Below are 57,671 nucleotides of genomic sequence, written 5' to 3'. Positions count from 1 at the left end.
GTTTTTCACCAACTCCGGCACCGAGGCCATCGAGGGCGCGCTGAAGCTGGCCAAGCGCCACACCGGCCGCACCGAGCTCATTTCCTGCCTCAACGCCTATCACGGCTCCACCCACGGCGCGCTGTCCATCACCGGCTCCGAGGATTTTAAGAACAGCTTCCGGCCGCTGTTGCCCGACGTGCGCCACATCCGCCACAACGATTTTGCCGACCTGCTGCTCATCACCGAGCGCACGGCGGCCGTGGTCATCGAAACCGTGCAGGGCGAAGCCGGCGTGCGCGTGCCCTCGCCCTATTACCTACCGGCTCTGCGTCGCCGCTGCCGCGAAGTGGGTGCCCTGCTAATTCTGGATGAGATTCAGTGCGGCTACGGGCGCACCGGCACCATGTGGGCTTTTACGCAATTCGGCATCGAGCCCGACATTCTGGTGTGCGCCAAGGGCATGGGCGGCGGCATGCCCATCGGGGCCTTCATTGCGAGCACCGAAATAATGTCGGGCTTCAAAACCAACCCCATTCTGGGGCACTGCACTACGTTTGGTGGGCACCCGGTGAGCTGCGCGGCGGCATTGGCTACCCTGCAAATCATGCAGGACGAGCAGCTGCCCGCCGGCGTAGCCGCTAAAGCGGCGCGGTTTCGGGCGCAGCTGCGGCATCCGGCCATCCGGGCCGTGCGCGGCTGCGGCCTGCTGCTGGCAGTAGAGTTCGACTCCTTCGCCGTCCTCAAGCCCATTATCGACCGGGCCCTGGAGCACGAGGGCATCCTCACCGACTGGTTCCTGTTCTGCGACAACTCATTGCGGCTGGCCCCACCGCTCACCATCAGCGAGGCGGAGATTGATGAGGCCTGCGCGGCGCTGCTCCGGGCCATTGCTTACGTGACCGGTGAGTAGGAGCAAGGTTGCCCGCAACGAACCCGGCCCGTTGGGGCGGCCCGCCAAACGAGCCGCCCCAACGGGCCGGAGCAACCGCCGTAGCGGCGGGCAAGTAGCTGTTAGTTAACGCTGATAGTAGGGCGCGGCAGTTCGTTGTAATTCAGAAACTGGGTGCTCTCTTCCTTGATGCGCTCGCGAGGGTGGCCATCCTTCACGCCCTGCGAAATTTTGCGCACCAACACCCCCACGATGGCCTTGCGGAAGCCCAGCTTTTCGGCCATCATAATGCAAAAATCCATTTCCGTGTCGTCCACGATGCCATCTGCGAGCATCATATCGACGAGGTCGAAAATCTGGTCGAACCGCTCGGAATCGTTCGTGGGCAGGTCGTTGCTGGCCCCCTTGGCACCCGACACCAACTCCTGTACTTCCGACGAGCTGATGCCATTCTTCTTGCCTACCGCAATAATAAAGTTCATTTCCCGCGCGTCGATATGCCCGTCGGCTTTCGCCAGCGCTGCGAGATTCAACAAATGGCTCTTTATTTTTTTGTTCTGGTCATTTTGAAAAAATCCGAACATAAACGTGGGAATTAAGGGTGAAAAGATGAATCTTAAACCGAAAAACTGATTTGTCTGGTAAGTTACACGGAAAATAGACTGATTGTTACGGGTTTACTACGCAAATCAGAAAAATGCTAATCAAGGGTTTTACGCTAATCTTTGAGCGGGAGTTGAGGGTTTGCGTTCATTTCGCCAACTTTGCGGGGTTTGGGGGCCTTTTGCGCGCCTGCTTGCTTTATGAATGTTCAGATGAAGAGAATTGCGGTTTTTACCAGTGGAGGCGATGCGCCGGGCATGAACGCCGCCATTCGCGCGGTAGTACGCACGGCCACGTACCACGGCATTGAGGTGTACGGAATTATGCGGGGCTACAGCGGCATGATTAAGGGTGAGTTCGTGCGCCTCGACTCGGCTTCGGTTTCCAATACCGTTCAAAAGGGTGGTACCATCCTGAAATCGGCCCGCAGCCAGAAATTTATGACCAAAGAAGGTCGCCAGCAGGCTTTCGACCAGCTGGTGAACAATGGGATTGAGGGCTTGGTAGCCATTGGCGGCAACGGTACGTTCACCGGAGCCATGATTTTTGAGGAAGAGTTTGGCATTCCGACGGTGGGCGCGCCGGGCACCATCGATAACGACCTTTACGGTACCGATTACACCATCGGCTACGACACTGCCGTGAACACGGCCCTGGACTGCATCGACAAAATCCGGGACACGGCCGACTCGCACGACCGCTGCTTCTTTGTGGAGGTAATGGGCCGCGACTCGGGCTACATTGCCATTCCGTGCGCCATCGGCGGCGGGGCCGAAATCGTGATGATTCCGGAAACCCAGATGAGCGTAGATGTCGTGATTGATACCTTGCAGGCTGGCTGGAAACGCTCGAAAACGTCGTTTATCGTCATCGTGGCCGAGGGCGAAGACGAAGGCAACGCCACCATCACGGCGGCCCGCGTGAAGGAAGCCATTCCGCAGCTCGACACCCGTGTCACGGTCATCGGCCACATTCAGCGGGGCGGCTCGCCCACGGCCGCCGACCGCCTGCTGGGCTCGCAAATCGGCATTGCCGCCGTGGAGGGCCTGATGAACGGCATGCGCAACGTAATGGCCGGCATCGTGGATAAAAAGCTGGTATACACGCCGTTCATCGACACCATCAACAAAAAGAAACTCATCAACCAGAGCTTTATGCGGATGGTGGAGATACTAAGCGTATAGCACTGGAAGAAAGCCGAAAAGAACGTCATGCGGAGCGAAGTCGAAGCATTTCTACCGCAGTCCTAAAATTGATTAGTTACGCAGTAGAGATGCTTCGACTTCGCTCCGCATGGCGTTCTTCTTGATGTCCTCTTATCCTAACTCCACCCACTCGTACGCGGTATCGCGGCGCAGCCACGTGAGTTGGCGCTTGGCGTAACGGCGGGTGTTGCGCTGAAGCAGGCGCACGGCTTCGGCCCAGTCGTATTCGCCCTCCAGAAAGCCAAATATTTCCGTGTAGCCCACGGTTTGCAGGGCGTGGTGGTGGCGGTAGGGCAGCAGGCCGCGCACTTCCTCGAGCAGGCCGGCGGCCAGCATGTGCTCAACGCGTAAGTTGATGCGCTGATACAACTCCTCGCGCTCGCGGGTGAGGGCCACCTTCACGTTGCGAAAAAGCGGGCTTTCGGGCGGCGGGCCGGTGGTGTGGAAGCTGGAGAACGGCCGGCCGGTAGCGCGCGTGATTTCGAGGGCGCGCACGATGCGCTGCGGATTTTGCTGGTCGATGCGGGCGTGGGCCACGGGGTCGGTTGCGGCCAGCTCGGCTACGAGGTGGGGCAGGCCGTGGGTGGCCAGCTCGGTGTGCAGCTGAGCGCGCACGTCGGGCGGCACGTCGGGCAGGGAATCCAGCCCGTCTGTCACAGCCTGCACGTAAAGGCCCGAGCCGCCGGTGAGGATGACGACGGGGTGTTGCTGAAACAGTTTTTCTAATACCGCGTGGCAGTCGGTGGCGAAGCGGCCGGCACTGTAGTCTTCGGCAATGCCGTGGCTATCAATAAAGTGGTGGGGTACGCCCTGCATTTCGGCGTGCGTGGGCTTGGCCGTGCCAATGCTGAGCTCGCGAAAAAACTGGCGCGAGTCGGCCGACACGATTTCGGTGCTGAGCTGTTGGGCCAGCTGCACGCACAGGGCCGTTTTGCCCACGGCCGTGGGGCCGGCAATGGTGAGCAGCACGGGGCGCGGGTCGGCGGCGGTGGGGGCTAGTTGAGCAAGGAGGTGAGGTGGGAGCAGAGGCAAGGGGGATGCTGTTTGATAACGACAAATGTTGGGCCGCTTACCCTACGGCTGCTGGGGTTCGGGCATCTCCGACTCCACTTTGGGCGGGTCGAGGCCGGTGATGCGAAACTCGACGCGGCGATTGAGGCGGCGGGTAGCCTCCTGCTCGTTGCTAGCCAGCGGCTCGGCCCCGCCCAGGCCCAGGCCGGTGATGCGCGGGGCCTCCACGCCGTGGCCCACGAGGTAGGCCATAACGGCATCGACCCGCTGCTCGCTGAGCACGACGTTTTTTTCGGGCGGCCCTACGTTATCGGTGTGCCCGCGCAGCTCAATGTGCAGGCCGGGGTTATCAACCAACAGGCGCACCAGCCGGCCCAGGGCGGGGTAGGAAGTGGGCAGCAGCACGGCCTTGCTCTGCTCGAACTGCACTTGGGCCAGGGGCAGCGTTTCGCCCACGGCCAGGGGCCGCAGCAATACGTCGCGCATCAGCGGGCCGGGCGCGGCGGGCCAGGTGCTGTCGGCTGGGAAGTAGCCGGGGTGCTCCACGTGGTAGCGGTAGGGGCGGCCGGGCGAGGTGCTGGTGTAGGCGAAGTCGCCCTTTGCCGAGAGCAACACGCCCACGCTGCCCTCGGCGCGGTTCAGGCGCAGGCTGGCGGCGGGCAGGGGCTGAAAAGTAGTAGCATCGAGCACGCGGCCATCCCAGGTGGCAGTGGCGGGCGCAGGCGGGGCCGGGCGCGGTGGCGTCACGACCCGAAACAGGTTGCAGCCGGCCAAGTCGGTGTAGGTGCCTTTGCGCAGGCGGGTGGCCTGGTGCCGGGCCAAATCGACGGTATACAGGGCGTGCGGGCCGGCTAGGTACATGCGGCGGCGGCCGGCAGCGTCGTTCTGCATCAGCAGGTCGCTGTAGCCGCCGCGGGCGGGCAGGCCGCCAAGGGCCATTTGCTCAGCGAAGGGCTTTCGAGTGGGTAGGTCGATTTTCAGGAGCGAACCATCGGTGCTGTATACCAGGTACATGGTGTTAGCATCGTCGAGGCAGAAATTGCCGTGGGTGCCGGCGCTGGCGAAGGCGATGTAGGGGTAGAACGGCGCTTTCCGCAGCGGGTCGGCGGTCCAAACGGTGCTCACCTGGCCATCGTGCGGGCTGATGCGCACCAGCAGGTTGGCATCGGAGGCCATGAAGTAGAGGTCGCCGCGGTCGTCGGTGCTGGCCGAAATCCAGACGTTTTCGGGCCCCTGGCGGGGCAACACCCAATCGGTGTAAGCCCCCTGGCGAGTGGCGGGGTCATAGCGGTACACCCGTTCGGGCGCATCGGTAGGGGCCTTTGTGACCGAGTACAGGCAGTTATCGAACCCCTTAGCCAGCGCGTAGGACTGGAAGGGCAGTACCCGGCGGTGCACCTTGGGCGCGGCCGTGGGGTCGTCGGCCACGAACTCGTGGATGCTCCGGCAGTCGTCTTCCCAATGGCCATCGACGGTGCGCAGGGCCGCGATGCCGTACATCTTGCCGTCGCAAAGCTGGTCGTCGTAGCGGCGGCTGGGCCAGGGCGTACTGGTGAAGGCAAATGAGGCCAGCAGCGCCTGGCCGGCGGCCAGGTAAGCGGTGTCGTGGCTGACGCGGGCCCGGTATTCGACCCGAAATGCGTAGCCGCCGCGCCACAGCTGGCGGCCCAGCACGTGGATGCGGGCGCCGAGCGCGGTGCCGCCGTAGGTATAGTCGTAAGCCACTTCGTCGAAGCTGGCCCCGGCGCGCTGGTCGAGCCGCAGCACCTGCACGAGCGGCAGCTGCTGGATGCGGCGCAGCACCGAATCGGGCCGGCCCTCGCCAAGCAGGCGGAAATCGCGCCGGTCGTCGGGCAGCGGCATGATGCGCAGCGTGGCTACCGCTGCCGTATCGCCGGCTCGGAAAGTGGCCGTAGCCCCGGCAGTAGGCCGCTTTTGCAATTGCCACGGGCTGGCGTACGTGAGTTGGCAGCGCCTGGCGGCATCGGTAAACACGGCCGGCGGCAGTGCCGGTTGCGCCCGCAGCCCCGCGCCCCACAACAGGGTAACCAGCGTCAGAAAAAACCTCATAAGCCGGACTAAAATCAACCCACGGCCCGCCATTGCCATTCCGTGGTAACCTGCAAGGTACTGCCCCGCCAGGTATCACCGGGCCGCGCTCGCCTTTCAGTAGAAAGGATAAGACGGCTGAAAACCGGCGCTATTGCAGCGGCGGATGCTTTTCGTCGAAGTCGGTGGCATCCTGGTAGGCTTTGGCCAGGGCCAGCAGCTTGCCTTCCTCATAGAGCTGGCCCATGAAGGTGATGGTGGTGGGCAGGCCGGCGGTGGTGAGGCCGTTGGGCAGGGCCACCGCCGGGTGGCCCGTGAGGTTGGTGAGCACCAGGTTGGCGCTGAACGAGGGCGCGATGTAGCAGTCGAAACCCTTCAGCTGGGCGTCCATCTGCTCGATGAGCAGGCTGCGCACGCGCTGGGCCTGAATGTACTCAACGGCCGGAATGAAGCGCGACGAGCGGAAGGTGTTGGGCCAGGCCGAGCGGTTTTGCAGCACCATCTGCCCGTCGCGGCCCGAGCGGGTAAGCTCGTCGAACGCCGCTGCGCCCTCGGCCGTGAGCACGAAGCGCAGCATGCCCGGCGAGAGCGCGGGCAGCTCCAGCGGCACCAGCTCCACGCCCAGCTTTCGCAGCACGTCGAGGGTGGCCAAGTCGTTGGCCTTGGTGGGGTAATTCTGCTCGAAGGCCGTTTTGAGGTAGCCTACGCGCAGTTTTTTGACATCGCTGCCAAATGCGTACTCGAAGCGGTTGGGGGCCAACAGGGTGGCGGGGTCGCGGGCATCGGGGCCGGCGGCGCACAGGGCGGCCAGCACCATGGCGCAGTCCTCGGCCGAGCGGGCCAGCGGGCCGGCCTTGTCCATGGTCCAGCTCAGGGCCATGGCACCGGCGCGGCTCACGCGACCGTAGGTGGGGCGCAGGCCTGTGATGCCGCAGGCCGTGCTCGGGCTCACGATGGAGCCCAGGGTTTCGGTGCCGATGGCAAACGGCACCAGCCCCGCCGCCACCGCCGAAGCCGACCCGGCCGACGACCCGCTCGAACCCTTGGTCACGTCCCAGGGCGTGCGGGTCTTGCCGCCAAACCACACGTCGCCTTGCGCCAGCTCGCCCAGCGTGAGCTTGGCCACCAGCACCGCTCCGGCCGCGCGTAGGCGCTCGACCACGGCGGCATCCTCGTCCAGCACCTGGTCTTTGTAAGGCACCGAGCCCCAGGTGGTTTTGTAGCCCTTCGCGCTAAATAAGTCCTTCGCTCCGAACGGAATACCGTGCAGCGGCCCCCGGTATTTGCCGGCCTTTATTTCCGCATCGGCCTGCTTGGCCTGTTGCATGGCCAGTTCCTCGGTGAGGGTGATGACGCAGTGCAGCTGTGGGTCGTACTTCTTCAGGCGAGCCAGGAAGAAGGTGGTCAACTCTTCAGACGTTATCTGCTTGGTGCGCAGCAGCTCGCCCAATTGCCGTACGGTGTAAAAGGCGAGGCCGTCGCGGTTAGCGGGCAGCTTCACTTTGCCGGTTTCGGGCAGCTTGCCGGCGCTGTAGGTCGCGGACGGCACCTGCGCCTGCCGCAGGCGCAGCGGGCGCGGGTCGAAGCCCACGGCCGGGGCCACGCTATTGGGCAGATTTACCTTGCGAATTGCCTCGTAGCTGTCGCGGTAGCCGCTCAGGTTGCGGCGCGTCGAGTCGAGCTGCGCGTCGCTGAAATTCAGCCCGAACAGCTGCTGGGCCGTGCGCAGCATGGGTACCGTAATTTCGTCGGGAGCCGTGGGCCGGGCCACGAAGGCACCGGCGGCGAAGCAGGCCGTGCCGAGCAGCAGGGCAGGTAGGAGTTTTTTCATGAACGGAATAGTCAAAGCAGAACTAAAGATGCAAATTAGACTCCGGCTGCCGAAGCCAGCGGCACTACCCCGGCCCACAGCCGTTGCAGCCCCTGCGCCTCCTGCTGCCAACTGAGGTGCGGTGCGGCGCGGCGGCAGTTGGCGGCTAGGTGTTGGTAGCGGGCCGCGTCGCCGCCGGGCAGCAGGCGGTTGAGGACGGCGGCCAGAGTGGCGGGGGCAAGGTCGGCCACCAGCTCGGCCACGTCGAACGCGTCGTTGAGGGCGCGGTACTCGGGGAAGTCGATGAGGACCTGCGGAATGCCGGCGTGCACGTAGTCGAAAAACTTGTTGGCCAGCGAGTAGTAGTAGCTCAGGCCCACGTTCTCCAGCAGCATAATGCCCACCGCCGCCTGCCGCGTCACCTCGCGCAATTCGGCCGGCAGCACGAAGCCCCGAAACTCCACCTTCCCTACCGGGTCCGAGCCCGAAGCGAGCAGCCCCAGCCGCGCCGCCTGGGCCCGCAACGCGGCCGAGCAGTCGCCCTCGCCGCACAGCACCAGCCGCCCCGCTACCAACGGCATAGCGTCGAGCAGCTGCTCCAGGCCCCGCCCCACGTTCAGCGCGCCCTGGTAGAGAATGTAGCTGCCGGTCGTTTCCAGAAAGGGGGCCGGTTCGTAGCGGCTCACGTTGCGCACCACGCCGAAGGCCCGCCCATAGCGCGTTTCGAACAGCCGGGCCAGCGCCGGACCCACGGTGTAGGCCAGCCGGGCGCGCGGCACGATAAATTTTTCGATGGCCCGCCACAGGCGCTGCACGGCGGGGCGGGCCACTACCTCGGGCACTTCCGTGAACAGCTCGTGGGCATCGTATACCAGCGGCTGGCCGCCCAGGCGGGCGCGCAGCCACAGCGGCAGGGCCGTATCGAGGTCGCAGGCGCACCAGGCCGCCGCCCGCTGGCCCAGCAGATACATGAGCAGCCGCAGGTTGTATTCGAGGTAGAAAAGTTTGCCTTTTTGAAACCAGCCGCGCAGGCGGTGCTGTTGGTAAGGCTGGGGTGTGAGGGGCGGAGAAGCCGGCCGCTGCCAGCCCACCAGCTGCACCCGGTAGCCCGCCGCCGCCAGGCTGCCGCAGATGCGCTGCATGCGCTGGTCGAAGCACAAATCGGTGGTAACGGCGAAAACCAGCCGGGGAGCGAGGGGGTTGGGCACGGAGCGATAGTGGGTGCGCCGCCCCAAATGGCCCGGCGCTAAGTTTTTTTGTTCAAATTTACAGCCCGGGCCTCACGGCTTCGGAATTATCTTAGCCGGAAATATCTCTCCCGGCCTTCCATAAGTCGTTCTTTCATGGCTCCTTTTTCGGCTGCTGCTTCTGCCCGCCCCGTTGCTCCTTCGTCGGCGTCGATGCTCGACCAGATGGGGCAGCTCTACCTGTTGCTCGATACCGACGGAGTTATTGTGGAAGCCAACGACGTTTTTCTTACCCTCACCGGCTACACGCGCAAGCAGGTGCTGGGCCAGCGCGGCCACGAAATGTTTATGGCTCCGGGCCAGCGCGAGCAGCGCCGCCGCGATTTCCTCGAAGGCGTGGCCACCGAAACCCTGCCCAGCAGCTACGACCGCACCCTGCTCACCCAGGGCGGCCAGCCCCGGCTGGTGCACTGGCGCGCAGGCTACACCCGCGACACCGCCGGCAAAGTTACCGGCGTGTGGATGTCCGGCCAGGAAGCCAACGAAATGACCCTGGCATCGCCGGCCCTGGCCAACGACAGCACGCACCTCCAGGATTTCCTCGACAATGCCCAGGACCTGGTGCAGCACCTGAGCGCCACCAACGCCTTCCTGTTCGTAAACAAGGCCTGGAAGGAGAAGCTCGGTTACTCCGATGCCGAGCTGGCCACCCGCACCCTCGCCGACGTGGTGCACCCGTATTACAAGGCCAAGCTGCTCTATCAGCTGCGCAACCTATATGATGGGGAGCCGGTGAACAAGGTTGAAACCGTATTTCTGACCAGCCTGGGCAAGCCGGTGCACCTCATCGGCAGCATGAGCGTGGTGCGCGAGGAAGGCCAGCCGATGAGCAGCCGTGCCATTCTGCACGACATCACCGACCGCATCAAGGCCGAGCGACTCCAGAAAGTATACTACAGCATTGCCAACCTGGCCATCTCGGCCAAGGACTTGCCCAGCCTCTACGGAGCCATTCACCGCGAGCTGAGTAAGATTATTGAAACCAGCAACCTGTTCATCGCCCTCTGCGACGACACCCGCACGCAGCTCCAGTTCGTGTACCACGTCGACCAGTACCCGCAGAACCGGCCGCATTCGGCTCAGCCGTTTGCCGGGGGCGTGTCGGAGTACATCATCGCCGGCGGGCAGCCGCGCTACCTCACCCACGCCGATTTTCAGCAGCTCGTGCGCAGCGGCACGCTCACCATTTTCGGCCAGGTGCCCGAGGTAATGCTGGCCTCGCCGCTGAGCATCGGCGACCGCATTATCGGGGTGCTGGCCGTGCAGGACTACCACCGCGTAGATGCCTACACGCCCGGCGACCTCGACGTGCTGCACTTCATTTCGAACCAGGTGGCGCTGGCCATCGAGCGCAAGCGCAACGAGGAGCAGATTGGCCGCCAAACGGCCCGCCTGAACGCTATTTTCGAGAGCGGCTCGCACGTGATGTGGACCGTGGACACCCACGGCCACCTCATGAACTTCAACCGCAATTACGCGGCCCTGTTCCTGCGGCGCAACGGCACCTATCCCATGCGTGGTATCAATCTCTGGGAAGCCGACCTGAAGAAGCTGCCCGCTGACGAGCGCGACATGTTTGTGCAGCACTACGATGCGGCCGCCAAAGGCCAGGCCCAGCGCTTCGAGATGCGCCTGCGCGACGTGCGCGGCTACGATGTGTGGACGGACATCTACCTGAACCCAATTTACCTGGGCGACGGCTCCTTTGAGGAAATATCGGCTATTGCCCACGACATCACCGAGCAGAAACGCGCCCAGTTGGCCCTGGAAGCTCAGGAGGAGAAGTTTCGCTCCATTTTCGAGTCGTTTCAGGACATTTACTATCAAACCAACGACGAGGGTCTGCTCACCATCGTCAGCCCTTCGGTGCGCGAAGTGCTGGGCTATGAGCCCGAAGAGGTAATGGGGCAGCCTGTGGCGCTCTATTACGTCGAACCCTCCGACCCCGAGCGCGTGGGGGGCGAGCTGGCGCGCAATGGCGGCCTGCGCAACTTCGAAACCCAGATGTGGCACAAGCTGGGCCACCCCGTGAGCGTGCTCGTTAATGCCCGCCTCTCGGCCGATGGCCAGCGCGGCACCGAGGGCATTGCCCGCGACGTAACCGAAATTCGCCAGATGCAGGACGACCTGCGCCTGGCCAAGGATGCCGCCGAAGCCGCCCTCGAGGCCAAAACCCAGTTTCTGGCCAACATGAGCCACGAGCTGCGCACGCCCATGAACGGCATCATCGGCATGATTGACCTGCTCGACCAGACGGTGGAAAACGACGAGCAGCTCGACTACGTCGACACCCTGCGCAAGAGCTCCGATGCCCTGCTCACCATTCTCAACGACATTCTCGACCTGTCGAAAATCCAGGCCGGCAAGCTCCAGATTCACGAGTCGGCGCTGGAACTCACCGCCGTCATGGAGCGCATTCGCTCCCTGTTCATCTACCGCGCCGAGCAGAAGAACATTCGCTTCACCTACCACATCACGCCCCACACGCCGGCCCTGGTGGTAACCGATGAAGTGCGCCTGCTGCAGATTCTGAGCAACCTAGTGGCCAACGCCATTAAGTTCACCAACGAGGGCACCGTGAGCATCGTGGTGAGCAGCGTGAGCACCGACGGCGAGCTGCACACCCTGCGCTTTGCGGTGCAGGACTCGGGCATCGGTATTTCGAGTGAAAACGCGGCCCGGCTCTTCACCAATTTCACCCAGCTCGATACCACGCCCAGCAAGGCTTACGGCGGCACGGGCCTGGGCCTGAGCATCAGCCGGCAGCTGGCCGAGCTGCTGGGTGGCGAAATCGGCGTGCTTTCCGATGAGGGCGAGGGCTCGGTGTTCTGGTTCACGATTGCCACCCGCGAGGCCCGGCGCGATGAGCTGCCCGAAGTAGCCCCCGTGCGTGAGCCCGTCTTCAAGGCCTTTGAAGACCCGCCCCGCGTGCTGCTCGTCGACGACAACGCCATCAATCAGAAAGTGGGCCAGCGCCTGCTCTCGCGCCTGGGGTGCGAGGTCGACGTGGCCGGCGGCGGCCCCGAAGCCATCGGCCTGGTGAAAACGCCCGGCCTGGAATACGACATGATTTTCATGGATATCCAGATGCCCGACATGGACGGCGTGGCGGCTACGGCCGAAATTCGCCGCCTGCTGGGCAGCGCCTGCCCGCCCGTGGTGGCCATGACGGCCTACTCGATGCAGGAAGATGCCGGCCGTTTCATGCGCCAGGGCCTCGACGACTACGTGGGCAAGCCCGTGAAAAGCCGCCACCTCTACGAAGTTTTGCACCGCTGGCTGCGCCCGCGCGGCCCGCGCTCCACGTCGGCTGCCACGGTAGCGGCGTCGGCCATACTGCTGCCGCCGGTAGTGGCCCCCGTGGCCAAGCTCGTGGTGCCCGAACCCGACGGAGCCCCGGCCGAGCCCATCCTTGATGAGGCTATTCTGCACCAGCTCATGGATTTGGGCGGGGCGGAATTTACTACCGACCTATACCAGGAATTCGAGCAGGAAGCCGGCGACCTGCTGCGCGACGCATCCCCCGCCGTAGCCAGCGCCGAGTTCCGCGAGCTGTTGCCCATGCTTCACCAGCTCAAGGGCACGGCTTCAACGCTCGGCGGTGTGGCCCTGGCCGCCCAGGCCCGCTACCTCGAACGCCAGTTCAAAGAAGGACGTATGGAAGCGGGGGCGGCGGGCTTTCGACTTTTGGAACATTACTTTGCACAGTTCGTCGCCGAATATCCGGCGGCCGTGCAGCGGGTTGCCGCTACCGAATAAGGCACGGCTACCAATTCCCCTTTGCTATTCTACCATCTCACTCCCCTCACAAAACAAACCCCACGCGCATGTCTGTTGATACTCAAAAGATGATTCTGATTGCTGAAGACAGTTCGGTTATTCTCAACCTCACCCGCAAAATTCTTGAGCTGCAGAAGTACAAGATTGTGCTGGCTAAAAATGGTGGCGAGGTCCTCAAGCAGCTGGAAAGTAACCCTATCGACTGCGTTCTGATGGACATCAACATCCCCGTGAAGGATGGCATGCAGTGCACCCGCGAAATCCGCGCCCACGAAGACCCTAAAATCAACAAGCTGCCCATTATCGCCATCACCGGCAACGCCAATAACTACTCGATGGACCAGTTCCGCGAGGCCGGCGTGACCGACTACCTGCCCAAGCCGCTCGATTTCGACGCTCTCGTGCGCGTGGTGAAGCAGTACGTGGGCTAAGTTGAATTAAGAATTAAAAATTGAGAATTAAAAATATCAAAGTGTTGAGCCTGTATGTTCTACTGGGTTGGCTTTGAGTAATCCTTGATTTTTAATTCTTAATTTTTAATTCAAACGAAGTGCAAGTAACATTCCTCGGTACGGGCACCTCGTCGGGGGTGCCCATGATTGGGTGCACCTGCGCCGTGTGCCGCTCGCTCGACCACCGCGACCACCGCCTGCGCGTGTCGGTACACGTGGTGGTGGACGGGCGCAGTCTCGTTATCGACTCCGGCCCCGATTTCCGGCAGCAGATGCTGCGTGCCCGCGTCACCCACCTCGATGGCTTGCTTTTCACGCACGAGCACAAGGACCACACCGCCGGCCTCGACGACATCCGGGCCTTCAACTTTCGGCAGCAGACCGATATGCCCGTGTATGGCGAGCCGCGCGTGCTCCGCCAGCTCCAGCAGGAATTTGCCTACATCTTCGCCGAGCACAAGTACCCCGGCGTACCCCGCGTGGTGCTGCACCCCATTGAGCGCGACGACGAACCGTTCGACGTGTTGGGGGTGCCCGTGCTGCCGCTGCGGGCAATGCACCACAAATTGCCGGTGCTGGGCTTCCGCATCGGTAATTTCTGCTACCTGACCGATGCCAACCACCTCAGCCCCGAAACCCGCGCCCAGCTGCGCGGGGCCGATGTCATCGTGCTCAACGCCCTGCGTCGCGAGCAGCACATCTCGCATTTCACCCTGGCCCAGGCCGTCGAAGTGCTGGAGGAGGCCGCCCCCAAGCGCGCCTATCTCACCCACATCAGCCACCAGCTGGGCCGCCACGCCGAGGTGGAAGCCGACCTGCCCCCGTGGATTCGGCTGGCCTACGATGGGCTGAAAGTGGAGATTTAAGCTCTGGATACGCGCCTTGTGCCCCTATCCCGGCCATTGGTGGCCCGAGGGTGACACTCCCTTATTTGCCAAGTCATTCGTCAGCCGGAACTGCTTCGCGGCCGCACGCGGTTTCGTTTGAAGAAATCCCAGCTCGTTTCTGCTTCAGCCTTCTCCTATGAACGTTATTAACCTCGACCAAAAATTCGGACAGTTCTCCGACCATTGGCACCCGCGCGTGGTGGCCGACCTGAACGACCAGCACGTGAAGCTGGCCAAAGTGCAGGGAGAATTTATCTGGCACAGCCACGAGGCCGAAGACGAGCTTTTCGTGGTGGTGCGGGGCCAGCTGCACATCGAGTTTCGCGACCATACGTCCACCATCAATCCGGGCGAAATGCTGGTGGTACCCCGGGGCGTAGAGCACCGGCCGTATGCCAGCGAGGAAACCTGGATTATGCTCGTCGAGCCCCAGGCCACGCGCCACACCGGCACCGTGGAGCACGCTCTGACCCGGCACGACCTTCTCCGGATTTAGGCGCTCTCCTTGCATACCAACTACTACTATCTGCGCCAACTGGCCCCCGCGCTCACCGAGGGGCTGCGGGGCTACCGCGTGGCCGCCTGCTTCACGCAGGAAAAGGATGAGCTGGTGGTCGGCCTCACCAACGGCACGGCCGAGTTCTGGCTGAAAGCGCAGCTGGGCGCGAATTTCCCCGCCCTGGCCCTGCCCGAAACCTTCCAGCGCGCCCGTGCCAACTCCGTCGACTTATTCCCCGATTTGCTGGGCGAGCAGGTCGAATCCGTGGCCGCCTGGCCCCAGGACCGGGTGCTGCAGGTGAATTTCCGCAGTGGCGCGCGCCTCGTGTTCAAGCTTTATGGCCCGCGCCCCAACGCCATTTTTCGCTCCGCGCCCGACGCGCCCGCCCAGCTCTTCCAGCAAAAGCTGCTGGCCGATGCCGACCTGCGCCCGCAACCCACGACGCCCACGACGCCCACAAAATCCGACGAATCCGACGAATCCGATAAATCCGCGGTTCAGACATCGGTAAAACTCCCGCCGCCGCTGGCCGACTTGCCGCTGCGCTACCTGCGCGCCCACGGCTACGACGAAGCCGCGCCCGACGCCCGCGCCCGCCAGGTAAACCAGGTTTTGGCCCAACTCGAAAAGCCGGCCCATTACTACATTATTCAGCTCGATGGCCGCACCCGGCTTAGCCTGCTGCCACTCGGGGAGGTGCTCGAAACCTTCGCCGGCGACGATTCCATCGCCGCCCTGCGCCGCTTTGTGCCCATGGCCCTGGGCCGCCGTGCCCTCGAAACCGAAACGCACCAGCTGCGCCAAATGCTCACGCGCCGGGCCGACGAGGCTGGCACCGCCGCCGCCCACGCCCGTCGCCGCCTGCACGCCCTGGCCCACGAGGCCGGCTACCGCAATACCGCCGACCTTATTATGGCCAACCTGCACGCCATCGCGCCCGGCGCGGCCCAGGTCGAGGTAATTGATTTCTACACCAACGAGCCGCGCGTCATCAAGCTCAAGCCCCGCGAAAAGCCCCAGCGCACCGCCGAAAACCTCTACCGCAAAGCCAAAAACCAGCAAATCGAAGAGCGGGAGCTCACCGAGCGCATTGCCCGCCGCGAGGCCGAAGCCTTTACGGCCCTGGAGCGGCTGGAGGAAATGGACAACCAGCCCGCCCTGGCCGAGCTGCGCGGCCTGCGCGTTTGGCGCAAGCAGCACGGCCTCGACCCCACCGCCAATGCCAATACCAAAGTGCCAGGCGAACTGCCCTTCAAAGTATTCGAAGACCGGGGCTTCACCATTCTGGTAGGCCGCAGCGCCGAAAACAACGACCTGCTCACCCAGAAATACGCGCACAAGGACGACCTCTGGCTGCATGCCAAGGACGTGGCCGGCTCACACGTCGTTATCCGGCACCGCGCCGGGCAAACTGTGCCCGAGCCCGTGGTCGAGCACGCCGCCATGCTGGCTGGCTGGTACTCCAAGCGCCAGAACGATACGCTGTGCCCGGTCACCGTCACGCCCAAAAAATTTGTGCGCAAACCGCGCGGAGCCCGGCCGGGGCAGGTAATCGTGGAGCGCGAGCGGGTAGTGCTGGTGAAGCCGGGCAACCCGTTCGAGCGGGAGCATTCGCAGCCGTAGCATCCAGCGCTGCTTCATTTCGATGCACGGCCTCAAGCGCCGGTTTTGCTCGTTCAGCTACTCGCCCGCGATGGCGACGTGCTACACGAAAAAGCCCACTGCAAGTAATTGCAGCGGGCTTTCGTTTTGCGTGCGCGCGGGGAGATTCGAACTCCCACACCCGAAGGCACCACCCCCTCAAGATGGCGTGTCTACCAGTTTCACCACGTGCGCAAAAGGCAACTGAGCTTGGTATGCGGCCGAAGCCGGCGTCGCTGAGGTAGCGAAGCGGGTGCAAAGATAGATGGTGAATTCCGGCTGCACAACCAATAACGCGGGTTTTTCAGGTGCAGGCTATCAATTGGCCGCCAAACCTGGGCTTTCGTAAAAGGGCGGCAACGCCTTTCTTACCTGACAATCATCTGGCTACATGGCAAACGTTCCGATTCCGTCGCACGCATCTTTTTTTGGCCGCCTGGCCGAAAGCATCACCCGGTTCTCCGGTTCCACGCCCGCTTTCCTCACGGCCACGGGCATCGTGCTGTTCTGGGCGCTCACCGGGCCGCTGTTTCATTATTCCGAAACCTGGCAGCTGGTTATCAACACCGGCACTACTATCGTCACGTTTCTAATGGTTTTTCTAATCCAGCGCGCCCAAAACAAGGATTCGCTGGTGTTGCACCTAAAACTGAATGAGCTGCTGGCTGCCACCCAGGGAGCCAGTAATCGCCTCATCAACGCGCAGGATTTTTCGGAGGAGGAAATCCGTACCCTGCACGATTTCTATTGCGCCCTGGCCGAGCTGGCTAAGAAAGACAGCGACCTCGGCAAAACGCACAGCGTAGAGGAAGCCGAAGACAACCAGCGCGAAAAGTTTGCCGCCCAGACCGAATAAGGAGTTTACAAAAACAGCCGCTGCAATTACTGCAGCGGCTGTTTGATACGAGGGTTCAAATAGGGTTCAATTACATGGCCCGAGTCAGCGGCGACTCCACCACGTGCTCCGATACGAACCACACCTGCAGCTCGTTGGTGCGGATGAGTTGGCTGACAATAAGGTCGTTGGTACCATCATCGCCCGAGTCATCGGCCTTGCCGGCATAGCTGTGGCAGTTTTTGAGGAGGCGCTGGTGGCCATCGAGCAAGCGCGAAACCTGCACGGGCGCTTCCTCGCGGTCGCGTGGCACCCGGGGAATGCTGCTGAGCTCGGCCACGTCGTGGGCCATGGCCACGGCCACACCGCCCAGAATTTGAATGCGCTCGGCAATAGCATCGACCAATACGGCCTGCTCTTCATAATGCTTGTCGAAAAGCAGGTGCAGCTGGTAGAAAGTAGGGCCTACAACCTGCCAATGGTGTTTCTTGTACATGTCGCGCAGCGTCATAGTGTCGGCCAGCAGCTGGTTGAGCATGGTCACGCTGGCTTGGCGGGTCGCTTCGTCGAGGCCGATGGGCAGGCGCTGGCTCACGGTGCCGTACTTCTGGGTGGGAGCAGGGGCGTGGTTCTGCTGGTTGAGGATGGGCTGAATATTCACCGCAGGGTTCGAGCCCGAAGACTTGCCATTGCTGGCAGCCGACTTTTGGGTGGCGGGAGCGGCTGTTTTCTTAGCGGCGGGGGCCGCAGCTTTTTTAGCGGCGGCTTTGGGAGCGGCAGTTTTGGCGGAGGGGGCCATAGAAAAAAGAAACAGTTGAAGTGAGAAAGTTGCCGAAGAATTCGGCAGCGGAATTTTGTTATTATCCGTACGTAAAGCGCCCTGCGGGGTTAAGTCCGGCTTCTTAAAATCTCCTCATGGCTATGCCCCAAACGACGACCGAGCTACCGCACGATGTGCACCCCGAGCACCACCTCACCAGCTCGGCCATGTTGCAGGACGTGGTGATTGGCCTCTCCGACGGCCTGACTGTGCCTTTCGCCTTGGCCGCGGGCCTTAGCGGCGCGGTATCGTCGTCGGGCCTGGTTATCACGGCGGGCCTGGCCGAAATCGTGGCCGGCAGCATTGCCATGGGCCTGGGCGGCTACCTGGCCGGCCGCACCGAAGTCGAGCACTACGCCTCGGAGCTGGGCCGCGAGCACCGCGAAGTGCAGGAGGTACCCGACAAGGAACGCGCCGAAGTCGATGAGCTGCTGGCCGATATGGGCCTTTCCGAAGCCACCCGCCGCCAGGCCGTGGCCGAGCTCACCGCCGACCCCGAGCAGTGGGTTAAATTCATGATGAAATACGAGCTGGGCCTCGAAGAGCCCGACCCCAAGCAGGCTCCCAAAAGCGCCGTCACCATCAGCACGGCCTATGCCGTGGGTGGCCTCATTCCGCTTAGTGCCTATTTTTTCACCGATACGCCCAGCCAGGGCTTGGCTTATTCGGCGGTTATCACGCTGGTGTGTCTGTTTATCTTCGGCTATTTCAAAAGCCGCATGACCGGCCAACCCCCCGTGGCCGGGGCCGTGAAAATGGCCGTAGTGGGCGCGCTGGCGGCTGCCGCCGCCTTTGGCATTGCCCGGCTGGTGGGGGGTGGGACTTAGCGCCCCGTTCCCCACGCCGTTTCTTAAGTGCCCATAATATCCTCACGATGCAATTCAAACTCCCCGAAACTTCCGCCGTCCTCGTCAAGGGTAAGTCTTTCAAGCTGGCCGAGGTCGACCCGGGCAGCGAAAAGCCTTTTGCCCATCACCCGCACAACCGCGAGGATGCCGAATCCCGGCTGCTGGAATTGCGCCAACGCATGTTTGAGTTGCAGGAGCTCCTCTACGCCGAGCATCGGCAGTCGCTGTTGCTGGTGTTTCAGGCCATGGACACGGGCGGCAAGGACGGGGCCATTGGCAATCTGCTCACCGGCGTAAACCCGGCCGGCATCGCGGTAGCCTCGTTCAAAGCGCCGTCGGCCGAGGAGTTGAGCCACGACTTCCTCTGGCGCATCCACGCCCAAACGCCCAAGCGCGGCCACATCGGGGTGTTCAACCGCTCGCACTACGAGGATGTGCTCGTGACCCGCGTACACGGAATAATTGATGATAAAACCGCCACCCAGCGCTTCGAGGATATCAACAACTTCGAAAGCCTGCTCACGCACAACGGCACGCGCATCCTCAAATTCTTCCTGCACATCTCGAAATCGGAGCAGGCCGCCCGCCTCCAGGCCCGCCTCGACGACCCCGCCAAAAACTGGAAATTCGACCCCAACGACCTCAAAGAGCGCGCCCGCTGGGACGACTACCAAACCGTGTACGAAGACGCCCTGCGCCACTGCTCGCCCGACCACGCCCCCTGGTTCGTCATCCCGTCCAACCAGAAGTGGGCCCGTGACTTGGCCATCGCCGAAATCGTGGTAGCCGCTCTGGAGGATATGAACCCCCAGCCACCTAAAGCTACTTTCGATGTGAAGGCGCAGGTGATTGAGCAATAATCTAATAATTGAAATCATGCGACATTGCTTTCAGGTCTTATTAGCTCACAATGAGTAAACGAAAACTCACCCATAGCCAAGAGCTACGAAAATTGCTTCAGGAAGCTGAATCAGATTCAGTGTTGGTTACTGAGCTTGAAGCAGTGCAAAAATGCCTTAATAAGCCGAAGAAAGCAGGTGTTCCGGCTTTACTCAAAGTGTTAAAGCCAAGCTTGCATCGAACAACTAAGTGCTTCATCACGAAAGTGCTTGAGAGCTTAAGGGATGAAAGAATCATTCGGCCGATGATGATGGCTGTGCGTGCACCAGAAAACGTTAAGATTCGCTCATATTTTTTGTGGCCTCTTGTCAAATACGATTGCACCAAGCACCTTTCGTATTTTGTTGAAATCATCGTGAAACTTGAAGAACCTGGTGAGGCTATGATGGTGTGCATTATGATTATCCGTGCTATGAAAGGGCCTTTTGAACCAGAAATGGCAAGAAAGAGTATTCGAAAATTGCTGGCTGAAACTAATCGGGATGTTGATTTGGAGTTGAAACTGCAAACCGAAGCATTTCGATTGGAAGCCGCAGATTTCATTATGGCCAAATATTTTAACAGTACCCGTAAAGCCTTTTGGGTAGAGCGGAATGGGAGTGTTGACATTAGCAAAACTGCCTGATAACCCGTACCTTTGCGGCCCCGCCAGAGTGGCGGGCCTTGCTGCCCAACGGCAAGGTATTCAAGAAGAACCGCGAATTGGCCCGGGCACCGGCCTTCTCGTTTACCTAAGCGGTGCCCGCAAGCTATTATGGCAGAAATGATTGACGATTTCGACTGGGACAACGTCGGAGCCACCGGTTTTGGTGGAAACTACTCCTCGGACCAGCGCGCCGAGATGGAGAAAATGTACGGCGACACGCTGACGACCGTACAGGAAGAGGAAGTGGTGACGGGCACCGTAGTTGGCATCACTGACCGCGACGTCATCCTGAACATTGGCTTCAAATCGGATGGCCTGGTGTCCATCACCGAATTCCGCGACCTGCCCGACCTGAAGGTTGGCGACACGGTGGAGGTGTTCATCGAAGACCAGGAAGATGCCAACGGCCAGCTCATCCTGAGCCGTAAGAAAGCTAAAATCAAGCAGGCTTGGAAGTCGATTTACGATGCCCTCGAGTTGGACACCATCCTCGAAGGTGTAGTGAAGCGTCGCACCAAAGGCGGCCTCATCATGGAGCTCGACGGCGTGGAAGCCTTCCTGCCCGGCTCGCAAATCGACGTGAAGCCCATCCGCGACTTCGACATTTATGTCGGCCGTCGCATGGAAGTGAAAGTGGTGAAAATCAACTCTGCTTTCGACAACGTCGTGGTTTCGCACAAAGTGCTCATCGAGAAAGACCTCGAGAAGCAGCGTGAGGCCATCCTGAACAACCTGGAGAAAGGTCAGATTCTGGAAGGCAACATCAAGAACATGACCAACTTCGGCGTGTTCATCGACCTCGGCGGTGTCGACGGTCTGCTGCACATCACGGACATCTCGTGGGGCCGTATCGCTCACCCGAGCGAGGTACTGACCCTGGACCAGAAGCTGAACATCGTGGTTCTGGACTTCGACGAAGCCAAGAAGCGTATTTCGCTGGGCTTGAAGCAGCTGACTCCCCACCCATGGGATTCGCTGCCCGCCGACCTGCAGCCAGGTTCGAAAGTATCGGGCCGCATCGTGAACGTGGCCGACTACGGTGCTTTCATGGAAGTGGTACCCGGTGTGGAAGGCCTCATCCACGTTTCGGAAATGAGCTGGAGCCAACACCTGCGCAACCCGCAGGACTTCATCAAGCAGGGCGACACGGTAGAAGCGCAGATTCTGACGCTCGACCGCGAAGACCGCAAGATGAGCCTCGGCATCAAGCAGCTGACCGAAGACCCGTGGACGCGTGGCGACTTTGCTGGCACCTACGGCGTAGGCACCAAGCACAGCGGCACCGTGCGCAACCTCACCAACTTCGGCCTGTTCGTGGAGCTGGAAGAGGGTGTTGACGGCCTCGTGCACGTATCGGACCTGTCGTGGACCAAGAAAATCAAGCACCCATCGGAAATGGTGAAGGTGGGCGACAAGCTCGACGTTGTAGTGTTGGAGCTGGACCTGGGCGCTCGTCGCCTGGCCCTGGGCCACAAGCAGCTGGAAGAAAACCCTTGGGATACCTTCCAGACGGTGTTCACCCCCGGCTCGGTGCACAAGGCGACCATTACCGAAAAGACCGAGCGTGGCGCGGTACTCGAATTGCCGTACGGCATCGAGGGCTTCGCGTACCCCAAGTCGCTGGTGAAGGAAGATGGCTCGAACGCCGAGAACGGCGAGCAGCTCGACTTCCGCGTCACGGAGTTCTCGAAGGACGACCGCCGCATTGTGCTCTCGCATACGGCCGTGTTCAACAAGGAAGCCGCTGCTGAAGATGACAGCCGCAACAGCAAGTTCAAGAAGAAAACCAACGCAAAAGCTGGCGAACCCCAGGGCGAAGGCAAAATCAGCGACTTGAAGAAGACGGAAGAGAAATCGACCCTCGGCGACCTCGACGCCCTGAGCGCCCTGCGCGACCAGATGATGGGCAACGAGCGCAAGGCCGGTGAGCAGAAGCTGAAAGCTGCTGCCGCGACCAAGCCCGCCGACGTACCCGCTGCCGGTCCCGACAACGCCCAGGCCCTGGCCGACGGCGCTGCCGCTGGCAAAGGCGCTACGAATGCCGCCACTCCCGAGGCGGCTGACAAGGCCGCCGCGACCATCGAAGGCACCGCTCCGGCTGCTGAAGAGGCTCCGGCCGCTGAAGCTGCTCCCAAGGCTAAAGCACCGAAAGCGGCTAAAGCTGCCGATGCTCCCGCCGCCGAAGCTGCTCCGGCCGCTGAGGAAGGTGGCCTGCTGGCCAGCATCACCCACGCTGCTTCGGCTGCCATCGACAAAGTGAAGGAAGTGGCCGCTGACGCTGCCGAGGCCGTTTCGCACAACGAAACCCTCGACAAGGTGAAGCACGCCGCCTCGGACGCTGTTGATGCCGTGACCCACTCGGAAGCCTTCGCAAAGGCTTCGGAAGTAGCTGGCGACCTGGTGGACAAGGCCAAAGGCCTGGTTGCCGGCGACGACGCTGCCGACAAAAAAGACGACGAAGCCAAAGCCTAACCGCTTAGCTTAGTTGCAGAAAGGAGCCCCGGCGCATGCGCCGGGGCTTTTTTTGTGCGCCGGCCCTTGCCCACGCCAAACCCGCTGCCTACCTTTGCCCTCCCAAAGACCACTCCCGGTGACGTGACCGAGTGGCTAGGTAGAGGTCTGCAAAACCTCCTACGGCGGTTCGAATCCGCCCGTCACCTCAGCAGCAATGCTTCGAAAAGCCCCATTTGCCAATAGGTAGATGGGGCTTTTTTTGTGGCGAAATAATTTGGCGTTTAGGGCCAATGCACAAATGGCTTAGCCGAAGTAACCTGAATGTTAGCGCCAAGGCTACCTTTGATTCTATGCAAAGGCTGTGGCTTATTCTCAATGTAGCTCTTCTCGCGCATGCTGGTGCTTTTGCCCAAAAAGTAACCAGCCGGATTTCGTCGCTGAAAACAGATGAGGACGTGAAGTCGCTGGTTCATCCTTTGGGGTGGGAGTATGAAGAGCTAATCCTGGGTGACTCGGCTTGCCTCGTCTATAAACCATATGCCCATACTGCTTTACGCTGCACCGGACAGTCTTGGTATCGCGCCGATTTTGATAGTAATGGCTGGCCGGACTTATTGGTAGTTGGTCTGCGGCGCGACATTCCCTTTGTGTTCTGTGTGCTTGATTCTGGCAACAACAGATTCCAGGTTGTGCGAGATTTTTACAATAGCCTTGATGAACGACAACCTACTGCGCGAGTTGCTTTCAGACAAGGGCAGGCACTGTTGCGCTACACGGCCTACGCACGTCGTCGTAGCGGTAGGGGAAAGCTGCAAAATCGCCGGACGCAGTTACTGGCTTGTCGGGGTGGTGGATTTGTGCCTTATGAAAAGCAGCCGACAAACCACCACATTACGACCATTTCCTACCAATCACGCTTCAACTATCACGGCCAGTTTGCGACCACGATAGATATCAATGCCACTGGGTTAGCTACGCTTAAATATCAGGCAACCGTGCAAGGAGACTCGGTTGCCAGCCTAAAACACGCGCAATACCAATTGAGTCGGGACCAGCTTGATTCCCTGTTTGACTTGTTGAATTACATACACTTTGCTACCTGTCGGCCAGTCTATGGTACTGGGATGGAAAACCACCGGCCCCGCGTCGATTTACAGATTGGGTACGAGGATGGAACGAAGGTTATCCACGATACCAAGGGCGGTGGCACCCTGGGATTGGCGCAGGTTTACGAGAATCTGGAGCGCCTGACAACACAGTTACGGCTGCATTAATACTACTAGACAGCTTCGGTTCTTCGGTTTTGCCCGCGTTATGCCTACATTTCGTAGCCAAGATGGGCCATTGGCCGTACTTGCGGCACCAACCGTTCTTTACCACCCCACCCCTTATGAAGATTGTTGACCTCCGCACCATGCGCGGGCCGAGCTATTGGTCTGTGAAGCACCATAAGCTGATTGTTGCCAAAGTTGATTTGCAGGAGTTTGCCGGCCAATGGTCGAACGCCGTGCCGGGCTTTGCCAGCCGGCTGACGAAGCTGTTTCCGAACATCAGCACGGTGCAGCCGGGCGGCATGAGCGGCAAGCAGGCGGCCAAGCACCAGCCGCTGACGCTGGAGACCCTCAACGATGGCGAGCCGCTGGGCTACGTCATTCAGCACGTGGCGCTGGAGCTGCAGCGGCAGGCGGCCATGCCCATGTACTGGGGCAAGAGCTACCCGGCGCACGAAGCAGGGGTGGAGTACGTGGTAGTAGCCTACCAGGAGGAGCGCGCCGGCCGCCGCGCCATGGAGGCCGCCGTGGATATCGTGGAGGCGCTTTGCAAAAAGGAAAAGGTCGACCTCAAGCCCATTGTGGCCGAGCTGCACGAAATCCGCGAAGACGAGTTTTTCGGGCCCAGTACCTACAGCATCGTGGCCGAAGCGGCCTCGCGCAACATCCCGTACATCCAGCTCAAGAATACCAGCATCATTCAGCTGGGCTACGGCGAAAACCAGCGTCGCATCTGGGCCACCACCACCAACCTGACCTCGCACGCGGGCGTGGAAGTGGCCGGCAATAAGAACCGCACCAAGGCCATGCTGCACGATGGCGGCGTGCCCGTGCCGCGCGGTACCACCGTGTATTCGGAAGCCGGCCTGCGCGATGCCATCGACGAGCTGGGGTTCCCCATCGTGACCAAGCCGCTCGACGGCAACCATGGCAAGGGGGCCACCATCCGCATCATGAACTGGAAGGATGCCGCCGAGGGCCTGAAAGCCGCGCAGGCGTACTCGCGAGCCGTGATTGTGGAGCAGTTTATTGAGGGCTTCGATTTCCGCCTGCTGGTGGTGAACGGCAAGCTCATCGCCGCCGCCAAGCGCACACCCGCCGCCGTGGTGGGCGACGGCAAAAGCACCATTCAGCAGCTGATTAATAAGGTGAACGAGGACCCGCGCCGGGGCATCGGCCACGAGAAGGTACTCACCAGCATCAAGGCGGATAAGCACACGCTCGACCTGCTGAAAGCCCGCCAACTGACCTTGAAAGCGGTGCTGCCAGCCGGCGAAATTCTGTATCTGAAGAGCACGGCCAACATCAGCACCGGCGGTACCGCCACCGACGTAACCGACCAGATGCACCCCTACAACGTGCTGCTGGCCGAGCGCGTGGCCGGCATCGTAGGCCTCGATATCTGCGGCATCGACCTGATGGCCACCGATATTGCCGTGCCCCTAAACGAGAGCCGCGGCGCGGTGATTGAAGTGAACGCCGCTCCCGGTTTCCGCATGCACATCGCGCCCACCGAAGGCCTGCCCCGCAACGTGGCCGCCCCGGTGGTGGATATGCTGTTCCCGCCCGGCAGCACGGCCCGTATTCCGATTATCGCCATCACCGGTACCAACGGCAAGACGACCACCACGCGCCTCATCGCGCACATGGTGGCCGGCCAGGGCTACAAAGTAGGCTTCACCACCACGGATGGCATCTACATCCAGGGCGTGCAGCTGCAAAAAGGCGACTGCACCGGCGGCCAGAGCGCCGAGTTCGTGCTGCGCGACCCAACCATTAACTACGCCGTGCTCGAAACCGCGCGCGGCGGCATGCTGCGCTCGGGCCTGGGTTTTCATACCTGCGACATTGCCGTAGTGACCAACGTGGCCGCCGACCACCTGGGACTGCGCGACATTCATACCGTGGAGGAAATGGCCGCCGTAAAGGGCGTGCTGCCCCGCACCGTGCGCAAAAACGGCTGGGCCGTGCTCAACGCCGACGACGACCTGGTGTACGCCATGGCCCGCACCGTGGAATGCCGGGTGGCCCTGTTCAGCATGAACGAGCACAACCCGCGCATTCTGGAGCACGTGGAGGCCGGTGGCGTGGCGGCGGTGTACGAGGAAGGCTACGTGACGATTTACCGCAATAGCTACAAGCTGCGCATCGACCGCGCCGCCGAATTCCCGATTACGTTCGAAGGCCGGGCGGGCTTCAACATTGAAAACTGCCTGGCGGCCGGGTTGGCCGGCTACCTGGCCGGGTTCGATAAGGATGCCATCAAAACGGCTTTCCGCACCTTCATCCCGTCGGGCACCAAAACGCCGGGCCGCATGAACATGTATAAGTTTCCGAAGTTCGAGGTGATTGTGGACTATGCTCACAACACGGCGGGCATCACCAAATTCGCCGAGTTTATGGATGCTACGACGGCCACCCACAAAATCGGCATCGTGTCGGGCCTCGGCGACCGCCGCGACGAAGACACGCTGGGCTTCGCCCGCATCGCCGGCCGCATCTTCGACGAGGTGATTCTGCGCCAGGACCAGGACCTGCGCGGTAAGTCGGCCGATTTCCTGCGCGAAATCATGGAGCGCGGCCTGCGCCTCGACAAGCCCGATTTGAAAATCACCTACATCCCTAACGAGCCCGATGCCATCGACCACCTGCTGAAACACACGCCGAAAGGTGGGTTAGGGGTCATCTTCACTGAGAACATCACCAACACGCTGGCCAAGCTGGATGAGTTCGAACAGGGACCGCAGATTTAACGGAGTTTAGCGGGTTCAACATACTATCTGTGATGCTGAACCAAAACTATACCACGCAAAAAGAGGCTGCTCACACGAGCAGCCTCTTTTTTTTAGCGGAATAAAACCAAGCAGCGCGGGACCATAGATAGTCCGTTCAAGCTGTGGTCTATTTTAGCGTGAAGGTCGTCTTGCCCATCAGCTGGCCGCTTTCATACATTTCTACGGTGTGCAGGCCTTTCTTGTACTCGGCCCCTTTGGCGTACACGAATTCCAGCTTCTGGCGGGAGTTGTCGTACACCACGTCTTGTTTCTGGGTATAAAAGGCCTCCTGGCCATCCACGGTAAAGGTGCCGCCGCCGGTGCTCAGGTTGTAGAGGGCCGCGCCGTCGGGCTCCAGAATGCGCAGGTATACCGCCTTGGTTTCCTTCGGCGATACGTCGTTGCGGGCAAAATTGGCGGTGATTTTCAGCTTCTCCACTCGCTTGGCTTTGAACTCCTCTTTGTCGTCATCCTTCTCCTTGTTTTTAGAGGTGATGATGGCCACGTGGATGTTATCGGCCTGGAGGCGCGAGGCCACCGTTACTTTCTCCGACAGCTCCTTATTGCTACGCACCACCGTGCTAATGGTGTCGGAGAGCTTATTCTGACGCTCTTTGAGGGTGCTGGTTTCGGTGTAGAGCGTTTCATTGTCCTTCTTCAGCTGGGCAATGTCGTCGTCCTTCTTGCGCAGCTGGCCTTCGAGGTTCTGCGCGCGCTGCTTAAACAGGCTTTGCTGCGCAATGGAGAAGCTGCCGGCCTTGAAAGAGCGCAGCTTCAGCAGGTCGGCGTTGACGGCCGAGATTTTGGCCACGAGCGAGTCGTTGCTCAGGCCCAGGGCTTGCAGCTCCGAGCTTTGGCGCTCAAAATCAGCCTTCAGCGCTTCGTATTGCTTGATTTGTTCCTGAAGCTTGCTGTCTTTGGCTTTTACTTCGGTGGTCAGCACTTCGTTTTGCTGGCCTTTTTGCTGGTTGAGGTAGAACAGGACCCCGTTGATGCCGAGCAGGACGAGTACCAGGGCTACCCAAAGGAGGACGCGGCTGTTGTTGGAGCGGGGTTCGGGGGTTTCGTTGGGGTCCATACGGGAATAGTTAAGCGAGAAAAGCGAACTAAAATTAGAGCACGCGGCGACGGGCGGCACGTACCTTTGGGCGTAAAAATAGGGGAGTTTGGTGCCCTGGCAAGTTAAACCTATACTTCGACCAAATGAAAACGGTTTTACCTGACTTCGATGCGGCCTACTGGCAAGCACGTTACGATGAAGGCCGCGACGGTTGGGACACCCGCGTTATCACCCCGCCGCTGCGCGCCTACTTCGACCAGCTCGACGTAACTGCCCAGCCGCGCATCCTTATTCCCGGGGCCGGCCGGGCCTACGAAGCGGAGTACCTGCACCAACTCGGTTTCCGGCAGGTGTTCGTGGTCGACATTGCCCCCGAGGCCCTGGCCGCGCTGGCGGCCCGCGTCCCGGATTTTCCGGAAGCACACCTGCTGCTGGCCGACTTTTTTGCCCTGTCCAACGACCCGCCCTACGATTTAATTGTGGAGCAGACTTTTTTCTGCGCCCTCGACCCTGCCCTGCGCCCGGCCCACGCCTGGCAGTGTGCCCACCTGCTGCGCCCCGGCGGCACCCTCATGGGCCTGCTCTTCGATACCGACTTTGGCCCGGTGCAGGAACCACCCTTCGGTGGGAGCCGCGAAGAATACCGCCACTATTTCGCGCCCTATTTTAATTTTCGGCACTTCGAAACCGCCACTAATTCACTCAAACCCCGGCAGGGGCGCGAGCTTTTTATTTGTTTAAAAAAGAAAGCTGAATAGAACGTCCTACTGAGACCAGAACGTCATGCTGAACGCAGTGAAGCATCTCTACTGTGCAATGCAACCCATTTGATTGGTTTACTTCGGCAGTAGAGATGCTTCGACAAGCTCAGCATGACGTTCCGTTACCGATAAGCAACCAGCAACTTAAAACTTTATGCTCCAGGCCCTCGCCAACACCCTCCCGCACTTTCGGCACACCAATTCCGGTCAGTTTTTTCTCATGGCCGGGCCCTGCGTTATCGAGGGCGAAGACATGGCCCTGCGCATCGCCGAGCGCATCAAGCACATGACCGATAAGCTGCAGATTCCTTTCATCTTCAAGGGCTCCTACCGCAAGGCCAACCGCTCGCGCCTGGACTCCTTCACCGGCATCGGCGACGAAACCGCGCTTCGCATTCTGCAGAAGGTGGGCCGCGAAATTGGGGTGCCGACCGTGACGGACATCCACGAATCGGGGGAGGCGGCGCTGGCCGCCGAGTATGTCGACGTGCTCCAGATTCCGGCCTTCCTGTGCCGACAGACCGATTTGCTGCTTGCCGCCGCCCAGACTGGCAAGGTGGTTAACATCAAAAAAGGCCAGTTCCTGAGCGGGGAGGCCATGAAGTGGGCCGTGGATAAGGTGCGCCAGGCCGGCAACCCGCACGTCATCCTCACCGAGCGCGGCAATTCGTTCGGCTACTCCGACCTCGTGGTCGATTTCCGCAACCTGCCCACCATGCGCGAATTCGAAGTGCCCGTGGTGATGGACGTGACGCACTCGTTGCAACGCCCCAACCAGAGCAGTGGCGTCACCGGCGGCCAGCCCGCCCTCATCGAAACCATTGCCAAAGCCGCCATCGCTGTGGGGGCCGACGGCTTGTTCATCGAAACTCACCCCACGCCCGCCACCGCGCTGTCCGACGGGGCCAACATGCTCCCGCTCGACCAACTGGAGGCCCTGCTGGTGAAGCTGACTCGGGTGCGTCAGGCCATCCGGGAATCAGGTGAGGTGGAGCTGAACCAGTTGCCATAACTGCAGCGCCAGCTAATGCGGGCGCTGCAGCCTCAGGTACGTAGCCAAAAGTGCTGCTTGGGCTGATTCTTCCGGAAGAAAACCAGGCCGATGTAGAATAAGTCCACCGTCAGGCGCACATCAGGGTGGGCTTTGATGGTTTCCCAGGCGCGCTCCATGTCTTCCGACCAGTGGATATCGTCGAATACGAACACCGATTCGTCGGTGCGGTGGGCCAGGCATTGCTCGAAGTAGCGGAGCGTGGGCTCGTAGCGGTGGTTACCGTCAAAAAACGCGAAATCGACCGGGGCATTCAGGGCCGCTAGGGTAGGAGCCAGGGTGTGGTCGAGGTTGCCCTCCACGACTTCAATGTTGCCTAGGTGCAGCACCGCGAAGGTTTCGCGGGCCATGGCGGCCACGTTGGGGCAGCCCTCGAAGGTGACGACGCGGTGGCGCGAGTCGGCCGCCGCCAGGTAGGCGGTGGTGAGGCCCAGCGAGGTACCCAGCTCCAGCACGGTGGCCGGGCGCAGGTAGTTCACCAGCCGGAACAGCAGTTGCGCCAGCTTTGGGGGCTTGGCGGCGGTGCGGGCGATGTCGGCCACGCGGCGCTGCCGGCCCGCGCCGGTGTGCGAGCCCGCCCCCAAATCCGTAACGCTGATACTGGCCGGGCTGGCCAGCAGTTGCCGACGACGCTCCTCGATGCTTGCATACGGCCCGTACTGGCCCTTGTGGCGTACCACCGACGTATAAAGCCCAAAAACAAACGGCGAATGCAGCCCGTGGGCATTGCCCGAACGCAGCCAGAAGCGGAGGTAAGCGAGAAGTTGGAACAACCTGATTTTAGCCGTTAGCTTTCAGCTGCCAGCCATTAGCTACGACCGTCAGCAGGGCAAAGCTAACAGCTAATAGCTGTGAGCTGCCAGCTTAATTCAGCCGATACGGTACCATCAGGGTAAACTCCGGGATTTCGACGTTGAATTCCTGCCCATTACCCAGACGCTCCATCAGGTAGGTGCCGCGCATCTTGCCCACGCCCGATTTCAGGTTGCAACCGCTTACGTACTGGTGGGCCTCGCCGGGCTCCAGCACGGGCTGGCGGCCTACCACGCCTTCGCCCTCTACCTCGCGTACCACGCCATTGGCGTCGTGAATGTACCAGTGCCGACGCAACAGCTTCACCGTGAATTCGCTATTGTTTCGAATATCGATTCTGTAGGCAAATACGAAATGCTCCTGGCCGGGACTGGAGTAGTCGGGTAGGTAGTTGGTCGTAACCGAAACGGTGACGCCTTGCGTAGTGGTGGTGGGCATAGTCGGCAAAGCTAAAGGCAGCTGCGGGCGTAACAGTCGCCCGCAACAATTGGTTTTACGCAAACACGGCGCTTCAACGCCGCTTCATTCCCGTTTATTTTCTTACAAACTTCCATGGTAAAGATAGCCGAAAGCTGGCGGCCCGTACTGGCCGACGAGTTCGAAAAGCCCTATTTTCAGAAGCTGATTGCCTTTGTGAAGGGCGAATACGCCACCGCCACGGTGTACCCGGCCGGCTCCCAGATTTTCCACGCCTTCGATGCTACCCCCTTCGATAAGGTGACGGTCGTTATCCTGGGCCAGGACCCCTACCACGGGCGCGGGCAGGCGCACGGCCTCTCCTTTTCGGTGCAGGATGGCCAGCGCACGCCGCCCTCGCTCGTCAATATCCTAAAGGAGCTGCAAGCCGACATTCCCGGCACGGCGGCCGCGCCCAACGGCAACCTCGACCGCTGGGCCCAGCAGGGCGTGCTGCTCCTCAACGCCACGCTCACGGTGCGGGCCGGCGAGCCCGCCTCGCACCAGAAGCGGGGCTGGGAGGAGTTTACCGACGCCGTTATCCGCAAAGTGTCGGATGAGCGGCCGCACGTCGTATTTATTCTCTGGGGAGCTTACGCGGGCAAAAAATCAGAGCTGATTGATGCACGTAAGCATTTGATAATTAAATCGGTGCACCCATCGCCCTTCGCAGCCGATAAGGGCTTCTTCGGCAGTAAACCATTCAGCAAGGCCAATGCCTGGCTGGCCGAGCACCGGCTGGTGCCGGTGAAGTGGTAGCAAGGAACTGTTATTGCGAGGGAAGTACTGAAGAGCTAACCAAACAAAACGTCATGCTGAGCTTGCCGAAGCATCTCTACCGCCACGAGTAATCAGTTACTACTGCGGTAGAGATGCTTCGGCAAGCTCAGCATGACCGTTTTTTGTCGACTATTCGGACAGGGGCCTAATGGATGATATTGAACAGCCGGTTCCAGCGGATGCGGTGCCAGAAGTCGGCGTTGGGGTCCATGGAGAGCCAGATGAGGACGGCTTTGCCCACGACGTGGTCTTCGGGCACGAAACCCCAGAAGCGCGAGTCTTCCGAGTTGTGGCGGTTGTCGCCCATCATCATGTAGTAGTTCTGCTTGATGGTATAGCTGGTCAGCATATTACCGTTCTGGTAAATCATGCCATCCTGCCAGGTAACGCCTTCGTTGTGCTCGTAGCGGGCCACTATTTTAAAGTAGATGGCCGCGTTGGCGGGCGAAAGATTGATAACCTGCCCTTTTTTAGGAATAGGCAGCGGGCCGTAGTTGTCGAGGCTCCAGTTGCGCGGGGTGGCGCTCAGGGCCATCGAGTTGTGGAAATCGGCCACATCGGGGAAAAGCTGTACCTGGGGCTGCAGCACGGTGAGGCCCTTCACGTAAGGCTGCTTTTTGAAGTAGTCGGCCGTGGCCTGGGTGCAGCTGATGGTGTAGCCGTAGGTGCCGGGCGTGGGGCCGGGCACCGCCAGGGGCAGCCCGCCGGGCGCTTCGTACTCGACCACGCCCTGGCTGCGCAGAGCGGCCAGCACCTCGTCGTTGGGGCTGTCGACCTGCATAAAGTAGGTGGTTTGCAGGCCGGGCGGCGTTTCGCCGGGCTTGCCGTTCAAAAATACTTTGCCGTCCCGGATTTCGAGGGTATCGCCGGCCACAGCCACGCAACGCTTGATGTAGTTGGTGCGCAGGTCGGCCGGATACTGGCTTTCGTGGGGCACGTGGAAAACCACCACGTCGTTGCGCTTAATTTCCGAGAAGCCCGGCAGCCGGAAGGTGGGCAGCTGAATCAGGTCGGAGTAGCTTTTCAGGCCCGTGCCCCAGAGCGTTTGGTGGGTGAGGGGTACCTGCAACGGCGTTTGGGGCGTGATGGGGCCGTAGTGCAGCTTACTCACGAACAGGTAGTCGCCCACCAGCAGCGAGGCCTCCATGCTGGGCGAAGGGATGGTGTAGGCCTCAAACGTGGCCCAGCGGATGAGCGTGGCCGCCACGATGGCAAAAATCAGCGAATCGGCCCACTCGCGGGATTTCGTTTTGGGCGCCTGAGGCGCGGTGGTATGGTCGGTTTTGAGCAAAGACATGGGGAGGGCAAGCTTGAGGCTGGCAAGTTAATTACCGTAAAGAAACGCAGCAGAACGCCACCGCGCCCGGCTGGCTGGTGGCTACAGGCCCAGTAGCTCCTTCATGCCGAACACGCCTGGGCGGCCCGGCAGCCACTCGGCCGCCAGCAGCGCGCCCAGCGCGAAGCCCTCGCGGCTGTGCGCGGCGTGGCTCAGCTCCAGCGTATCCACGTCGGAAGTGTAGGTGACGATGTGCGTACCCACGGCCTCGCCGGTGCGCTCGCTGATGACGGCCAGCTCGGTGGGCGTTGCGGCCGGGGCGTTGCGCCAGCTGGTTTTGGCCGGAAAATTCCGCATGATGCCTTCGGCCGCCGTGAGGGCAGTGCCGCTGGGCTGGTCGATTTTCTGGGTGTGGTGGATTTCGCGCAGGGCCACGTCGTAGCCGCCGAACTGGGCCATCTTGGCCGCCATGTACTCGTTGAAGTGGAAGAAAAGGTTCACGCCTACGCTGTAGTTGGAGGCGTAGAACAGGCTGCCGCCCAGCTCCTGGGTCAGGACCGTGGCTTCTTCGAAATGATGCAGCCAGCCCGTGCTGCCGCACACCACCGGGAGGCCCTGGCGCAGGCAGGCCGCCACGTTGCCGAAGGCCGAATCGGGGTGCGTAAACTCGATGGCGACATCGACGGTGGCTGGCGAAAAGTCCGCGATATTGGATTGCGAGGCGTGCAGGTCGACAATACCGGCGATGGTATGCCCGCGCTGAGCGGCCAGAGCGGCAATGGTCTGGCCCATTTTGCCGTAGCCGATGAGAAGAATGTTCATAGTGGTTAATTGGCAGTTGTTGGTTGTCAGTTGTTGGGTAGCTCAATTGTCGCATCATCAAAACCGACAACCGATAACGAGGAACTGACAACGAATCAGCGGACCCGCAGCGCGAACAGCACGCCGGGGTTGGTGGGTAGCGCCCAAGGCTGGCCGGGCGTGGGCAGCAGCTGGGGTTCCCAGTGCAGGCTCAGGTCGGTGCTCACGTCAAAGTCCTGCAGGTGCGCATCCACCAGCGCATCCACGATTTGCAGGCTGTAGGCAATGCCGATGTAGAGGTAGAAAATGTCGCGGTAGCCCCGGTAGAACACGATACCATTGTTGATAGCATCGATGGTTTTAAACGTTCTGGCTTGCGGCCCCAGCAATTCATCGCCAAGCTGATAGCGCACGTTCGTGCTGGGATTGATGGCGGTTGGATTAGTGAGGTTATTGTAAGCGTCGGCGAACTGCCGGTAGCGCTGCTGATAGAATATCTCGCCCGCGATGGTGCCGCCCACGGCCCCGTATACGAGGGGCAGCTTCCACAAGCGGCGGTTATAAATCTGGCCCGCGCCAGGGAGAATGGCGGCCAACAGCGCCGCCTTGCCCGGCCGCGTAAGGCGTATTCCGGGATAACCAAACGCTCGGAACATATGCTCGGTGCGCTTGGCCGAATCGGCGGCGGCTTTCTGGCGCTTGGCGGTGGGCGTCACCACTACCTCGCGGCGCTCGGTGGTATCGGCCAGAATCTCGGCCGAGCTGCGGGTAGCGGGGGCATTTGGGTCGAATACCTGGGCCCGGGCGACGGAATTGACAAACAGGCCGCTTAGCAGCAACCCGAGGGCGATAAAGCGAGGAATTCGTTTTTTCATAACAAACCAGCTAACGGCATTTGCCGGGATTTAGCGTACCGGCATTCCGGTTTGGGTGTTACGACGGCTGCAGAATGTGCAGAATGCGCTGCATGTCCTCCACCGAATCGAAGGCGATTTTGATTTCGCCGTTGCCTTTGGGCGTGGGGCGCACCTGCACCCGCGAGCCGAAACGGTCGGTGAGGTGGCGCTCGGCGCGGCGGATTTCGGCTACCGGCACGGCGGCCGGGGACGGTGTGGTATCGCCATCGGCCTTGGGCTTGGCCTCGGCGCTGTTGCGGCCGTAGCCGTTGCGCACCAGCTCCTCCACGCGGCGCACGGAAAGTTCCTCGGCCACCGTTTTGCGGAACAGCTCGACCTGCAGCTTGGCATCGTCGAGGCCGATGAGGGCGCGGGCGTGGCCCATGCTGATTTCGGCGTCGCGCAGGCCAATCTGCACGTCGGGCGGCAGCTTCAGCAGGCGCAGGTAGTTGGTGACGGTCGTGCGGTTCTTGCCCACGCGGTCGCCGAGGTCTTCCTGGCGCAGGTTGCACTCACTCAGCAGGCGCTGGTAGCTGAGGGCAATTTCGATGGCATTCAGGTTTTCGCGCTGAATGTTCTCAATCAGGGCCATTTCCAGCATCTGCTGGTCGTCGGCCTTGCGGATGTAGGCTGGAATCGTCTCCAGGCCCGCCAGCTTGGAGGCCTGCAGGCGCCGCTCGCCACTGATGAGCTGGTACGAGTTGGTGCCGAGCTGGCGCAGCGTCACGGGCTGAATAATGCCTTGGATTTTGATACTGTCGGCCAGTTCCTGCAGGGCTTCCTTGTCGAAATGGGTGCGGGGCTGGTAGGGATTGGCCTCAATGTGCTCGACGGAAATGAAGCCCACCGAGTTGACGGGGTGCGACACCAGGCGCTCGCTGGAGCCGGGCCGCTCGCCTTTCTTGTCGTAGCTGCCTTCAATCAGGGCGTTGAGGCCCCGGCCCAGGCCACTCTTGCGTTTTACGGTAGCGGCGGCGGCCAGGGCAGCTTGCAATTTCTCTTCGTTTCTCTCTAGAGCCATAGTTCATCGGCCACGCCCATAAAAGGCCTGCGGCAACGGATGTCAAAATTACGGATTGTTGGGCGAAGGGCAAGCCGGAATGTTTGGCGCGGGCGGTTGAGGTTAAAATTAACCTTCCGAGCTAGCTGCGTAGTGTAAGCAAGCTTGAATTGATTCCTCGCTCAGTTCCGGAAAATCCTCCATAATATCGGCGTGACTCATGCCGTTGCCCAGCCAGTTCAGCACATCATCAACGCTGATGCGCGTACCCAGCAGACAGGCGCGGCCGAATCGGATTTCCGGGTCGATACCAATGAGCGGATGGGTAGGGCAAGGGTACACGATGAAAGCAATTTACAAGCTCATATATTTATTAAGCCCCGTGGGGGCGACAATCGTGTCAAGAATGCCGCTCCCACGGGGCTTTGAGAAACTGTGGAAGTTAGAGTTGCTACCGATATGATGTCCCGCTGGGGCTGTGCGACTCTCGCAACTCGCTTACAGTGGTTCAATATCAGTTGGTAACTGACTCCATTCCCGCCAGAGAGTTGCGTCTTCTGACTGTTGCTCCGTGGCGTTTCTTCCATTCCAAGCCCGATTCAAGTGGGAATAGATATGAGCGATATCGATTCGAAACTCAATGTCGCTGTAGTCACTGTTGCTATTCAGTTCTTTGCATAAGTTCGCCAGATGTTCTTGTGCATCTTCTAACTCATACATGAGAGTGGCCCAGGCAATTGGGTCGGTCCGTTTATCAATCACAAGCTGAACCGAATAAAGCCAACCCTAAATCCGCTCGTCCTCCGCCGTTTCCTCGGGGCTGGCTTCCACGCTATTCTTTTCCACGATTTCACGGGCCAGGTTGAGGTAGCTGATGGAGCCTTTGCTCTCGGCATCGTGCAGGATGACGGGGATGCCGAAGCTGGGCGACTCGCTCAGCTTCACGTTGCGGGGGATGATGGTGTCGAAGGCCAGCTGCTGGAAGTGCATCCGCACTTCCTCCACTACTTGGTTGGAGAGGCGCAGGCGCACGTCGTACATCGTGAGCAGGATGCCTTCAATTTCGAGCTCGGTGTTGAGGCGGCTCTGAATGATTTTGATGGTATTCAGCAGCTTACCCAGGCCTTCGAGGGCGAAATACTCGCACTGCACCGGGATAATGACCGAGTGCGCCGCCGTGAGGGCGTTGACCGTGATGAGGCCGAGCGAGGGCGAGCAGTCGATGATGATGAAGTCGTACTCGGCGGCGAGGGGGCGCAGGGCCTCCTTCATCTTCTCCTCGCGGTTGGGCAGGTTTATCATCTCTACCTCGGCCCCCACCAGGTCGATGTGGGAAGGCATGAGGTCGAGGTGGGGCAGAATGTTGGTGGGCACGATGATGTCGCGGGCATTGATGCCGTCGACCATGCACTCGTAGATGCTGTTCTGGATGTCCTTGGGGTCGTAGCCCACGCCGGAGGTGGCGTTGGCCTGGGGGTCGGCATCGACGAGCAGGGTCCGGTAGTCCAGGGCGGCCAGGGACGCCGCGAGGTTAATGGAGGTAGTGGTTTTGCCCACGCCGCCTTTCTGATTGGCTACCGCGATGATTTTTCCCATTGGAGTTAGTTGTCAGTTGTCAGTTGTTCGTTGTCAGTTGCTGGTTGTTTGATGTTCAGGGTGAGTTCGCGGGCCTTCTGAGCCTCATGGACTAACAACTGACAACGAACAACTGGCAACTAATAACTAATAACTTTTGCCGTAGCATTGTATCAGCTTCCGCACAAAGATACATTCTTTCCCTGTTCGCATGGCCCCTTTTTTGGCTCGTTGGGCTAGCTTATTGGCTAAACCTTTTGGATTCTGGCTGGGCGCGCTGGCGCTGGCCGGCTGCCACGACGCGGCCCGCCCGGCCGCCGACGAGCGCCGTGTGTTCCGCTACAACCAGCCCGAGGCGCTGTCCTCGCTCGACCCCGCCTTTGCCCGCAACCAAGCCAATTCCTGGGCCGTGTCGCAGCTGTTCAACGGGTTGATGGAGCTGGATTCGACCCTGCTGCCGGTGCCCGCGCTGGCCCGCCGCTACTCGATTTCGCCTGATGGGAGAACGTACACGTTCGTGCTGCGGCCGGGCGTGCGGTTTCACGACAGCGACGTTTTTGCCAGCGGCAAGGGCCGGGAAGTGATTGCCGCCGACTTCGTCTATAGCTTCAAGCGCATTCTGGATGCGGCCACGGCCAGCTCGGGCGGCTGGATTTTTCGGGGCAAGGTGCTGGAGAAGCCCGATGGCAGCATCAGCGACACGGCTTTTGTGGCGGCGAATGACTCGACGCTGCGCATTCACCTCAAGGAGCCGTTTATTCCGTTTCTGGGCATCCTCACCATGCCGTACGCCTACGTAGTGCCACACGAGGCGGTAGAGAAATACGGCAAGGATTTCCGCGAGCATCCGGTGGGCACGGGGCCGTTCCGGTTCAAACTCTGGGACGAGGGCAACGTGCTGCTCTACGAGCGCAACCCTAATTACTGGCGCACCGACCAGCAGGGCCGCAAGTTGCCTTATCTGGATGCCGTGGCCGTGAGCTTCCTGCCCGACCGCAAAACCGAGTTTCTGACCTTTATGCAGGGCAAGCTGGATTTTCTGTCGGGTATCCGGGCCGGCTCGCGCGACCTGATTATGCACCCCGACGGCACTATCCGGGAAGATTTCAAGGGCAAGTTCACGGTGCAGAAAGCGCCGTACCTGAACACCGAGTACCTGGGTTTTCAGCTCGATTCGGCCAATCTGATTGGGGAGCAGGCCGTGCAGGGGCGGGCCCTGCGCGATAAGCGCGTGCGCCAGGCGCTGAACTACGCCCTCAACAAGCCCGAAATGCTGACCTACCTGCTGAACCGCGTGGGCCACGCCGGCACCTCGGGCTTCGTGCCCACCGCGCTGCCCTCGTTCTCCGAAAAGGAGGTGCCCGGCTACACCTTTCAGCCGCAAAAGGCCCGCCAGCTGCTGCGCGCCGCCGGCTACGGCCCCCAGCGCCCGTTGAAACTGCGGCTGAGCACCGTGCTGGAACGCAAGGAAATAGGCGAGTATTTGCAGAAGCAGTGGGCCAACGTGGGCGTGCAGGTCCAGATTGACATTAACCAATCGGCGGCGCAGCAGGATTTGGTGGATAACGGCCGGGTGGCCTTCTTCGCCAAGAGCTGGCTCGGTGATTATCCCGATGCCGAAAACTACCTGGCCCTGTTCTACAGCCCCAATTTCAGCCCCGCCGGCCCCGACAAAACCCACTTCAAAAACGCGGCTTACGATAAACTATACGACGAAGCCCGCCGTACCCAGGACGTGGCCAAACGCACGGCGCTCTACCAGGCCATGGACCGCATTGTGGTGGAAGAGTCGCCCGTTATCAGCCTGTATTACGACGAGGTAGTGCGCCTGACGCAGAACAACGTGCGTGGCCTCACCCCGAACCCCATGAACCAGCTGCTGCTGGAACGGGTGCGCAAGGAGTAGCCATTCACAACATGAAACTGATGATGCGGAATTTGTTGATTTTGCTCGGGGCTGTAGTGCTGGCGGTGGCCGCGGAGCAGGGCGTGCACGCGCAGGCCACCAGTCCGATTTCCGCAGCGAGCCCATTAAGCATCGGCCAAACCTTCACGCTCGAATCGAGAGCACTGGGCGAAACCCGGCGCATCAACGTGTACTTGCCGCCGGCTTATATCGACTCAGCCGCGCTACGACTGCCGGTGCTGTACATGCCCGACGGCGGGATTGGCGAGGATTTTCTGCACGTCGCCGGGCTGGTGCAGGTATTGACGGGCAATGGCACGATGCGGCCCTTCATCCTGGTCGGCATCGAAAACACCCAGCGGCGGCGCGACCTGACGGGGCCAACTACCAGCGCCGAGGACCGCAAAATCGCGCCCAAAGTGGGCGGCTCGGCCGCGTACCGGCAGTTCATCCGCGAGGAGTTGATGCCCCTGGTGAAGCAACGCTACCGCACCACGGCCGAAACGGCCATCGTGGGCGAGTCGCTGGCCGGGCTGTTCGTGGTCGAAACCCTGCTGCTGGAGCCCAAGCTGTTCAATACCTACCTCGCCTTCGACCCCAGCCTGTGGTGGAATAACGGCCAACTGGCCAAGGAGGCTGCCACCCGGCTAAAGGTGCCTGGCCGCCCGGCCGTTGGCGTGTACCTAGCTACCAGTAGCCAGGGCGACACAGCAGTTACGCGCCGGCTGGTGCAGGCCGCTGGCCCGCGCGCCGGCCACTGGCACTACGAGGCCATGCCGCAGGAAACGCATGCCACCATCTACCATCCGGCGGCGTTGCGGGCATTCCGGGCGGTGTTCCGGTAATTTGGTAAATGTGGTTTCGCCACTCAAACGGTTGGGCTGAACGCGGCGAAGCATGCCGGCGGCGCTACTTCTCCAACCCATTCAGCTGCGCCAGTTGGTCGAGCTGGGTGCCGAAGACGGCGAAGAGGCTTTTCACGTTGTCTGGTGCGCCTTCTTCCACCGTCACGGTTTTCAGCGAGCCATCGGGCTGGCGCATGCCGATGATGGTGCCGGGCAGGTCGGAGGTGTAGCCCGCGTAGCGCTTCTCAAATTTTTCGAAGTGTGCCTGCCGGGCTTGGGCCAGTAGCGCCGCCACGGCGCTGGCGGGCATTTGCAGCTCTTTTTTGCCCATCATCGGCACGGCGCGGCTGCCTTCGTAAGCCACGCGGCCGTCGGCATATACGGCCATTTTATAGCCGGGGCAGGTGCCGTTGCAGGGTGTGCGCTCGAAGGTGAAGGCCGGGCCGGCGGTAGTTGGAGCGGGCTTGGCGGCCGTTTTCTTTGCCTTGGTTTTATGGATGCCGGGGCGCTGCGCACAGGCTGGTAGCACCATGCTGAAACCGAAGGAGCTGAGGAGCAGCAGGAGCGTGAGAAAGCGCATGGCGGTTGGGGTGATGAAATGAGTGCGTAAAAATAGGCGCACAAAAAACCGGCAATACGAAAACCATGCCTGCGGTTTCGGTATTGCCGGTTTGGGTGGTAAAGCAGAACGTCATGCTGAGCGAAGTCGAAGCATGACGTTCCTTTTTGGGGCAGAGATTCTGGCTGCTACGACTTGCGCTTGGCCTGGGCTTCGCGCTCCTGCGCCGCTTTCATGGCCTCGGCAATGCGGCCCTGAATGCCGCTGGGCTTCTTGTCCTTGTTCTTGATTTTGTTGGCGTCGAGCTGGGCGCGGATTTTGGTGTCATCCACGAAGGTTTTGGTGATGGCCTGCTGGGCGAAGGTGATGACGTTGGACACGAAGTAATACCAGGTGAGGCCCGCCGCGAAGCTGTTCAGCACGAACAGGAAGATGATGGGCATCAGGTAGCTGTAGGTCTTCATCGGGCCCTGCATGGCCGTGTTGGTCTGGTTGCTCTGCCAGGTCATGAGCAGGGTCGAGGCCGTCATCATCAGCGTGAACATCGAAACGTGGTCGCCGTACCATTTCACGTAGAAGGGCAGCTTCATGAACACGTCGTAGCTGCTCAAATCCTTGGCCCACAGGAAGCTTTGCTGGCGCAGCTCAATCGCGTTGGGAAAGAACTGGAACATGGCGAACAGAATCGGCAGCGTGAGCAGCTGCGGCACGCAGCCGCCCAGCGGGCTCACCCCGAAGGTGGAGTACAGCTTCTGGGTTTCCTGCTGCACCTTGGTGACATCGTCGCCGTACTTGGCTTTCAGCTCGTCAATCTCCGGCTTCAGCACTTTCATGCGGGCCTGGCTCTCGTAGCTTTTGTAGGTAAGCGGCCAGGTTACGAGCTTGATGAGCAGTACCAGTAGCGCGATAATCAGGCCGTAGGAGCTGATGTACTGTTCCAGGAAGTGGAACACCGGCAACACGATAAACCGGTTTACCCAGCGGAACAGGCCCCAGCCGAGGTACACGTTGCGGTCGAACTCAGGCGTTACGGCCTTGAGCAGGTTGAACGAGTTCGGGCCGAAGAAAAAACGGTACTGGCCGCGGCCCTGCTCCACCTCGGCCACCGGAATGGTCAACGTCGAGCTCAGAGTTTTGATGGTCGTGGAGTCTTCCAGGTTTACGTCGGCGTTGAAGGCACCGCCCGCGAAGGGCTGCTGGTCGGCGATGAAGCCGGCCACGAAAAAGTCGTGCTTGTGCGCGGCCCATTTCACGGGGCCGGCGGCCTTGTATTCCTCGGGCTTCTCACTGGTTACGGCCAACGAGCCCTGGTCGCCGGTGGCCAGGTAGTGGTTGATGGTGGTGTTGTTGCGGTTCTGCTTGAGGTCCTGCTCGGTCTGGCGCACCTGGTCCACGAAAGTGAAGGTGAGCGGCTCCTGGGCTACGGTGCGCTCCAGGCCCAGCAGGCGCAGGTCGTACTTCACTTCGAAGCTATTGGCGGGCAGCGAATACGTCTGCACAATGCTGCCACCGGCCACCGGCGCGCTCAGCGTGAGCACCGAGCCCGCGGCCGTCTGCGACGGCACAGCCTGGAAATTCAAATCCGAAAACTTGATGGTCTTGCCATCAACGGTCCGGAACTTGGTGTCCATGCGGGCACTGTTGGCATCGAACAAATCGAGCGGCTTCCCGAAGAACGTCTTGTATTTATTCATCCGCACGGCCGTGATGCGGCCGCCGCGGGTCGAGAAGGTGACGGTGATGTTCTCGTTGGCCAGGGTGACATCCCTGGCCGGGCCCGCCGTGGTGTCGAGCGCAACTTCCGGTACCATGGCCGTAGTTGCGGCGGGCGTCGTGGGTGCTTTGGCGGCAGTGGTGGTCGCGGGTGGGGTTTTGCCGGCGGGTTTTTCATCCGGGTTCTTCGGGCTGAAGAAGAACAGGTACACGAGGAGCAAGGCCGAAATAAGGAACAGGCCGGTTGCTGAATTTCTATCCATTAGTAAAAAAGGTTGCGAAGGGGCAAAGGTACGGCGGGACGCTGTGCTTAAGGAAGAATGAGGAATTAAGAATAAAGTCGCCTCTCATCCTGCGCCCAGCAAAGGACCTCATCGCGGTTGAACGTTTGATATTACAGCAAACAGCTCTGCGGTGATAAGGTCCTTCGCTGGGCGCAGGATGACAGGCGACTTCATTAATCGCAGGCGTCCTACCCCTTGCGGTGCTGAATAGCGGCCCGCACAAAGCGCACGAACAGCGGGTGCGGTTGCTCCACGGTGCTTTTCAGCTCGGGGTGGAACTGGCCAGCCACGAACCAAGGGTGCGTGGGAAGCTCAATTACTTCGACCAGGCCGGTTTCGGGGTTGGTGCCGGTGGCTTGCAGGCCCGAGTCCTCGAACTGCTGCAGGTACTGGTTATTAAACTCGTAGCGGTGGCGGTGGCGCTCGCTGATGTGGTTGCGGGCATAGGCCTTAGCGGCTTTCGAGCCCCGGCGCAGGTCGCAGGCGTAGGCCCCGAGGCGCATGGTGCCACCTTTTTGGGTGATGCTCTTCTGCTCCTCCATCATGGCGATGACGGGGTCGGGGGTGAGGGCGTCCATCTCGGTGGAGTTGGCGTGGGGCAGGCCCAGCACGTTGCGGGCGTATTCCACCACCGCCACCTGCATGCCCAGGCAAATGCCGAAGAACGGGATATTATTCTCCCGCACATATTTCACGGCCACGATTTTGCCCTCGAAACCCCGCTCGCCGAAGCCGGGAGCCACCAGTACGCCGTCGCAGCCGTGCAGCAGCGCGGCAATGTTTTCGGGCGTGATGTTGTCGGACTGGATGCTGCGCACCGTCACCTTGCACTCGTTTTGAGCGCCGGCGTGCACGAAAGCTTCGTTGATGGATTTGTAGGCGTCGGGTAGCTCCACGTACTTGCCCACCAGGGCAATGGTCACTTCCTCGGTCGGGTTTTTCAGCTTGCCCAGGAAGTCTTTCCAGGCTTCCAAATCGGGCTGCAACGTGCCGCCGGTCAGTTTCAGGCGCTTGATGACGCGCTCATCGAGGCCCTCTTTGCGCATCAGCAGGGGCACCGAGTAGATGCTGTCGGCATCGAGGCTTTCGATAACCGAGTTGATTTTGACGTTGCAGAACAGCGCGATTTTGCGGCGCATCTCGGCCGGCATGGGGTGCTCGGTGCGGCACACCAGGATGTCGGGCTGCAGACCGGCCTCGCGCAGGTCGCGAACCGAGTGCTGGGTGGGCTTAGTTTTGAGCTCGCCGGCGGCCTTCAAATACGGCACCAGCGTGAGGTGAATGACCAGCGAGTCGGCATCGGGCAGCTCCCAGCGGAGCTGGCGCACGGCCTCCACGAAGGGCAGGCTTTCGATGTCGCCGATGCAGCCGCCGATTTCGGTAATCACCACGTCGAACTGGCCGTTCTGGCCCAGCAGCAGCATGCGCCGCTTAATCTCGTCGGTGATGTGGGGCACCACCTGCACGGTTTTGCCGAGGAACGCGCCCTCGCGCTCGCGGCGGATGACGTGGTCGTAGATGCGGCCGGTGGTAACGTTGTTGGCCTGCGAGGTGGGCGTGTTCAGGAACCGCTCGTAGTGGCCGAGGTCGAGGTCGGTTTCGGCCCCGTCGTCGGTCACGTAGCACTCGCCGTGCTCGTACGGGTTCAGCGTACCGGGGTCGATGTTGATGTAAGGGTCGAACTTCTGGATGGTGACTCGGAACCCGCGGGCCTGCAAAAGCTTGGCCAGCGAGGCGGAAATGATTCCTTTGCCGAGTGAAGAAGTGACGCCGCCGGTAACGAAAATATATTTCGCTGCCGACGCGCTGGGGGAGGGGATTGAGCGTTCGGGCATGACGGGAGTCAAAAGTACGGCACCCGAATTTGGCATGCGGGAAAATATGCAGGGCGCGGGCCGGGCCGGGCGGCGAAACTGCTGTCCGGGCCAGCCAAAGCCCATCAAACCAGAGCCCATGCGCGCAGTTAAAAAAACGGCGCGCCGCTCAAGGCAAAGGATTGCAAAGCGGCTGGAAATGAGTACATTTATTCATGGCACATTTCATCAATCACCTCGTTCATGCCTGGGGCCTGAGTCCGGTCCACTACTGGCACCTCCGCTTGCTGGTTGCCTTGTTGCTCGTTCCCTTGCTTGGCGTGCTCTACGTGGTGATTTTCGATAGGCCCAAGCGTCCGACAACGGGCCGGCAGCTGTGGCATCGGTAGGCTACTGGCTGGCAGATTAGACCGTCATGCCGAGCGTAGCCGAAGCATCTTGCTCCCACTGTTTGCAGTGAATAAATGACCGAAGCACGTGAGTTGCCTCGGCTACACCCGACATGACGGCCTGTAGTTCTGCCTGACGGGCTTACCCGGCCCAACTTTTCGCGGACTTGCGCAGATAGGCGTTTCTTTGGGTTGTTCAACCCAACCTGATGCCCATGCTGCATTCCAGTCTCCTTCTTCTGCTCACCCTGCTCTTCGCAACGTTTCTGCTGGTGATGCTGGGGCAGAAGCTGGGTATTTCCTATCCCATTTTTCTGGTGCTGGGCGGGCTGGGGCTGAGTTTTGTACCGGGGTTGCCGGAGATACACATTGCGCCCGAGGTTATTTTTCTGGTGTTTCTGCCGCCGCTGCTCTACGAAGGGGCGTGGTACATCGCCTGGCACGACTTCTGGCGCTGGCGGCGGCCCATTGTGCTGCTGGCCTTTGGGCTGGTGGTGTTCACCTCGGGCATTGTGGCGGTGGTGGCCCATTGGCTCATTCCGGGCTTCACGCTGGCGCTGGGCTTTCTGCTGGGCGGCATTATCTCGCCACCCGATGCCGTGGCCGCCGCCACGGTGCTCAAAGACGTGAGCGTACCCAAGCGCATCACCTCCATTGTGGAAGGCGAGGGGCTGCTGAACGACGCCAGCAGCCTGATTGTGTTTCAGTTTGCCCTGGCGGCGGTGGTGTCGGGCACCTTTGTGTGGCAGCAGGCGGCGGTGAGTTTCCTGCTGGTGGCCGGGGGCGGGCTGGCCGTGGGGCTGGTGGTGGCGGGCGGCTTCTACCTCATTCACAAGTACCTGCCTACCACGCCCAGCATCAACACGGCGCTCACATTTATGGCACCCTACGTGATGTACCTGCTGGCCGAGGAGTTGAACGTGTCGGGGGTGCTGGCCGTGGTGAGCGGGGGACTGCTGATGTCGTATTTCTCGCACCGGGTGTTCGATGCCAACACGCGCCTGCAGGCCACGAGCTCGTGGGCGAGCGTGGTGTTTGTGCTCAACGCGCTGGTCTTTATTCTCATCGGCCTGCAGCTGCCCATCGCGGTGGGAGGCCTGGGCAGCTATTCCCTGGGGCAGGCGATTATATATGGGCTGCTGATGAGTGGGGTGGTCATCGCCGTCCGGCTGCTGTGGGTGTACCCGGGGGCCTTTCTGCCGCGCTGGCTGAGCCGGCGCGTGCGGGCCAGCGAGCCCAGCCCCGGCTGGCAGGGACCGTTGGTGCTGGGGTGGGCCGGCATGCGCGGGGTGGTGTCGTTGGCGGCGGCCCTGTCGGTGCCGCTGCTGGCCAACGGGCAGGCTTTTCCGCAGCGCAACCTCATTTTGTTCATCACCTTCGTGGTGATACTGGTGACGCTGGTATTTCAGGGGCTCACGCTGCCGCTCATCGTCCGCTTCACCAAAATTGCGGCGCTCGAAGACCGCATCCCGCTCGAAGAGCAGGAAGCCAGCGTGCGCCTGCACCTGCGCCAGGCTGCCGTGAAACACCTGCAAGCCCATCAGGCCGCCGAAAACCAGGACAATGAGCTAATCGCCCGCCTCCGGCAGCGCCTTGAAACGGAAGTCAGCCTCACTACCCGCACGCTCAACTCGCTCGAAACCGACCAGTCGGGCCGCGACGTCCTGCGCCAATACCACCGCGTGCTGCTCGACGTGCTGCGTGTGGAGCGCGAGGCCCTGGCCCACCTGCGCCACCACGACTCGTTCGACGACGAAGTGCTGCGCCAGCAGGAAGCCCAGCTCGATTTGGACGAGGCCAAGGTGAAGCACATTGAGCGCTAGGCCAGCGCCCGAACGCTGGTGCCGCCGCTGCCATCCTCCAAGCTTTGGCTGGCCGGCGCAGCAAGTGGTATTGGGCGGCATTATTGGGCGTTAAAGCATTGGCGTGCTGCTAGTATAGGTTTGAGCGCGCGATGCTCTCGCCCTGATTACTGGTCAGCGGGGTGGTGAGGACTTGGCGCATGCCCTGGGCCGCGCGGGTTTTGCGGCTCGGCCAGCGCTGGGCGGGCCAGCAGGCCCACGCGCAGGTACTGCCGCAGCCCTTGGCGGTTCCAGAAAAAGAGGCCCCCCGCCAAGGCCAGGTAGAGCCAGCCCATGCCGGTGAGCACCTGAATGGTGCGGCCCTCGTCGTGTTGAAACGCAAAAGCCAGCCCGAACTGCACAACGAAAAGAGACAGCAGCGTAACGGCGCTGGCCAAGCTCAGGCGCAGGCGCAGCAGCAGCGCCACGGCAAACAGAGATTGGGCCGCTGTGAGGAAGAATTCCTCGTGCTGGCGGGCATCGAGCGGGAAGCTGGTCAGGTGGCCAGCTCCGACGGCGTACACCACCGGAATCATGCCCACGAGCAGCGTCCACTGGTTGATTTTGTCGCTGACCAGGGCCCCGAGGGCGGCCGTGGGGCGATTGTTGAGCACGAAGAGCACCACCAGCACCACCTCGGGCACTTCGCTGGCAAAGGGCGCGACCCATTGCACCAGCAGAAACTGGTTGACGCCCAACTGGCGACCGGCCGCGAGCAGCGATTCCGCGAATGGCTCGGCGGCCATCACGATGACGGCCACGGCCACCAGCGTCAGCACGCCCATAATCAGCCATTGCTGCCGGACGGGCAGGGTAGCCAGGGCTGCCGCCGGGCCTACCTCGTCGTCGTCGTCCTCCGCTTCTTCTGCTGCGTCGTGGTCGGCTTTGGCCAACTTGCTCAGCCGCCAGAGGTAGGCGGCGAAGATGCCCACCAGCACCACGCAATCGATGAGCCCAATGCGGCCCTTCCACACGATGACGAAGGAATAGAGGCTGGCCAGGGCCAGGTAGGCGATTTCAGCGGCGTTGTCCCAGCTTAGCTCGACGGCCTTTTTGCCGCTGTGCCACCAATAAAGCCCCACGATGAGCGGCCAGCCTGCCCCGATGAGCAGGCGGTTGGCTCCGGTCATGTTGGCGGCCGCGAAGCCGGCGTAGGCCGAGCCGGGGTGCAGGCCGGCCTGGTAGGTGTAGTAGAGGTCCACTGCGTATTCGGGCAGGACGGTCACCAGGGCCAGCACCCCGATAACCAGGCCCTGCGAGACGTGCTCCTCGGCCGCCTCCGCGCCCCACGAGAGCAGGAACCCCGCCCCGAGAATGGCCACGAAGAAAATGGCGGCTTCGAGCAGGGGCGCGACGTGTAGGTGGCTCAGGCGCAGGTAAAAGCCCGGCAAGGTTGCGGCCACGGCCAGTACCACATAAAGGAAAAATTTTCTCATCGAGCGCGCGGAGTCAAGCGTAGGGTGTGCTGCCCTTACGGGACCGTCCCACGGCGGTTATAGCCGACGCCCTCATTGCGCCCTTTCGTACTGTCCGGGGGTAGGCTTGTCCCTTGCGGTTACCAGCGAATAATGCTACTGCTGCTCGCCGGCCAGCGCTTTGAGTGAGCAGTGCTGGAAGACGATGCAGCTCTTCCGTACCCGACTCCGGCCGTTGCGTATAGCGGGCACTTATCAACCTTCCCGGCTTCATGCGTATTATTTTCCCTGGCCCGATTGCCCTGGCGCTGCTGCTCATAGCTGCCGGCCCGCTGGCGACCCATCGCCCGGCTCGTGCACTTGTGGCCGCACACCGGGCCCCTCTATTTGACGCGGGCCCGGTCGCCGCCGGCTTGCGCACGGTGGGTTCGGTGGCCGGGGTGGTGCCGGAAAGCTCGGGGCTGGCCCCGGCCGAGCCGGCCGGCACGTATTACAGCTTCGGCGACAACGGCAACCCGCCCCGCTTGTTCCACCTCAACGCCACCGGCCACCTGCTCGGCACCGTGGACGTGGGCGCGCCCAACACCGACTGGGAAAGCCTGAGCCGCGACTTCCGGGGCAACTACTACGTGGGCGACTGCGGCAACAACAAAAACGAGCGTCGCGACCTGGCCATCTACCGGTTCCGGCCGGACCACCCCGGCTCGGTCGGGGCCATCCGCTTTGTGTACCCCGACCAAAAGGCCTTTCCGCCCGCCCCGGAGCAGCGCAACTTCGATGTGGAAGCCAGCCTCTGGCGCGATGGGAAGGTGTGGCTTTTTACCAAGGACCGGGGCCAGCAGCGCATCAGCAAGGTATACACCGTGCCCGACCAGCCCGGCCGCTATACCGCCAAGCTGGTTACTTCCCTGGCCATTCCCGGCCAGGTGACTGATGCGGCCCTGCGCCCCGACGGCCACCGGCTGGTGCTGCTGGCGCGCGGCGAATTATTCGTGCTGGATGGCAACTCGTGGGCCGATGTGCTGAAAGCCACGCCCCGCCAATTCAGCCTGGCCGGGGCCGGCCAGACCGAGGGCGCTGCCTTCAAAGACAACCAGACGTTGCTGCTCACTACGGAGCAAGGCGCAGTGTACGAGTATAAGCTGCCCTAACTAGTGCCCAGACCGGGCCTTGAGGCTATCAATCTGATTCAATAACTTAACCAGCGACGCGAATGAAAATGCTCAACAAGGTGCCGGCGGTGACGCTGATTTTCTGGATTATCAAGATTATGGCCACCACCGTCGGGGAGACGGCCGCCGACTTTCTCGCCTTTAATCTGAAGCTCGGCCTCTCGAATACTTCCTTGCTCATGGCGGGCCTGCTGGTCGTGGCCCTGTTGCTGCAGCTGCGGGCCCACCGCTACGTACCGGCCCTGTACTGGACGGTCGTGGTCTTCGTGAGCATCGTCGGGACGCTGATTTCGGATAACCTGGTCGACAACTTCGGCGTCAGCCTCGTCACCACCACCATCCTGTTTGCCGCCGCGCTGGTTCTCGTATTCGCCCTCTGGTATGCCAGTGAAAAGACTTTGTCCGTGCACAGCATCGAAACCACCAGGCGCGAGCTGTTTTACTGGGCGGCCATTCTGTGCACGTTTGCCCTGGGCACATCGGCCGGCGACCTCATCGGCGAAAGCATGGGTCTGGGTTACGTAAAGTCGGCCCTGCTCTTTGGCGGGCTCATCGCCGTGACGTTCCTGGCCTACCGCTACCTGCAGCTGAATGCGGTGCTGGCCTTCTGGGCGGCCTACATTCTCACGCGTCCGCTGGGCGCTTCTTTGGGCGACTGGCTGACGCAGGCCCCGAAAGATGGTGGGCTGGGCATCAGTACGACCATTATCAGCGCGATTTTTCTGGTCACCATCGTCGGGCTGGTTTTTTACCTAAGCCGGCAGCAAAAAGAAGAAGACTTGGTGGCTATTCCGCAGGGCGACTTCAACTTCGACCACGAGAATTTTCAGGCGACTTCGCTTGCCAACAGGAATGAGAAACCACAAGAATAAGCGCCAATTATGTGCGTTTCCTGACCGGCAGCGCGCCGCCCATGCCCTGTTTACGCGCTGCTTCCTGGCCCGCCGCCACTGAACCAGGCCTGCACCTGCGCCCGCCGCAGCTTGCTGATGGGCACTTGACAGCGGCCCACGTGCAGCAGGTTGCCGGCAATGACCCCGACGTGCGCCGGGGCCATGATGCTCACGGTGCCGGAGATGAAAAACAGCAGTCGCCTCCGAAACAGGCGTAGGTTCACCACCAATTCGCCGAGCAGGTTGCTGCACTCCGTGTTGTGGATGCGTCAGGTTCGAAGGGTATGATGCCGTGGAAGCACAGCACAGTGCGGCCGGAATGGCCAGCAGGCGCAGCCAGTTGAAGTTGTTTGCCTAAGGGTTGATTGCGGCCCAAGCCGCCCACTACGCCGCCAGCTCCCAGTTGATTTGACCAAGCGCCCGAAAGCGGTGACCACGGGACCACAGCCGTTCGTTCCGTCATTTATTCGAACCCGAAAAGCCACCCCAGCCCCGTTTGCTGCGTAAGTTGCGACCGATGCTACGCCCGTTCTATTTCCTGCTGCTCACTTTGGGCATTACCCAATTATCGGCCTGCGCCCAGTCGGCCACCGATAAGCCGGCCGCTGCGCTTTCGGCGGTGCAGGCCGGCCATCCGCTGCCCTGGCTCGATTCGCTGCTGGCGGCCTCGACCATCCTGCGCCAGCACCAGGTGGGTTTGAGCCTGGCCTACGCCGACAGCGCCCGCCCATTCTACGGCTACCAGGAGGCCAAATACTTCACGCCGGCCAGCACCATGAAGCTATTCAGCCTCTACGCCGGCCTGCACATTCTCACCGATTCGCTGCCCAGCCTGCGTTACTTCAGCCGCCACGATACACTCTTTTTCCAAGGCACCGGCGACCCGACGCTGCTGCACGGCGACGTGCCCAACCGCCGCGCCTTCAGCTTCCTGCTGAACCGGCCCGAGCGCACCTTAGCCTACTGCGATATTGCTGCCGTCGCTCCCTTCGGCCCCGGCTGGACCTGGGACGACTACGGCTACTACTTCCAGCCCGAGCGCACGGCCTTCCCCATCTACGGCAACACGGTGCGCTTCTATGCCACTCCGCCCGCGCCGGTACGCCACGGCGGCGTGGCGGCCGTGCGGCCGGCGGTACCGGCGCAGTCGCGCATTCGGGTGCTGCCGCGCTACTTTGCGCCGCTGGTAGGCCCGGCCCCGGCCGACCTGCGCACGCCCGGCCTCGACGCCGATACCCACATTATTCGCGCGCTGCACGAAAACCGCTTTTATGTACTGCCCACCGCTAAAAAGTGGGTCGATGAAACGCCCTTCGTGACGAGCCGCGGGCTGATGCTGCGGCTGCTGGGCGACACCCTGCGCCGGGCCACCAGCAGCGCCGCGTGGCAGCCCCGGCCGGGGCAGGACTCCATCCGCACGCTGTACGGGCTGCGGGTCGACTCGCTTTACCGCCGCATGCTGCGCGTGAGCGACAATTTTCTGGCCGAGCAGCTGCTGCTGATGTGCAGCACCAAAATTGGCTACCGCGACTCGCTCAGCACCGGCCGCGTGATTCGCTACGCCCGCAAAAACCTGCTTGGCACGCTGCCCGACCCCGTGCTGTGGGTCGATGGCTCGGGGCTCTCGCGCCTTAATCTCGTCACGCCCCGCACCCTCACCGGCCTGCTCCTCAAGCTGCACCAGGAGCTGCCCGAGCGCCGCCTGCTGAGTTTGCTGGCGGCCGGGGGCGGCCAGGGTACCCTGCGCAAGCGCTACCACGATACCGCCGGCCCCTGGGTGTGGGGCAAAACCGGCACGCTCAGCAACAACCTGAATGTGTGCGGCTACCTGCGCACCAAAAGCGGCCGGCTGGTGGCCTTCAGCTTCCTGAACAACAACCACGTCGTGCAGAGCGGCCCCATGCGCAACGAAGTAGAGCGCGTGCTGCGCCAGGTGCGCGAGCGACTATAGGGCGGCTGCTTCGGCGCGGGTAGGCCAAAATTCCGCTTTGGCCCCCGAGAACAGCCTCGATTGCTATTTTTCAACGCAGTTTCGCGCTTCAATCTCCCCGATAATAATGGCCCACGTACTCGATAATCCGGCTTGGAATGCGTTGGTTTCCGGCAACAAGCAGCTGGCGCACGGCTCGGAGCAGGTGAAATTCTTTGCGGCGGATGTGTCGCCCTTTATCGGGTTCGAAGCGCCGGCCAATCAGGCGTTTGAGGCCCTGCGCGCGCTGGTGCCGGCCGACCGCCGCCTCGGAGTAATAAGCCGCGTGGCGCTGGAAACCCCGGCGCGGTGGCAACTGGTGCAACAAATGCAAGTGTACCAGCTGGTGCTGGAGCAGCCCGTCGCCCGCCTATTGGGCGAGTCAGAATTAGTGCCGCTGGCCCCGGAACATGTGCCCGCGATGCTGGCCCTCACCAGGCGTACTAATCCGGGCCCATTTTTCAGTAATACCGCGGCATTTGGGCATTATCTGGGGGTTTTTGATGGCGAGGAGCTGGTGGCCATGGCCGGCCAGCGGCTGCACCCCGCGCCTTACGCCGAAATCAGCGCCGTGTGCACCCACCCCGACTACGTGGGCCGCGGCTACGCCAGCCACCTGCTTCGCTATCAGGCGCAGCGCATTCAGGCAGCGGGCGGCATTCCATTCCTTCACGTAAAAACTGACAATGCGGCGGCCATAAAAGTCTATCGGGCGCTGGGGTTTGCGGTCCGGGCCGAAATGAGCATCAGCATCGTGCAACAAGGGCCGGAGTAGCGTGGTGCAGGCCCCGCCGCTCGGTAGCGACGCGCGACGCGCAAACCGTCAGTGCGTTACCACGACCTTTTGCGTGGCGGCCACGCCCGAGCCAGTTACCTTCAGAAAGTAAACGCCGGCCGCGAGGCCGGATAAATCGAGCTTGGCGGGTACCGAGGGGTGAAGCCCGGCTGCTGCCGTAACGGGTTGGCCCAGCGGGTTATACAGCCTCGCCTGCAGGTCGTTGGCCACGCCGCCCTCGGGGGCTACGGTCAGGCTGCTGCTGGCCGGGTTGGGGTACACGCTCACCCGTAGGCCGGCGGCCAGGAAGGTGGCCGTCACGACGTAGGTCGTCACCGGCTCATTCACCACGGCGTGGCCCGATTGCGGGCCGGTGGCCCCGGCCGGAACGACGCCGTAGTAGGTGAGGCCGGTGGTGTAGGGGTAAGCCCCGGCGTACTGGCTGTTGATGGTGACGAAGTAGGCGTAGGTGCCCTGGGGGTATTCCGGCGTCACGCCGAAGCGGCCGTTGTGCTCGTCTAAATCGCCGCGCCCGGCTACGTACTCAAAGTCCTCCAGGTAATACCCAAGGGGCTTGGCCGTGCTCACGGCCGGGCCGGCCTGGCTGGCCGGGCTGCCGTCGGGCAGGGTGGTGCGGGTGGTGATGTTGCGGGCCCGGTACGAGCTGCGCATGCTTTTCAGGGTACCAGGGGTGTTGGGGTTGGCATAGGCATAAGCCCCGTAGATGGGGTAGCCGTCGAGGGCAAAGCCGATGAGCGGGGAGTGCCGGGAGCTGTCGCGGTCGTTGTACAAGCACTTCGGGTTGAGGTGGTGATGGTACTCGCCGTTGGGGGCCGGGTGACCGAGGCAGGAGTCAAACCCGGGGCCTTCTACCACGATGGCATTCTGCCGCCACACCCCGCCGTTGTTGTAGCTCATGGCGTCCCAGGCGTTGTACATGCTCACACCGTTGCTCCAGATGCCGGTGTGGCCCAGGGGCGTGGCCGTGGCCGTGCCGGGGTTGCGCGTGGGTGTGCGGGTGATTTTGAAGACGAAGTTCTGGTTTGTGGGGGTGTTGGGGTTGTTGCCCCAATTGGGGCCAATCGTGTAGCTCGGAATGCCCGTGCAGGTGATGTACACGTTGCCGGTGGAGTACTGCACGCGCTGCACGTTGCTCAGAATGCCGTTGTAGCCGGTGGCCCCGGTGGTGTTCACAAGCCAGGAGCTGACGATGGGGGTTATCTGGGCCTGGCCCAGGATAGGAACCAATAGCAGCAAGGCCAGTAAGTAGCGATAGGACATAAGGGGCAAGGGCTGAAGTGACGGGCCCGTAAGTCGCGCACCGCAATGGGCCACTGCGCTTCCGTGACGCGGCGGCAAATTAGGCCCGGTCGAAGGCTCCTCCCTCAACATTCCCGCCACCAAGGGATTTGCGTCGACTAATGGTCGATTTGGGGCGATGATTAGTTAAAAGCGTTCAAGGAAGCCTCCCGGCTAAGCGAAGGAAAAAACACTGCCAGGGTTTCGTAGAGCGTATCGCATCATCAAAAAGGTCGCAACGTAAGCTGGTCTTTCCCAAGGGGAGCATTGCTTCTTATCAAATGCCTGTTTCGCCTCGCTACTCTCAACGATGCCCGCTCCTTGGTTCTCACTGCTCGGCCCGAATTGCCCGTCGGCACCTACATCCTGCGCCTGGGTACGGCCATAACGGCAGTTAGCGGCGCGCCAGCGGGCTTCCGGCAGCGCCTAAGCTGGTTCAGCGCTCACCAAGGTAGGCTAGGGGAGCAGCCGCGTCAACGTGGCCTTCAGCTCGTCGCCGTGCAGGTTGGTGGCCACGATTTTGCCAGTAGGGTCGATGAGGAAATTTTGCGGAACGGCCGCGACACTGTAGCGGGTAGCGGCTACGTTGTCGGGGCGCAGGTCCGAGGTCTGGGTCCAGGTCAGGTGGTCGTCGGCAATGGCTTTGAGCCACTGGCTGCGGGCGCTGGCCACATCAATGCTCACGCCCAGAATCTCAAAGTTGCGGTTCTTGAACTGCTGATAGAGCTGCACCACTTCGGGGCTTTCGCGGCGGCAGGGGCCGCACCAGCTGGCCCAGAAATCGAGCAACACGTACTTGCCCCGGAAGCTGGCCAGAGTCACGCGCTGGCCATCGGGCGTGGGCAGCTCGAAGTCGGGAGCCGGAGCCCCCACGGCCACGCGCTGCAGCTGCTGCAGGCGCTGGGCAAAGCGCTGGCCGTCGGGGCTGTGCTGCACCTCGGGGCTCAGCAGCGCAAACAAGGGGGCCGCGCTGGCATAGGTCGGAATCAGGCCCACCAGCTCCTGTATTGAGGCCAGACTAAGCAGCGAGCCGGGATGCGCCTTGATAAAGTCGGTGAGGATGCTTGTCGACTGCGCCTGCAGCTCGTAGTAGCGCGGGGTGTAGCGCTGGCGGAAAGCTACGGAAGCCCGGGTTTCGGGCGAAGCCGCCCGATACTGCGCATCGAGCGCGGCCTGCTGCAACTGCACCGGCCCCAGGCGGGTATTCAGCTCCCGGTAGTCGAGTGAGAGGGGCGACCCGGTTGGCTGCGCGTGCGCCAGCGAATCGGGTGAGGTGAAAACAGTGGTGCCTTTTTCGAGGTAAAAAACCGCGTTGTCGGCCAAGCCGTTGTAGAGGCGGCCTTGCTGCCCGCGGCGCACCTGCGCCAGTCGGGCCTTTTCGGGCGTGGCCACCGAGCCGCGCAATACGAAGGCCCCGTTTTTCACCGCCACCGAGTCGGCCAGGTAGTTACCCTGCGCCGTTTCTCGAATCAGGTAGACTTTGGCCGGGCTCTGCACGGCCGGCAGCGTGCCGCGCAGCACGAAGTAGGCGGGCGTTGGATTCTGAGCCAGGGCCAGGGCGGGCAGGCCCAGCAGCGCCAGTAGCAAACGTTTCATAAGCGGTTGGAAAGGAGGGAAGCAGCGGTGAAGTTAGGGAAGCCGCAAACAAAAGAAACGTCCGGCTAAAAGCAGTCCAAGCATCGGTAGCACCATCGTAAAATGAGTTGCTGGCGCAGTACAGATGCTCCGACAGGCTTAGCCGGACGTTTCTTTTGCTCACTGCTCTCCCTTAGTACAGCACCCGGAATTTGATGGTGTGCTCCACCTCACGCAGGGCCTGAATCACGTCGTTGTCGTATTTGCGGTTGATATCGGTAATCACGTAGCCAATCTGCTCGTTGGTTTTCAGGTACTGCCCCAGAATGTTGACCTGGTGGGCAGCCAGCACGTTGTTGATGTTGGCCAGCACGCCGGGCACGTTGGCGTGGATGTGGATGAGCCGGTGGGCCTGCTGGGTGGGCAGCTGAATGTTGGGGAAATTAACCGACTGCTGGGTGTTGCCCGTGTTGATGTACTGCATCAGGCGTTCGGGCACGAACTCGGCGATGTTGCGCTGGGCCTCGGCCGTGCTGCCGCCGATGTGGGGCGTGAGCAGCACGTTGGGCAGGCCGCGCAGCTCGCTCTCAAACACTTCGCTGTTGGTTTTGGGCTCGTAGGGGAACACGTCCACTGCCGCGCCGCCGAGGTGGCCGCTGCGCAGGGCGGCGGCCAGGGCGGGCACGTCCACCACATGGCCGCGGGCGTTGTTGAGGAACAGCGCGCCGGGCTTCATCAGGGCAAATTCGGCGGTGCCGATGTAGTTGGTGTTCTCGGTGCGGCCGTCGATGTGCAGCGTCACCACGTCGGCTTGCGCGAGCAATTCTTCCAGCGTGCGGCACTTCACGGCGTTGCCGAGCTGCAGCTTTTCGGCCACGTCGAAGTACACCACTTTCATGCCCACGGCCTCAGCTACCACCGATAGTTGCGAGCCAATATTGCCGTAACCCACGATGCCAAGGGTTTTGCCGCGAATCTCGAACGAGCCGTTGGCCGACTTGTCCCACTCGCCGGCGTGCATTTTGGGGTTCTTCTCCGGAATGCGGCGGGCTAGCACGATGATTTCGCCCAAGGCCAGCTCCACCACCGAGCGGGTGTTCGAAAAAGGGGCGTTGAACACGGCAATGCCTCTTTTCATGGCCTCGGGGAGGTCAATCTGGTTGGTGCCGATGCAGAACGCGCCAATGCCGATGAGCCGGTTGGCGGCGTCGAGCACGCGCTGGGTCACCTGCGTTTTCGAGCGGATGCCGAGCAGGCTCACGCCGTCGATGCGGGCAATGAGCTCCTCTTCGTCGAGGCCGCCCTTCACTTCCTCCACCTGGTAGCCTTCCTGGCGGAAAAGCTCGGCGGCGCGGGCATCGGGGTTTTCCAGCAACAGGACTTTAATGCGGTTTTTGGGGTATGATAAAGTCATGGGAAGTCTTAGTTGGTACAAAAACTCATCGAAGGTGGGCAGCACTTCGTCGGCGTGGGCCACCACGGTGGGGCGGCTCACGTTTTCGGTGTAGGCGTAGAAGCGGTGGGCCAGCCCGGCTTCGCGAATCTGGTAATCGGTGTAGCCGTCGCCGAGTACGTATACCGGGCCGTCTAAATCGAGCAGCACCAGCTGCCGGATTTTGCCGCCGTCGCGGCTCAATACATTGGCCGGGTCGCAGCCGGTGATGTTGCCCTCGGCATCGAAGGTGAAGGTATTGGCCAGCACGTGGCTGCCCGGAATGCCGAACTCGGCCACCACCGGCTCGATGAACTCCCGAAAGCCGCTGCTCACCACGTAAATCCGGTCGGCGAACTGCCGGAAGAAGTTGCCGTTGCGCCGAATGCTCTCGCTCACCTTGGTTTGGAGGCGGGCCACCAGCGGGGCCAAGTGCCGCTCGTGGGCCCCGAGCAACGCCAGCCGCTTGGCCAGCGACTCCTGGAAGCCGATTTCGCCGGCCATGCCCTGGTCCGTCAGGGCGCGGATTTGGGCCACGCGCTCGGCCGCGTCGGGGCGGCCGGCCAGGGCAATGTCGGCCAGCTCATCCAGTCCTTCCACCTGGGTGAAGGTGCTGTCGAAATCAAACACGAGGTAGGGCAGGGGCGCGGCGGCGTTGGACATGGACGCAAAGGTGGGGCCGGCAGTACCTTGGCGCGGCATTCGTCTTCCAGGTTTT

At 61.5% G+C, this 57,671-nt stretch carries 47 protein-coding genes, 2 tRNA genes and 1 pseudogene (1 of these 50 cut by a window edge); 26 read left to right on the top strand and 24 right to left on the bottom strand.

Annotation, left to right across the window (positions count from 1 at the left end; genetic code table 11):
* A protein-coding gene (locus tag ABIB44_RS05495) for an aspartate aminotransferase family protein (protein WP_354583610.1) crosses the window boundary here: on the top strand, positions 1-892 show its 3' portion. The gene continues 323 nt to the left of window position 1, outside the view; 892 of the gene's 1,215 nt are visible here — the last part of the coding sequence; its start codon lies beyond the left edge, outside the window; its stop codon occupies positions 890-892.
* A gap of 101 nt (positions 893-993) precedes the next feature.
* Here the strand turns inward: ABIB44_RS05495 and ABIB44_RS05490 are convergent, their stop codons facing one another.
* Positions 994-1,353 carry a TerB family tellurite resistance protein gene (locus ABIB44_RS05490; RefSeq protein ID WP_354583609.1) on the bottom strand — a complete coding sequence of 120 codons (360 nt, stop codon included), beginning with the start codon at positions 1,351-1,353 and terminating at the stop codon, positions 994-996.
* A 333-nt stretch (positions 1,354-1,686) separates the two neighbouring features.
* On the opposite strand from ABIB44_RS05490, the gene pfkA reads away from it, so the two are divergent.
* Positions 1,687-2,658, top strand: coding sequence for a 6-phosphofructokinase (gene pfkA, locus ABIB44_RS05485; protein WP_354583608.1), 972 nt, complete (start codon positions 1,687-1,689; stop codon positions 2,656-2,658).
* Between the two features lie 132 nt (positions 2,659-2,790).
* On the opposite strand, the gene miaA is transcribed toward pfkA, so the two are convergent.
* The 4 genes from miaA to ABIB44_RS05465 all read right to left on the bottom strand — a co-directional run bounded on the left by miaA (position 2,791) and on the right by ABIB44_RS05465 (position 8,757).
* Positions 2,791-3,711, bottom strand: a complete 921-nt coding sequence (gene miaA / locus ABIB44_RS05480; protein WP_354583607.1) for a tRNA (adenosine(37)-N6)-dimethylallyltransferase MiaA — start codon at positions 3,709-3,711, stop codon at positions 2,791-2,793.
* A gap of 42 nt (positions 3,712-3,753) precedes the next feature.
* Complete coding sequence (locus ABIB44_RS05475; RefSeq protein ID WP_354583606.1) at positions 3,754-5,760, bottom strand: OmpA family protein; 2,007 nt, start codon at positions 5,758-5,760, stop codon at positions 3,754-3,756.
* Positions 5,761-5,890: 130 nt separating this feature from the next.
* On the bottom strand, positions 5,891-7,570 hold the full coding sequence (locus tag ABIB44_RS05470; RefSeq protein ID WP_354583605.1) for an amidase: 1,680 nt from the start codon (positions 7,568-7,570) through the stop codon (positions 5,891-5,893).
* A gap of 35 nt (positions 7,571-7,605) precedes the next feature.
* Positions 7,606-8,757, bottom strand: a complete 1,152-nt coding sequence (locus ABIB44_RS05465; RefSeq protein WP_354583604.1) for a glycosyltransferase — start codon at positions 8,755-8,757, stop codon at positions 7,606-7,608.
* Between the two features lie 135 nt (positions 8,758-8,892).
* Here ABIB44_RS05465 and ABIB44_RS05460 point away from each other — a divergent pair, with 135 nt between their 5' ends.
* From ABIB44_RS05460 to ABIB44_RS05440, 5 genes are all read left to right on the top strand, one after another.
* A complete protein-coding gene (locus tag ABIB44_RS05460; RefSeq protein ID WP_354583603.1) occupies positions 8,893-12,555 on the top strand; it encodes a PAS domain S-box protein in 3,663 nt (1,220 codons plus the stop codon).
* Between the two features lie 68 nt (positions 12,556-12,623).
* The gene (locus ABIB44_RS05455; protein ID WP_354583602.1) at positions 12,624-13,007 is read left to right on the top strand and encodes a response regulator; all 384 of its coding nucleotides are present in this window, start codon (positions 12,624-12,626) and stop codon (positions 13,005-13,007) included.
* Between the two features lie 119 nt (positions 13,008-13,126).
* On the top strand, positions 13,127-13,894 hold the full coding sequence (locus tag ABIB44_RS05450) for an MBL fold metallo-hydrolase (protein WP_354583601.1): 768 nt from the start codon (positions 13,127-13,129) through the stop codon (positions 13,892-13,894).
* Between the two features lie 157 nt (positions 13,895-14,051).
* A complete protein-coding gene (locus ABIB44_RS05445) occupies positions 14,052-14,411 on the top strand; it encodes a cupin domain-containing protein (RefSeq protein WP_354583600.1) in 360 nt (119 codons plus the stop codon).
* A gap of 9 nt (positions 14,412-14,420) precedes the next feature.
* Complete coding sequence (locus ABIB44_RS05440) at positions 14,421-16,037, top strand: NFACT RNA binding domain-containing protein (RefSeq protein WP_354583599.1); 1,617 nt, start codon at positions 14,421-14,423, stop codon at positions 16,035-16,037.
* A gap of 131 nt (positions 16,038-16,168) precedes the next feature.
* On the opposite strand, the gene ABIB44_RS05435 is transcribed toward ABIB44_RS05440, so the two are convergent.
* Positions 16,169-16,250: transfer RNA gene (locus tag ABIB44_RS05435), tRNA-Leu, on the bottom strand.
* 196 nt (positions 16,251-16,446) lie between these two features.
* Between ABIB44_RS05435 and ABIB44_RS05430 the strand changes: the two genes are divergently transcribed.
* The gene (locus ABIB44_RS05430) at positions 16,447-16,911 is read left to right on the top strand and encodes a low affinity iron permease family protein (RefSeq protein WP_354583598.1); all 465 of its coding nucleotides are present in this window, start codon (positions 16,447-16,449) and stop codon (positions 16,909-16,911) included.
* A gap of 70 nt (positions 16,912-16,981) precedes the next feature.
* Here the strand turns inward: ABIB44_RS05430 and ABIB44_RS05425 are convergent, their stop codons facing one another.
* Positions 16,982-17,689 (bottom strand): Dps family protein, encoded by a 708-nt coding sequence (locus ABIB44_RS05425; protein ID WP_354583597.1) that lies wholly within the window; start codon positions 17,687-17,689, stop codon positions 16,982-16,984.
* 122 nt (positions 17,690-17,811) lie between these two features.
* On the opposite strand from ABIB44_RS05425, the gene ABIB44_RS05420 reads away from it, so the two are divergent.
* From ABIB44_RS05420 to cphA, 7 genes and pseudogenes are all read left to right on the top strand, one after another.
* On the top strand, positions 17,812-18,537 hold the full coding sequence (locus tag ABIB44_RS05420) for a VIT1/CCC1 transporter family protein (RefSeq protein ID WP_354583596.1): 726 nt from the start codon (positions 17,812-17,814) through the stop codon (positions 18,535-18,537).
* A 47-nt stretch (positions 18,538-18,584) separates the two neighbouring features.
* Complete coding sequence (locus ABIB44_RS05415) at positions 18,585-19,418, top strand: polyphosphate kinase 2 family protein (RefSeq protein ID WP_354583595.1); 834 nt, start codon at positions 18,585-18,587, stop codon at positions 19,416-19,418.
* Positions 19,419-19,468: 50 nt separating this feature from the next.
* Positions 19,469-20,083 (top strand): hypothetical protein, encoded by a 615-nt coding sequence (locus ABIB44_RS05410; protein ID WP_354583594.1) that lies wholly within the window; start codon positions 19,469-19,471, stop codon positions 20,081-20,083.
* Positions 20,084-20,212: 129 nt separating this feature from the next.
* A pseudogene (gene rpsA / locus ABIB44_RS05405) lies at positions 20,213-22,021 on the top strand (30S ribosomal protein S1); the annotation flags it as partial.
* A gap of 672 nt (positions 22,022-22,693) precedes the next feature.
* Positions 22,694-22,764, top strand: a tRNA-Cys gene (locus ABIB44_RS05400).
* Positions 22,765-22,908: 144 nt separating this feature from the next.
* Positions 22,909-23,832, top strand: coding sequence for a hypothetical protein (locus tag ABIB44_RS05395; protein WP_354583593.1), 924 nt, complete (start codon positions 22,909-22,911; stop codon positions 23,830-23,832).
* Between the two features lie 116 nt (positions 23,833-23,948).
* Positions 23,949-26,582, top strand: a complete 2,634-nt coding sequence (gene cphA, locus ABIB44_RS05390) for a cyanophycin synthetase (RefSeq protein ID WP_354583592.1) — start codon at positions 23,949-23,951, stop codon at positions 26,580-26,582.
* A 148-nt stretch (positions 26,583-26,730) separates the two neighbouring features.
* Here cphA and ABIB44_RS05385 read toward each other — a convergent pair whose 3' ends face one another.
* Positions 26,731-27,681, bottom strand: a complete 951-nt coding sequence (locus ABIB44_RS05385) for a DUF8428 domain-containing protein (RefSeq protein WP_354583591.1) — start codon at positions 27,679-27,681, stop codon at positions 26,731-26,733.
* 125 nt (positions 27,682-27,806) lie between these two features.
* Between ABIB44_RS05385 and ABIB44_RS05380 the strand changes: the two genes are divergently transcribed.
* Together ABIB44_RS05380 and kdsA are read left to right on the top strand one after the other, a co-directional pair.
* A complete protein-coding gene (locus ABIB44_RS05380; protein WP_354583590.1) occupies positions 27,807-28,421 on the top strand; it encodes a methyltransferase domain-containing protein in 615 nt (204 codons plus the stop codon).
* Positions 28,422-28,578: 157 nt separating this feature from the next.
* Positions 28,579-29,436 (top strand): 3-deoxy-8-phosphooctulonate synthase, encoded by an 858-nt coding sequence (gene kdsA / locus ABIB44_RS05375; protein WP_354583589.1) that lies wholly within the window; start codon positions 28,579-28,581, stop codon positions 29,434-29,436.
* 32 nt (positions 29,437-29,468) lie between these two features.
* Here the strand turns inward: kdsA and ABIB44_RS05370 are convergent, their stop codons facing one another.
* Positions 29,469-30,248, bottom strand: coding sequence for an O-methyltransferase (locus ABIB44_RS05370; RefSeq protein ID WP_354583588.1), 780 nt, complete (start codon positions 30,246-30,248; stop codon positions 29,469-29,471).
* Positions 30,249-30,339: 91 nt separating this feature from the next.
* A complete protein-coding gene (gene apaG / locus ABIB44_RS05365; protein WP_354583587.1) occupies positions 30,340-30,726 on the bottom strand; it encodes a Co2+/Mg2+ efflux facilitator ApaG/CorD in 387 nt (128 codons plus the stop codon).
* Positions 30,727-30,840: 114 nt separating this feature from the next.
* Here apaG and ABIB44_RS05360 point away from each other — a divergent pair, with 114 nt between their 5' ends.
* The gene (locus tag ABIB44_RS05360; RefSeq protein ID WP_354583586.1) at positions 30,841-31,503 is read left to right on the top strand and encodes a uracil-DNA glycosylase; all 663 of its coding nucleotides are present in this window, start codon (positions 30,841-30,843) and stop codon (positions 31,501-31,503) included.
* A gap of 166 nt (positions 31,504-31,669) precedes the next feature.
* On the opposite strand, the gene lepB is transcribed toward ABIB44_RS05360, so the two are convergent.
* The 6 genes from lepB to ABIB44_RS05330 form a co-directional block, all read right to left on the bottom strand.
* Positions 31,670-32,821 (bottom strand): signal peptidase I, encoded by a 1,152-nt coding sequence (gene lepB / locus ABIB44_RS05355; protein ID WP_354583585.1) that lies wholly within the window; start codon positions 32,819-32,821, stop codon positions 31,670-31,672.
* A gap of 81 nt (positions 32,822-32,902) precedes the next feature.
* Positions 32,903-33,622, bottom strand: coding sequence for a 4-hydroxy-tetrahydrodipicolinate reductase (gene dapB, locus ABIB44_RS05350; RefSeq protein WP_354583584.1), 720 nt, complete (start codon positions 33,620-33,622; stop codon positions 32,903-32,905).
* Between the two features lie 95 nt (positions 33,623-33,717).
* Positions 33,718-34,476, bottom strand: a complete 759-nt coding sequence (locus ABIB44_RS05345) for a DUF5683 domain-containing protein (protein WP_354583583.1) — start codon at positions 34,474-34,476, stop codon at positions 33,718-33,720.
* Between the two features lie 58 nt (positions 34,477-34,534).
* A complete protein-coding gene (locus tag ABIB44_RS05340) occupies positions 34,535-35,518 on the bottom strand; it encodes a ParB/RepB/Spo0J family partition protein (protein ID WP_354583582.1) in 984 nt (327 codons plus the stop codon).
* Positions 35,519-35,626: 108 nt separating this feature from the next.
* Positions 35,627-35,839, bottom strand: coding sequence for a DUF433 domain-containing protein (locus tag ABIB44_RS05335; protein WP_354583581.1), 213 nt, complete (start codon positions 35,837-35,839; stop codon positions 35,627-35,629).
* Positions 35,840-36,283: 444 nt separating this feature from the next.
* Positions 36,284-37,093 carry a ParA family protein gene (locus ABIB44_RS05330; protein WP_354583580.1) on the bottom strand — a complete coding sequence of 270 codons (810 nt, stop codon included), beginning with the start codon at positions 37,091-37,093 and terminating at the stop codon, positions 36,284-36,286.
* 190 nt (positions 37,094-37,283) lie between these two features.
* On the opposite strand from ABIB44_RS05330, the gene ABIB44_RS05325 reads away from it, so the two are divergent.
* Positions 37,284-38,978: an ABC transporter substrate-binding protein gene (locus ABIB44_RS05325; protein ID WP_354583579.1), complete on the top strand. Its 1,695-nt coding sequence runs from the start codon at positions 37,284-37,286 to the stop codon at positions 38,976-38,978.
* Positions 38,979-39,010: 32 nt separating this feature from the next.
* On the top strand, positions 39,011-39,823 hold the full coding sequence (locus tag ABIB44_RS05320; protein ID WP_354583578.1) for an alpha/beta hydrolase: 813 nt from the start codon (positions 39,011-39,013) through the stop codon (positions 39,821-39,823).
* Positions 39,824-39,887: 64 nt separating this feature from the next.
* Here the strand turns inward: ABIB44_RS05320 and ABIB44_RS05315 are convergent, their stop codons facing one another.
* The 3 genes from ABIB44_RS05315 to pyrG form a co-directional block, all read right to left on the bottom strand.
* Positions 39,888-40,445, bottom strand: coding sequence for a DUF6438 domain-containing protein (locus ABIB44_RS05315; protein ID WP_354583577.1), 558 nt, complete (start codon positions 40,443-40,445; stop codon positions 39,888-39,890).
* 125 nt (positions 40,446-40,570) lie between these two features.
* A complete protein-coding gene (gene yidC, locus ABIB44_RS05310) occupies positions 40,571-42,358 on the bottom strand; it encodes a membrane protein insertase YidC (RefSeq protein WP_354583576.1) in 1,788 nt (595 codons plus the stop codon).
* Positions 42,359-42,567: 209 nt separating this feature from the next.
* On the bottom strand, positions 42,568-44,214 hold the full coding sequence (gene pyrG, locus ABIB44_RS05305) for a CTP synthase (protein WP_354583575.1): 1,647 nt from the start codon (positions 44,212-44,214) through the stop codon (positions 42,568-42,570).
* Positions 44,215-44,408: 194 nt separating this feature from the next.
* On the opposite strand from pyrG, the gene ABIB44_RS05300 reads away from it, so the two are divergent.
* Positions 44,409-44,582: a hypothetical protein gene (locus tag ABIB44_RS05300; RefSeq protein WP_354583574.1), complete on the top strand. Its 174-nt coding sequence runs from the start codon at positions 44,409-44,411 to the stop codon at positions 44,580-44,582.
* 215 nt (positions 44,583-44,797) lie between these two features.
* Positions 44,798-46,405: a Na+/H+ antiporter gene (locus ABIB44_RS05295; RefSeq protein ID WP_354583573.1), complete on the top strand. Its 1,608-nt coding sequence runs from the start codon at positions 44,798-44,800 to the stop codon at positions 46,403-46,405.
* Positions 46,406-46,551: 146 nt separating this feature from the next.
* Here ABIB44_RS05295 and ABIB44_RS05290 read toward each other — a convergent pair whose 3' ends face one another.
* Positions 46,552-47,859, bottom strand: coding sequence for a sodium/calcium exchanger protein (locus ABIB44_RS05290; RefSeq protein WP_354583572.1), 1,308 nt, complete (start codon positions 47,857-47,859; stop codon positions 46,552-46,554).
* Positions 47,860-48,110: 251 nt separating this feature from the next.
* On the opposite strand from ABIB44_RS05290, the gene ABIB44_RS05285 reads away from it, so the two are divergent.
* Positions 48,111-48,989 carry an SdiA-regulated/phytase-like domain-containing protein gene (locus tag ABIB44_RS05285; RefSeq protein ID WP_354583571.1) on the top strand — a complete coding sequence of 293 codons (879 nt, stop codon included), beginning with the start codon at positions 48,111-48,113 and terminating at the stop codon, positions 48,987-48,989.
* A gap of 62 nt (positions 48,990-49,051) precedes the next feature.
* A complete protein-coding gene (locus ABIB44_RS05280) occupies positions 49,052-49,882 on the top strand; it encodes a COG4705 family protein (RefSeq protein WP_354583570.1) in 831 nt (276 codons plus the stop codon).
* Positions 49,883-49,932: 50 nt separating this feature from the next.
* Here ABIB44_RS05280 and ABIB44_RS05275 read toward each other — a convergent pair whose 3' ends face one another.
* Positions 49,933-50,130: a hypothetical protein gene (locus tag ABIB44_RS05275; protein WP_354583569.1), complete on the bottom strand. Its 198-nt coding sequence runs from the start codon at positions 50,128-50,130 to the stop codon at positions 49,933-49,935.
* Positions 50,131-50,420: 290 nt separating this feature from the next.
* On the opposite strand from ABIB44_RS05275, the gene ABIB44_RS05270 reads away from it, so the two are divergent.
* Together ABIB44_RS05270 and ABIB44_RS05265 are read left to right on the top strand one after the other, a co-directional pair.
* Positions 50,421-51,854, top strand: coding sequence for a D-alanyl-D-alanine carboxypeptidase (locus tag ABIB44_RS05270; protein ID WP_354583568.1), 1,434 nt, complete (start codon positions 50,421-50,423; stop codon positions 51,852-51,854).
* A 106-nt stretch (positions 51,855-51,960) separates the two neighbouring features.
* Positions 51,961-52,647, top strand: a complete 687-nt coding sequence (locus tag ABIB44_RS05265; protein WP_354583567.1) for a GNAT family N-acetyltransferase — start codon at positions 51,961-51,963, stop codon at positions 52,645-52,647.
* A 48-nt stretch (positions 52,648-52,695) separates the two neighbouring features.
* Here ABIB44_RS05265 and ABIB44_RS05260 read toward each other — a convergent pair whose 3' ends face one another.
* The 3 genes from ABIB44_RS05260 to serA form a co-directional block, all read right to left on the bottom strand.
* Positions 52,696-53,928: a T9SS type A sorting domain-containing protein gene (locus ABIB44_RS05260; protein ID WP_354583566.1), complete on the bottom strand. Its 1,233-nt coding sequence runs from the start codon at positions 53,926-53,928 to the stop codon at positions 52,696-52,698.
* Between the two features lie 474 nt (positions 53,929-54,402).
* A complete protein-coding gene (locus ABIB44_RS05255) occupies positions 54,403-55,542 on the bottom strand; it encodes a redoxin domain-containing protein (RefSeq protein ID WP_354583565.1) in 1,140 nt (379 codons plus the stop codon).
* 172 nt (positions 55,543-55,714) lie between these two features.
* Entirely contained in the window at positions 55,715-57,616 is a 1,902-nt protein-coding gene (gene serA / locus ABIB44_RS05250; protein ID WP_354583564.1) for a phosphoglycerate dehydrogenase, read from the bottom strand.
* Positions 57,617-57,671: the final 55 nt, after the last annotated feature.

This window comes from Hymenobacter sp. UYCo722, from assembly GCF_040547115.1.
Taxonomy (GTDB): Bacteria; Bacteroidota; Bacteroidia; order Cytophagales; family Hymenobacteraceae; genus Hymenobacter.
Note: the sequence above shows the minus strand (reverse complement) of the source record. Positions and strands in the feature narration are given on the sequence as shown.

Coding starts and splice junctions, on each gene's coding strand:
- ABIB44_RS05490 (WP_354583609.1), bottom strand. CDS start 1,353: ATGAACTTTATTATTGCGGTAGGCAAGAAGAATGGCATCAGCTCGTCG.
- pfkA (WP_354583608.1), top strand. CDS start 1,687: ATGAAGAGAATTGCGGTTTTTACCAGTGGAGGCGATGCGCCGGGCATG.
- ABIB44_RS05475 (WP_354583606.1), bottom strand. CDS start 5,760: ATGAGGTTTTTTCTGACGCTGGTTACCCTGTTGTGGGGCGCGGGGCTG.
- ABIB44_RS05470 (WP_354583605.1), bottom strand. CDS start 7,570: ATGAAAAAACTCCTACCTGCCCTGCTGCTCGGCACGGCCTGCTTCGCC.
- ABIB44_RS05460 (WP_354583603.1), top strand. CDS start 8,893: ATGGCTCCTTTTTCGGCTGCTGCTTCTGCCCGCCCCGTTGCTCCTTCG.
- ABIB44_RS05455 (WP_354583602.1), top strand. CDS start 12,624: ATGTCTGTTGATACTCAAAAGATGATTCTGATTGCTGAAGACAGTTCG.
- ABIB44_RS05445 (WP_354583600.1), top strand. CDS start 14,052: ATGAACGTTATTAACCTCGACCAAAAATTCGGACAGTTCTCCGACCAT.
- ABIB44_RS05430 (WP_354583598.1), top strand. CDS start 16,447: ATGGCAAACGTTCCGATTCCGTCGCACGCATCTTTTTTTGGCCGCCTG.
- ABIB44_RS05425 (WP_354583597.1), bottom strand. CDS start 17,689: ATGGCCCCCTCCGCCAAAACTGCCGCTCCCAAAGCCGCCGCTAAAAAA.
- ABIB44_RS05420 (WP_354583596.1), top strand. CDS start 17,812: ATGCCCCAAACGACGACCGAGCTACCGCACGATGTGCACCCCGAGCAC.
- ABIB44_RS05415 (WP_354583595.1), top strand. CDS start 18,585: ATGCAATTCAAACTCCCCGAAACTTCCGCCGTCCTCGTCAAGGGTAAG.
- ABIB44_RS05410 (WP_354583594.1), top strand. CDS start 19,469: ATGAGTAAACGAAAACTCACCCATAGCCAAGAGCTACGAAAATTGCTT.
- ABIB44_RS05395 (WP_354583593.1), top strand. CDS start 22,909: ATGCAAAGGCTGTGGCTTATTCTCAATGTAGCTCTTCTCGCGCATGCT.
- cphA (WP_354583592.1), top strand. CDS start 23,949: ATGAAGATTGTTGACCTCCGCACCATGCGCGGGCCGAGCTATTGGTCT.
- ABIB44_RS05385 (WP_354583591.1), bottom strand. CDS start 27,681: ATGGACCCCAACGAAACCCCCGAACCCCGCTCCAACAACAGCCGCGTC.
- ABIB44_RS05380 (WP_354583590.1), top strand. CDS start 27,807: ATGAAAACGGTTTTACCTGACTTCGATGCGGCCTACTGGCAAGCACGT.
- kdsA (WP_354583589.1), top strand. CDS start 28,579: ATGCTCCAGGCCCTCGCCAACACCCTCCCGCACTTTCGGCACACCAAT.
- apaG (WP_354583587.1), bottom strand. CDS start 30,726: ATGCCCACCACCACTACGCAAGGCGTCACCGTTTCGGTTACGACCAAC.
- ABIB44_RS05360 (WP_354583586.1), top strand. CDS start 30,841: ATGGTAAAGATAGCCGAAAGCTGGCGGCCCGTACTGGCCGACGAGTTC.
- lepB (WP_354583585.1), bottom strand. CDS start 32,821: ATGTCTTTGCTCAAAACCGACCATACCACCGCGCCTCAGGCGCCCAAA.
- dapB (WP_354583584.1), bottom strand. CDS start 33,622: ATGAACATTCTTCTCATCGGCTACGGCAAAATGGGCCAGACCATTGCC.
- ABIB44_RS05345 (WP_354583583.1), bottom strand. CDS start 34,476: ATGAAAAAACGAATTCCTCGCTTTATCGCCCTCGGGTTGCTGCTAAGC.
- ABIB44_RS05340 (WP_354583582.1), bottom strand. CDS start 35,518: ATGGCTCTAGAGAGAAACGAAGAGAAATTGCAAGCTGCCCTGGCCGCC.
- ABIB44_RS05330 (WP_354583580.1), bottom strand. CDS start 37,093: ATGGGAAAAATCATCGCGGTAGCCAATCAGAAAGGCGGCGTGGGCAAA.
- ABIB44_RS05325 (WP_354583579.1), top strand. CDS start 37,284: ATGGCCCCTTTTTTGGCTCGTTGGGCTAGCTTATTGGCTAAACCTTTT.
- yidC (WP_354583576.1), bottom strand. CDS start 42,358: ATGGATAGAAATTCAGCAACCGGCCTGTTCCTTATTTCGGCCTTGCTC.
- pyrG (WP_354583575.1), bottom strand. CDS start 44,214: ATGCCCGAACGCTCAATCCCCTCCCCCAGCGCGTCGGCAGCGAAATAT.
- ABIB44_RS05300 (WP_354583574.1), top strand. CDS start 44,409: ATGGCACATTTCATCAATCACCTCGTTCATGCCTGGGGCCTGAGTCCG.
- ABIB44_RS05295 (WP_354583573.1), top strand. CDS start 44,798: ATGCTGCATTCCAGTCTCCTTCTTCTGCTCACCCTGCTCTTCGCAACG.
- ABIB44_RS05290 (WP_354583572.1), bottom strand. CDS start 47,859: ATGAGAAAATTTTTCCTTTATGTGGTACTGGCCGTGGCCGCAACCTTG.
- ABIB44_RS05285 (WP_354583571.1), top strand. CDS start 48,111: ATGCGTATTATTTTCCCTGGCCCGATTGCCCTGGCGCTGCTGCTCATA.
- ABIB44_RS05280 (WP_354583570.1), top strand. CDS start 49,052: ATGAAAATGCTCAACAAGGTGCCGGCGGTGACGCTGATTTTCTGGATT.
- ABIB44_RS05270 (WP_354583568.1), top strand. CDS start 50,421: ATGCTACGCCCGTTCTATTTCCTGCTGCTCACTTTGGGCATTACCCAA.
- ABIB44_RS05265 (WP_354583567.1), top strand. CDS start 51,961: ATGGCCCACGTACTCGATAATCCGGCTTGGAATGCGTTGGTTTCCGGC.
- ABIB44_RS05260 (WP_354583566.1), bottom strand. CDS start 53,928: ATGTCCTATCGCTACTTACTGGCCTTGCTGCTATTGGTTCCTATCCTG.
- ABIB44_RS05255 (WP_354583565.1), bottom strand. CDS start 55,542: ATGAAACGTTTGCTACTGGCGCTGCTGGGCCTGCCCGCCCTGGCCCTG.
- serA (WP_354583564.1), bottom strand. CDS start 57,616: ATGTCCAACGCCGCCGCGCCCCTGCCCTACCTCGTGTTTGATTTCGAC.